This window comes from Duffyella sp. Ts4, assembly GCF_051851875.1.
Taxonomy (GTDB): domain Bacteria; phylum Pseudomonadota; class Gammaproteobacteria; order Enterobacterales; family Enterobacteriaceae; genus Duffyella; species Duffyella gerundensis.
Map to the genome: position 1 here is coordinate 52,142 of NZ_JBLYPN010000007.1, position 57,671 is coordinate 109,812.

At 55.4% G+C, this 57,671-nt stretch carries 49 protein-coding genes (2 of these 49 running past the window's edge); 16 read left to right on the forward strand and 33 right to left on the reverse strand.

The features are described from left to right. The 5 genes from pabA to ACJY2L_RS12655 form a co-directional block, all read right to left on the reverse strand. Positions 1–139 carry the 5' end (the start) of an aminodeoxychorismate synthase component 2 gene (pabA, locus tag ACJY2L_RS12635; protein WP_187488701.1) on the reverse strand. 425 nt of this gene lie to the left of the window's left edge, so only the first 139 of its 564 coding nucleotides appear in the window; it begins with the start codon at positions 137–139; its stop codon lies beyond the left edge, outside the window. A gap of 46 nt (positions 140–185) precedes the next feature. After that, a complete protein-coding gene (locus ACJY2L_RS12640; RefSeq protein ID WP_439214129.1) occupies positions 186–779 on the reverse strand; it encodes a putative adenosine monophosphate-protein transferase Fic in 594 nt (197 codons plus the stop codon). Continuing rightward, positions 769–939 carry a YhfG family protein gene (locus ACJY2L_RS12645; RefSeq protein WP_071852471.1) on the reverse strand — a complete coding sequence of 57 codons (171 nt, stop codon included), beginning with the start codon at positions 937–939 and terminating at the stop codon, positions 769–771. The genes ACJY2L_RS12640 and ACJY2L_RS12645 overlap by 11 nt, the downstream gene beginning before the upstream one ends. A 103-nt stretch (positions 940–1,042) precedes the next feature. Beyond that, on the reverse strand, positions 1,043–1,615 hold the full coding sequence (gene ppiA, locus ACJY2L_RS12650) for a peptidylprolyl isomerase A (protein ID WP_067427278.1): 573 nt from the start codon (positions 1,613–1,615) through the stop codon (positions 1,043–1,045). A 131-nt stretch (positions 1,616–1,746) separates the two neighbouring features. After that, complete coding sequence (locus tag ACJY2L_RS12655; RefSeq protein WP_439214130.1) at positions 1,747–3,024, reverse strand: cytosine deaminase; 1,278 nt, start codon at positions 3,022–3,024, stop codon at positions 1,747–1,749. 228 nt (positions 3,025–3,252) lie between these two features. Between ACJY2L_RS12655 and ACJY2L_RS12660 the strand changes: the two genes are divergently transcribed. Next, positions 3,253–3,690 carry a hypothetical protein gene (locus ACJY2L_RS12660; protein WP_067427276.1) on the forward strand — a complete coding sequence of 146 codons (438 nt, stop codon included), beginning with the start codon at positions 3,253–3,255 and terminating at the stop codon, positions 3,688–3,690. A 40-nt stretch (positions 3,691–3,730) separates the two neighbouring features. On the opposite strand, the gene trpS is transcribed toward ACJY2L_RS12660, so the two are convergent. From trpS to pilM, 12 genes are all read right to left on the reverse strand, one after another. Then, on the reverse strand, positions 3,731–4,735 hold the full coding sequence (gene trpS, locus ACJY2L_RS12665) for a tryptophan--tRNA ligase (protein WP_067427274.1): 1,005 nt from the start codon (positions 4,733–4,735) through the stop codon (positions 3,731–3,733). Between the two features lie 14 nt (positions 4,736–4,749). Continuing rightward, the gene (locus ACJY2L_RS12670; protein ID WP_209500790.1) at positions 4,750–5,430 is read right to left on the reverse strand and encodes a phosphoglycolate phosphatase; all 681 of its coding nucleotides are present in this window, start codon (positions 5,428–5,430) and stop codon (positions 4,750–4,752) included. Next, a complete protein-coding gene (gene rpe / locus ACJY2L_RS12675; protein ID WP_067427270.1) occupies positions 5,414–6,100 on the reverse strand; it encodes a ribulose-phosphate 3-epimerase in 687 nt (228 codons plus the stop codon). The genes ACJY2L_RS12670 and rpe overlap by 17 nt, the downstream gene beginning before the upstream one ends. Before the next feature lie 66 nt (positions 6,101–6,166). Beyond that, complete coding sequence (gene dam / locus ACJY2L_RS12680; RefSeq protein ID WP_187488699.1) at positions 6,167–6,976, reverse strand: adenine-specific DNA-methyltransferase; 810 nt, start codon at positions 6,974–6,976, stop codon at positions 6,167–6,169. 95 nt (positions 6,977–7,071) lie between these two features. Further along, complete coding sequence (locus ACJY2L_RS12685) at positions 7,072–8,064, reverse strand: SPOR domain-containing protein (RefSeq protein ID WP_439214131.1); 993 nt, start codon at positions 8,062–8,064, stop codon at positions 7,072–7,074. Positions 8,065–8,141: 77 nt separating this feature from the next. Next, positions 8,142–9,224, reverse strand: a complete 1,083-nt coding sequence (gene aroB, locus ACJY2L_RS12690; protein ID WP_067427264.1) for a 3-dehydroquinate synthase — start codon at positions 9,222–9,224, stop codon at positions 8,142–8,144. 39 nt (positions 9,225–9,263) lie between these two features. Continuing rightward, a complete protein-coding gene (gene aroK, locus ACJY2L_RS12695) occupies positions 9,264–9,785 on the reverse strand; it encodes a shikimate kinase AroK (protein WP_067427262.1) in 522 nt (173 codons plus the stop codon). Between the two features lie 376 nt (positions 9,786–10,161). Then, a complete protein-coding gene (gene hofQ, locus ACJY2L_RS12700; RefSeq protein ID WP_439214132.1) occupies positions 10,162–11,415 on the reverse strand; it encodes a DNA uptake porin HofQ in 1,254 nt (417 codons plus the stop codon). After that, entirely contained in the window at positions 11,412–11,741 is a 330-nt protein-coding gene (locus ACJY2L_RS12705; RefSeq protein ID WP_439214133.1) for a HofP DNA utilization family protein, read from the reverse strand. Before ACJY2L_RS12705 ends, hofQ begins: the two co-directional genes overlap by 4 nt. After that, positions 11,728–12,240: a HofO family protein gene (locus ACJY2L_RS12710; RefSeq protein ID WP_439214134.1), complete on the reverse strand. Its 513-nt coding sequence runs from the start codon at positions 12,238–12,240 to the stop codon at positions 11,728–11,730. The genes ACJY2L_RS12705 and ACJY2L_RS12710 overlap by 14 nt, the downstream gene beginning before the upstream one ends. After that, positions 12,233–12,778, reverse strand: coding sequence for a PilN domain-containing protein (locus ACJY2L_RS12715; RefSeq protein WP_439214135.1), 546 nt, complete (start codon positions 12,776–12,778; stop codon positions 12,233–12,235). Before ACJY2L_RS12715 ends, ACJY2L_RS12710 begins: the two co-directional genes overlap by 8 nt. Positions 12,779–12,780: 2 nt before the next feature. Continuing rightward, entirely contained in the window at positions 12,781–13,599 is an 819-nt protein-coding gene (pilM, locus tag ACJY2L_RS12720; RefSeq protein WP_225701115.1) for a pilus assembly protein PilM, read from the reverse strand. 121 nt (positions 13,600–13,720) lie between these two features. Here pilM and mrcA point away from each other — a divergent pair, with 121 nt between their 5' ends. Continuing rightward, the gene (gene mrcA, locus ACJY2L_RS12725) at positions 13,721–16,276 is read left to right on the forward strand and encodes a peptidoglycan glycosyltransferase/peptidoglycan DD-transpeptidase MrcA (protein WP_439214136.1); all 2,556 of its coding nucleotides are present in this window, start codon (positions 13,721–13,723) and stop codon (positions 16,274–16,276) included. Between the two features lie 81 nt (positions 16,277–16,357). On the opposite strand, the gene nudE is transcribed toward mrcA, so the two are convergent. Beyond that, on the reverse strand, positions 16,358–16,924 hold the full coding sequence (gene nudE, locus ACJY2L_RS12730; RefSeq protein WP_067427252.1) for an ADP compounds hydrolase NudE: 567 nt from the start codon (positions 16,922–16,924) through the stop codon (positions 16,358–16,360). Positions 16,925–17,309: 385 nt separating this feature from the next. On the opposite strand from nudE, the gene ACJY2L_RS12735 reads away from it, so the two are divergent. The 5 genes from ACJY2L_RS12735 to pckA all read left to right on the forward strand — a co-directional run bounded on the left by ACJY2L_RS12735 (position 17,310) and on the right by pckA (position 23,408). Further along, the gene (locus ACJY2L_RS12735; RefSeq protein WP_439214137.1) at positions 17,310–19,448 is read left to right on the forward strand and encodes an intracellular growth attenuator family protein; all 2,139 of its coding nucleotides are present in this window, start codon (positions 17,310–17,312) and stop codon (positions 19,446–19,448) included. 55 nt (positions 19,449–19,503) lie between these two features. Next, positions 19,504–20,187, forward strand: coding sequence for a GMP/IMP nucleotidase (gene yrfG / locus ACJY2L_RS12740; RefSeq protein ID WP_067427248.1), 684 nt, complete (start codon positions 19,504–19,506; stop codon positions 20,185–20,187). A 2-nt stretch (positions 20,188–20,189) separates the two neighbouring features. Next, a complete protein-coding gene (gene hslR / locus ACJY2L_RS12745; RefSeq protein ID WP_439214138.1) occupies positions 20,190–20,591 on the forward strand; it encodes a ribosome-associated heat shock protein Hsp15 in 402 nt (133 codons plus the stop codon). Between the two features lie 26 nt (positions 20,592–20,617). Then, positions 20,618–21,496: an Hsp33 family molecular chaperone HslO gene (gene hslO / locus ACJY2L_RS12750; RefSeq protein ID WP_067427244.1), complete on the forward strand. Its 879-nt coding sequence runs from the start codon at positions 20,618–20,620 to the stop codon at positions 21,494–21,496. Positions 21,497–21,788: 292 nt separating this feature from the next. Then, complete coding sequence (gene pckA / locus ACJY2L_RS12755; protein ID WP_439214139.1) at positions 21,789–23,408, forward strand: phosphoenolpyruvate carboxykinase (ATP); 1,620 nt, start codon at positions 21,789–21,791, stop codon at positions 23,406–23,408. A 34-nt stretch (positions 23,409–23,442) separates the two neighbouring features. Here pckA and envZ read toward each other — a convergent pair whose 3' ends face one another. Next, positions 23,443–24,801: a two-component system sensor histidine kinase EnvZ gene (envZ, locus tag ACJY2L_RS12760; protein ID WP_067427235.1), complete on the reverse strand. Its 1,359-nt coding sequence runs from the start codon at positions 24,799–24,801 to the stop codon at positions 23,443–23,445. Then, positions 24,798–25,517, reverse strand: coding sequence for an osmolarity response regulator transcription factor OmpR (gene ompR, locus ACJY2L_RS12765; protein WP_003853014.1), 720 nt, complete (start codon positions 25,515–25,517; stop codon positions 24,798–24,800). The genes envZ and ompR overlap by 4 nt, the downstream gene beginning before the upstream one ends. A gap of 532 nt (positions 25,518–26,049) precedes the next feature. On the opposite strand from ompR, the gene yjbE reads away from it, so the two are divergent. From yjbE to ACJY2L_RS12785, 4 genes are all read left to right on the forward strand, one after another. Beyond that, positions 26,050–26,289, forward strand: a complete 240-nt coding sequence (gene yjbE, locus ACJY2L_RS12770; protein ID WP_067427232.1) for an exopolysaccharide production protein YjbE — start codon at positions 26,050–26,052, stop codon at positions 26,287–26,289. A gap of 190 nt (positions 26,290–26,479) precedes the next feature. After that, positions 26,480–26,971 (forward strand): transcription elongation factor GreB, encoded by a 492-nt coding sequence (gene greB, locus ACJY2L_RS12775; RefSeq protein ID WP_439214140.1) that lies wholly within the window; start codon positions 26,480–26,482, stop codon positions 26,969–26,971. Between the two features lie 114 nt (positions 26,972–27,085). Beyond that, positions 27,086–29,422: a Tex family protein gene (locus ACJY2L_RS12780; protein ID WP_439214180.1), complete on the forward strand. Its 2,337-nt coding sequence runs from the start codon at positions 27,086–27,088 to the stop codon at positions 29,420–29,422. Positions 29,423–29,552: 130 nt separating this feature from the next. Next, a complete protein-coding gene (locus ACJY2L_RS12785; protein ID WP_439214141.1) occupies positions 29,553–31,238 on the forward strand; it encodes an alpha-amylase family glycosyl hydrolase in 1,686 nt (561 codons plus the stop codon). On the opposite strand, the gene bioH is transcribed toward ACJY2L_RS12785, so the two are convergent. Beyond that, positions 31,235–32,008 carry a pimeloyl-ACP methyl ester esterase BioH gene (gene bioH, locus ACJY2L_RS12790; protein WP_439214142.1) on the reverse strand — a complete coding sequence of 258 codons (774 nt, stop codon included), beginning with the start codon at positions 32,006–32,008 and terminating at the stop codon, positions 31,235–31,237. The genes ACJY2L_RS12785 and bioH overlap by 4 nt on opposite strands. Positions 32,009–32,043: 35 nt before the next feature. Here bioH and gntX point away from each other — a divergent pair, with 35 nt between their 5' ends. Next, complete coding sequence (gene gntX, locus ACJY2L_RS12795) at positions 32,044–32,724, forward strand: DNA utilization protein GntX (protein WP_439214143.1); 681 nt, start codon at positions 32,044–32,046, stop codon at positions 32,722–32,724. 58 nt (positions 32,725–32,782) lie between these two features. Then, positions 32,783–33,358: a Fe-S biogenesis protein NfuA gene (nfuA, locus tag ACJY2L_RS12800; RefSeq protein ID WP_067427217.1), complete on the forward strand. Its 576-nt coding sequence runs from the start codon at positions 32,783–32,785 to the stop codon at positions 33,356–33,358. A gap of 64 nt (positions 33,359–33,422) precedes the next feature. Here the strand turns inward: nfuA and malQ are convergent, their stop codons facing one another. Next, complete coding sequence (gene malQ / locus ACJY2L_RS12805) at positions 33,423–35,480, reverse strand: 4-alpha-glucanotransferase (protein ID WP_439214144.1); 2,058 nt, start codon at positions 35,478–35,480, stop codon at positions 33,423–33,425. 9 nt (positions 35,481–35,489) lie between these two features. Beyond that, positions 35,490–37,892, reverse strand: a complete 2,403-nt coding sequence (gene malP, locus ACJY2L_RS12810) for a maltodextrin phosphorylase (RefSeq protein ID WP_439214145.1) — start codon at positions 37,890–37,892, stop codon at positions 35,490–35,492. Between the two features lie 374 nt (positions 37,893–38,266). Between malP and malT the strand changes: the two genes are divergently transcribed. Beyond that, positions 38,267–40,990, forward strand: a complete 2,724-nt coding sequence (malT, locus tag ACJY2L_RS12815) for an HTH-type transcriptional regulator MalT (RefSeq protein WP_439214146.1) — start codon at positions 38,267–38,269, stop codon at positions 40,988–40,990. Here malT and ACJY2L_RS12820 read toward each other — a convergent pair. The 3 genes from ACJY2L_RS12820 to glpE are packed head-to-tail and all read right to left on the reverse strand — an operon-like array spanning position 40,987 to position 42,980. Next, the gene (locus ACJY2L_RS12820) at positions 40,987–41,745 is read right to left on the reverse strand and encodes a DeoR/GlpR family transcriptional regulator (protein WP_067427205.1); all 759 of its coding nucleotides are present in this window, start codon (positions 41,743–41,745) and stop codon (positions 40,987–40,989) included. The genes malT and ACJY2L_RS12820 overlap by 4 nt on opposite strands. Positions 41,746–41,793: 48 nt before the next feature. Further along, positions 41,794–42,621: a rhomboid family intramembrane serine protease GlpG gene (glpG, locus tag ACJY2L_RS12825; RefSeq protein ID WP_439214147.1), complete on the reverse strand. Its 828-nt coding sequence runs from the start codon at positions 42,619–42,621 to the stop codon at positions 41,794–41,796. A 38-nt stretch (positions 42,622–42,659) separates the two neighbouring features. Then, the gene (gene glpE, locus ACJY2L_RS12830) at positions 42,660–42,980 is read right to left on the reverse strand and encodes a thiosulfate sulfurtransferase GlpE (RefSeq protein ID WP_067427199.1); all 321 of its coding nucleotides are present in this window, start codon (positions 42,978–42,980) and stop codon (positions 42,660–42,662) included. A 224-nt stretch (positions 42,981–43,204) separates the two neighbouring features. On the opposite strand from glpE, the gene glpD reads away from it, so the two are divergent. Next, positions 43,205–44,713, forward strand: a complete 1,509-nt coding sequence (gene glpD, locus ACJY2L_RS12835) for a glycerol-3-phosphate dehydrogenase (protein ID WP_439214148.1) — start codon at positions 43,205–43,207, stop codon at positions 44,711–44,713. Positions 44,714–44,825: 112 nt separating this feature from the next. Here glpD and glgP read toward each other — a convergent pair whose 3' ends face one another. The 6 genes from glgP to asd form a co-directional block, all read right to left on the reverse strand. Beyond that, positions 44,826–47,273 (reverse strand): glycogen phosphorylase, encoded by a 2,448-nt coding sequence (gene glgP / locus ACJY2L_RS12840; protein ID WP_439214149.1) that lies wholly within the window; start codon positions 47,271–47,273, stop codon positions 44,826–44,828. Positions 47,274–47,295: 22 nt separating this feature from the next. After that, complete coding sequence (glgA, locus tag ACJY2L_RS12845; RefSeq protein WP_439214150.1) at positions 47,296–48,729, reverse strand: glycogen synthase GlgA; 1,434 nt, start codon at positions 48,727–48,729, stop codon at positions 47,296–47,298. Positions 48,730–48,796: 67 nt separating this feature from the next. Then, positions 48,797–50,086, reverse strand: a complete 1,290-nt coding sequence (gene glgC, locus ACJY2L_RS12850) for a glucose-1-phosphate adenylyltransferase (protein WP_439214151.1) — start codon at positions 50,084–50,086, stop codon at positions 48,797–48,799. Positions 50,087–50,096: 10 nt separating this feature from the next. After that, positions 50,097–52,082: a glycogen debranching protein GlgX gene (glgX, locus tag ACJY2L_RS12855; RefSeq protein ID WP_439214152.1), complete on the reverse strand. Its 1,986-nt coding sequence runs from the start codon at positions 52,080–52,082 to the stop codon at positions 50,097–50,099. Continuing rightward, positions 52,079–54,268 (reverse strand): 1,4-alpha-glucan branching enzyme, encoded by a 2,190-nt coding sequence (gene glgB, locus ACJY2L_RS12860; RefSeq protein WP_439214153.1) that lies wholly within the window; start codon positions 54,266–54,268, stop codon positions 52,079–52,081. The genes glgX and glgB overlap by 4 nt, the downstream gene beginning before the upstream one ends. A gap of 1,395 nt (positions 54,269–55,663) precedes the next feature. Then, positions 55,664–56,770 carry an aspartate-semialdehyde dehydrogenase gene (gene asd, locus ACJY2L_RS12865; protein WP_439214154.1) on the reverse strand — a complete coding sequence of 369 codons (1,107 nt, stop codon included), beginning with the start codon at positions 56,768–56,770 and terminating at the stop codon, positions 55,664–55,666. Between the two features lie 260 nt (positions 56,771–57,030). Here asd and ACJY2L_RS12870 point away from each other — a divergent pair, with 260 nt between their 5' ends. Further along, positions 57,031–57,624 (forward strand): YhgN family NAAT transporter, encoded by a 594-nt coding sequence (locus ACJY2L_RS12870; protein ID WP_439214155.1) that lies wholly within the window; start codon positions 57,031–57,033, stop codon positions 57,622–57,624. A 35-nt stretch (positions 57,625–57,659) separates the two neighbouring features. Here the strand turns inward: ACJY2L_RS12870 and gntU are convergent, their stop codons facing one another. Beyond that, positions 57,660–57,671: the final stretch of a gluconate transporter gene (gene gntU, locus ACJY2L_RS12875; RefSeq protein ID WP_439214156.1), read on the reverse strand. The gene runs 1,329 nt beyond the window's last position; 12 of the gene's 1,341 nt are visible here — the last part of the coding sequence; its start codon lies off the right edge, out of view; its stop codon occupies positions 57,660–57,662.

Here is a 57,671-nt window from a genome sequence, read left to right on the forward strand (position 1 = left end):
GGTGGGTCAGCGGCAACGCTGCCATCTCATCGAGCGTGATGGCATCGTTGCGCCGAACCTCAACCTGCGCGCCCAGTTCACAGAAATACTGGTAAAGGTTCCAGGTAAAGGAGTCGTAGTTGTCGATCAGCAGCAGCATGGCAGGTTAGTCCCAGTGAGCAAAAGCCGCCGCTATTCTACGCAATTTATTTCGCTTCGCTTACCACTTTGGCAAAAATGGCCGTCAGCGCGTCTGTTTCACCTGCGGCCGCCTGCTGACTGGCTGCCAGCCAGCTTTCGCGCTCTGTCTGGCTCCAGTCGATCAGGTAACCGGCATGCAGCGCAACCTGCTCGAAGAACAGGCGTTGAGCACGCCCATTGCCGTCGCGAAACGGATGCAGCATATTGATTTCGCCATAGTACCAGGCAAGACGCTCAACAAACACCTGCTTCTCCAGCCCCTGTAAACCGTTCTCCTCTTCCAGACCGGCCATCAACGCGTTGCCCTCTTTTTCCAGATATTCGCAGTGGCAGTACGGCGTATCATCCTGATAAAGATCGACGTTACGCAACTCGCCTGCCCAGTCGTAAATATCCTGGAATAGCGTGCGATGGATCTGGCGGAGGTGAGGCAGGCCCGGATGTTTCGGTCCCAGTTCAATGGTGGTGGCGCGCAGCGTGGAGAATGCCAGTTCCGCCTTGCGCAGCTGTGCGGCATCGTGAATATTAAGCCGGTTTTTCAGCACATCGTCATTTTGCCAGAAATAGGGATCGCGTCCGTTCATCACCTTAGCGGCCATATTGCCTCCGTAACGCATCCAGCCGCTGTTCGGCAGTCTGATCGCCCGCCGCAGGTTCTGCTGGCTGCAGACCTTCCAGTCGGCAGCTGGCAAGGAAATTGGCTAAGCGATGCTGTTGCCACAACGTAACTTTTTGTTTGTCGGTGAGCTTTGCAGGCATAACGCCTCCCGGGTGGTTGGATTGCCCTAAGTATAAGCAGCAAAAACCGCCTTTGCCGGAGAGGGAAAGGCTGCCGCGGCGAAACAGCAGCGGCAGTCAAAAATTAAGGCAGGACTTTAGCGGAAAGGATAACCACAGGTTTAGCCGGAACATTCTGGTAAGGACCTACGTTTTTCGTCGGTACCTGAGCAATTTTGTCGGCAATATCCATGCCTTTTACCACTTTGCCGAACACCGCATAACCAAAGTCACGCTGGCCATGATCGAGGAAGGCATTGTCCGCGATATTGATAAAAAACTGGCTGGTCGCGCTGTCCTTATCGGCGGTGCGTGCCATCGCAATGGTGCCACGCAGATTGCGCAGGCCATTGTCCGCTTCGTTTTTAATCGCCGCGTTAGTGGATTTCTGCTGCATGTCGGTGGTGAAACCGCCACCCTGAATCATAAAACCGGGGATCACGCGGTGAAAAGTGGTGTTGTTATAAAAACCGTTGTTGACGTAATCAACGAAGTTTTTCACCGATACCGGCGCCTTCTGATTATCCATCTCAAGTTCAATATTGCCGGCTGAAGTGGTCAGCAGCACATGCGTATCGCCTTTCGCTGCCAGCGCAGAGGAAGAAATAGCGGTGAGCGCAAACAGAGCAACTGCAGCGGTCATAGTACGTTTCAACATGGGTTTTTCCTTACCTGGGACAACAAACGCAAATCGCACTTGATTGTAAAGAGCCTGTTTAACAAGAGCCAGCGCTTTACCTATTTTTACGCTGATAATTGCCTGACATCTGTAACAAAATATGCGCCTGCTCAACGCCTGAACGTCACCGCTTCCGGCTCGCCACAATAGATATGGCTGCGAGCCGGTTCGGTTGCAGCAATGATTCTGCCATGACGAATCGAATAGCGCGTGGGCACCTGACGTCGCACCGCATCAAAGCCATTGTCAGCCGGCAAAATCAGCAGATTCGCCTTGTTGCCACAGGCAATGCCGTAATCGCTCAGGCCTAACGCTCGGGCGCTGTTGGTCGTAATCAAATTCAGCCCGGCATCAATCTGGCTGTAGCCCATCAGCTGACACACGTGCAGGCCCATGTGCAGCACCTGCAGCATATTGCCGGTGCCCAGTGGATACCAGGGATCGTAGACATCATCGTGACCAAAACAGACGTTGATGCCCTCGGCCAGCATCTCTTTCACCCGCGTGACGCCACGTCGCTTCGGATAATCATCAAACCGCCCTTGCAGATGGATATTCACCAGCGGATTGGCAACAAAATGGATGCCTGACAGCTTAAGCAGACGGAACAGCCGTGACGTATAGGCGCCGTTGTAGGAGTGCATTGCGGTGGTGTGGCTGGCGGTCACGCGTGCGCCCATGTTTTCCCGCAGCGCCAGCGCGGCGACAGTTTCGATAAACCGTGACTGCTCATCATCGATTTCATCGCAGTGCACGTCGACCTGACGCTGATATTTCTGCGCCAGGGCAAAGGCGATATGCAGCGATTCAATGCCATATTCGCGGGTAAATTCAAAGTGCGGAATGGCGCCGACCACATCAGCGCCGAGCGTTAACGCCTCTTCCAGCAGTGCGGCGCCGTCAGGATAGGAGAGAATTCCTTCCTGAGGAAAGGCGACGATTTGCATATCCAGCCAGGGAGCCATCTCACTTTTCACCTCCAGCATCGCCTTCAAGGCGGTCAGGCTGGGATCAGAGACATCGACGTGCGTTCGCACGTGCTGAATACCCTGAGCGATCTGCCACTTTAGCGTCTGCCGGGCGCGCTGTTTCACATCTTCATGACTGAGCAGTGCCTTGCGCTCAGCCCAGCGTTCAATGCCTTCAAACAGCGTGCCAGATTGATTCCATGCGGGTTCACCTGCGGTTTGCGTGGTATCCAGATGAATATGCGGCTCGACAAAGGGTGCGATGGCTAACCCGCCTTCGGCATCCAGCGCATCGTGTTGTTGTCCGGCTGGCTGCGGCTCAATGGCATGAATCCGACCGTCGCTGAGGGTTAACTGCCACAATCCCGTTTTGCCAACTAAGCGGGCGTTGTTGATAGTGTGTAAGCGTGAGCCAGGCATGCAGACCTCCAGAATGTGCGCGCAGCGGGATACCAGGCTAACACAGCAGGCTGAATCATCAGCCATAGCATAATGTTATCTGCCTCACAGACGTGCAAATGACCTGCCCGAACGATAAACAACCGCCTGCTCAAACCGCGATGATGCTAAATTGTCGACGCAGGCAATAAAGTAATGCTGTCTGCGTGACGACTTTATTCCCTGTGACATTTTCAGTAAGGAAACAGAATGCGTTTAACCTCTTTAATCCTGGCGCTGCTGCCGCTCAGCGTTACGGCCGCGCCGGTAAGCTGGTCTTCGGTGGAGGGCAACTGGCAGGTGGTCTCGGTGGCGGTAAAAGCTCAGCCGGGCCAAACCTATATTGCACGGGATCCGCTTTTTATGGGCGCGCGCCTGGCTTTTCGGCCTGATGGCATTACCTGGCTGCGCGGCACGTCAGAGCGTAGCATTAATCCGGCGACCGATAATTGCCGCAGCAAACCTCGCCTGACGGCCGCGAATGGCAGTCAGCAGGATGCGGATTTTCGTTTTAAATATGGCTTCAATGTGATGTGCGGCAAAAACGCGTGGGGACCGGCACCGGGTGCGGTGCTGAGTATTCTGGCAGATGGCAATGCGCGTCTGTTTTGGGATGGTGCGCAGCTTTCGTTGCGGCGGATAAAGTAAGACAGCAGCAGTGGCGACGATCGCCACTGCTGCTTAGCGCTTATGGCGCGGCAACAAAGCCCACGGCCTGATACACTTTTTTCAGCGTCTCGCTGGCCTGCGCACGGGCTTTAGCGGCACCGTCTCGCATCACTTTCTCCAGCAAGGCTTCATCATTGCGGAACTCATGATAGCGCGCCTGTAACGTTTCCAGCATGGTGGATACCGCATCTGCTACTTCGCCTTTCAAATGGCCATACATCTTGCCTTCAAAATGCTGCTCCAGATCCGGAATGCTTTTGCCGGTTACGCCGGAAAGAATATCCAGCAGGTTTGAAACGCCCGCCTTCTCTTTCACATCATAACGAATCACCGGCGGCTCTTCTGAATCGGTCATGGCGCGTTTGATCTTCTTGATCACCGACTTTGGCTCTTCCAGCAGCCCAATGACGTTGTTACGGTTCTCGTCAGATTTGGACATCTTTTTGCCAGGCTCAAGCAGTGACATCACGCGCGCGCCTGACTTGGGAATAAACGGCTCCGGCACCTTAAAGACATCGCCATACAGCGCATTAAAGCGGCTGGCGATATCGCGGCTCAGTTCCAGATGCTGTTTCTGATCTTCACCTACCGGCACCTGGTTGGTTTGATACAGCAGAATATCTGCCGCCATCAATACCGGATAGCTGAACAGCCCCGCATTGATATTCTCCGCATAGCGCGAAGATTTATCCTTGAACTGCGTCATCCGGCTCAGTTCGCCGAAATAGGTGTAGCAATTCAAAATCCAGCTGAGCTGAGTGTGTTCCGGTACGTGCGACTGCACAAAGATAGTGCTTTTTTCCGGATCGATACCGCAGGCGAGATAGAGCGCCAGCGTATCCAGCGTGGCTTTACGCAGCGCGTCCGCATCCTGACGCACGGTAATCGCATGCAGATCGACAATGCAGTAGATGCAGTGAAAATCATCCTGCATCTGCACCCACTGACGCAGCGCACCCATATAGTTGCCAATAGTCAGTTCACCTGAAGGCTGCGCGCCGCTAAAAACGATGGGTTTACTCATGCTTGTTGTCCTGATTAACGCCGCCCGATGGCTGGCAAAAGTTCATTGAAATTGTCCAGGATAAGATCCGGATTGCTGCTGGCAATAGGCTCGCCGTAGTTATAGCCAAAGGTCATGCCAACGCACGGGCATCCTGCACCTTGCGCGGCGAGAATATCATTGCGTGAGTCGCCAACAAACAGCAGCTCGCCAGGTATCAGACCAAACTTACCCAATACGAGAAAAATCGCTGCCGGATGAGGCTTCTTCACCACCACGTCGTCGCCGCCAATGATTAAATCGAAGTAGTCAGCAATGCCCAGCGACTCAAGCAGCGGTGCAACAAACGGCGTCGGTTTGTTGGTGACGATGGCCATCGGCAGCTGATGCTGGCGCAGTTTCTCCAGCGTATCCACCACCTGCGGAAACAGCGTACTGCCTGCTTCCACGGTTTGCGCATAAAATGTATCAAACAGCGCGCGTGCATCACGCTGCTCTTCTGGCTGTGGGGCGCGCTCAAGTGACCAGGTTAACGCCCGCTCCATCATGATATCGGCGCCATTGCCAATCCAGGTTGAAACGCGTTCCACGCCTGCCGGACGTAGCGACAGCGCTTCCAGCGTGCGATCGATCGCCGCGGCCAGACCTGGCGCGCTGTCAATCAGCGTGCCGTCGAGATCGAAGGCCAGTGCACGAATATCAGTGAAATGAGCCATGACGTGACTTCTCCAGTTCGTTACGCATATCGTCGATCACTTTTTTGTAATCGGGGTGGCCAAAAATAGCCGAGCCCGCAACGAACATGTCGGCGCCTGCAGCAGCAATTTCGCCAATGTTATCAATCTTCACGCCGCCATCGACTTCCAGATGAATATCGTAACCGCTGGCATCAATGCGCTTGCGTGCTTCGCGCAGTTTGTCCAGCGTACCAGGAATAAAGGATTGGCCGCCGAAGCCTGGGTTAACCGACATGATCAGAATGATGTCGAGCTTATCCATCACATAATCGAGGTAGCTCAATGGCGTAGCGGGATTGAACACCAGCCCTGCTTTACAGCCATTTTCTCTGATCAGCTGCAATGAGCGATCCACATGCTCGCTGGCTTCCGGGTGAAACGTGATGTAGCTGGCACCAGCCTGCGCAAACTGGGGAATCAAACTATCAACCGGTTTGACCATCAGATGCACATCTATCGGCGCGGTAATGCCATAATCGCGTAACGCTTTCAGCACCATCGGACCCATGGTGAGATTAGGCACATAGTGGTTGTCCATGACGTCAAAATGCACGACATCGCCGCCCGCAGCCAGCGCGCGAGCGGTATCCTCGCCCAGACGGGCAAAGTCAGCAGACAGTATCGATGGGGCAAGCAAAAATTGTTTCATCCGTTTCTCCCAATTTTGTCGCCAGTGCAGTCACTGACCGGATAAGCTGGTCGCGGACGAAACAGACTAGCTAAACAGCGCCAGCAGTTCGTCGACCTTACTACGACCAGTAATACTGCGGCTTATCGAACGCCGCGCTTTCACTACGTGCAGAACAGCATCCTGATACCACAATCGCGTTTGCGCGGTATCGTGGTTGGAAATCAGCACCGGAATGCGGCTTTCCGCCAGTTTAATCGCCAGCTCAGCCAGATGCTGCTGCTCTCGCAGGCTAAAACTGTTGGTGTGATACGCCGTGAAGTTCGCCGTAGCGGATAACGGTGCATAAGGCGGATCGCAATAGACCACTGAGCCAGCCTGGGCGTTTGTCAGGGTAACATCGTATGATTCGCACACAAAGGTCGCTTTTTGCGCCCGTTCGGCAAACCAGTTCAGCTCATCTTCCGGAAAATAGGGCTTACGATAGCGACCAAAAGGCACATTAAACTCGCCGCTTAAGTTATAGCGGCAAAGTCCGTTGTAGCAATGGCGATTCAGATAGAGAAACAGCAGCGCACGGCGATAGGGATCGCGGCTGCCGTTGAACTCAGTACGACTGGCGTAGTAAAAGATCGCATCATTACTTTGCTCATTGAACAGCCGCCGCGCATCAGCAATAAACTCTGCGGTGCGGGTTTTGACAATGTTGTAGAGATTGATGAGATCGCTGTTGATATCAGCCAGCACGTAACGTGGATAATCGGTATTGAGAAATACCGATCCTGCTCCAACAAAAGGCTCTACCAGGCAATCACCTTCTGGCAGGTGCCGCTGGATGTCTTCCAGCAGGGGATATTTGCCCCCTGCCCACTTCAGAAAAGCGCGATTTTTTTTCATGCCGTCGTTTTTATAACTTCTATTCTTATGGCTGTGGACGCACCGACAGCAGATCTGCGCTTGATGAAAGAGCCGAGAATTCGGCTCTAACGGGTTTATTTACTGGCTTCTTTCTTCACCTGGCTCACCGGCTTCACCCACGGATTTTTCGCGCGGACCTCAGCCGGTAAAGAGGCAACGGCACGTTTCGCTTCGGCAGGCGTGGCGTAGGAGCCGCTTACCAGCACATACCAGTCCTGACCATTACGGCTGGTTTTGTAGACGTGATAATTGCTCAGGCTCTGCTTTTTCGCCCATGCATTCAACGAGTCAGCACGTGAAGCACCGCTTAGCTGCAGCGTATAGTTACCGCCGCTGGATGGCGTTGCTGTTTCACGATTGCTGCGCGTCGTCGCAGCAGGCGCTGCGGGTTTGTTTTCTGGCTTGCTGCTGGCCGTGGCCGCCGGACGATGCGCCGGTGCCTGACGCGCCGGCTGCGCGGCATGACGTGTTGGGCTTTGTGGCTGTGACGGCTGCGATTTAGCCGCAGGTGCCGTCGCTGCATTGCTGCCGCTTACGGTTGCCGGCGAAACAGGCAAGCCAGATGCTGACGCGCCATTTGCGGCATCGTCAACCTGACCCTGTTGATTGGTCAACGCGTTATTCAGATCACCCGGTAAGGTGACGCGCTGTTGATTCTGCGGCGCTTCAACCGGTGCGGCCTGCGTTGGCGTTGATGCCACCGGCGGCGCGCTTAATTCCTGCGGCGTGCTGTTATTTACGGTGCTTTGCGGCGCATCGCCAGTGGCAGGCACGTTATTCTGCTGCCCGGCCATTGAGCTGTTACCGGAAAGATCGATATTTTTTTCTTTGCCGCTGCCCGCTGCACTTGAATCCGCGGCGGTCGTTGCGGGTTTCTTCTCATCCGGGCCGGTCAGCGCCGAGCCGATGCCGATCACCAGTAACAGGAGCACTAAAATCCCGATGCCCATCATCATATGCTGACGGGAAAGCGGCGCTTTGGCGGCAGGGGACGGTTTGCGCGCCCGCGTTGGCCGACGGTCGCTGGCATCCGGTTTTAACTCGTCTTCCGGTTTAAACTCATCCATTTTACCTCCTCCTGTTACTCAGCAAGCCCGTGCCTTTCTTCAGCACGGCAAAATAGATCAACGCATTATCGTCAGAATCAGCGGCAGTCGTTGATAGCAGCCAGCACGATATCATGCGTAACACCGCTACGCACTTCAGCTTTGCCGATTGCCAACGGCAGCACCAGACGCAGCTTACCGGCCAGCACTTTTTTATCACGCAGCATGTGCGGCAGATAGGCTTCTGCATCCATGCTGGCTGGGCCGGTCACGGGCAAACCGGCACGCGTTAACAACCTGATAATACGATCGGTATCCGCGGCGCTGAACTGTCCCAGCCGCTCTGCCGTGCGCGCGGCCATCACCATGCCGGCGGACACCGCCTCGCCGTGCAACCAGTTGCCATATCCCATGTGTGCTTCAATAGCGTGACCATAGGTGTGACCGAGGTTTAGCAACGCACGGACGCCATGCTCGTGCTCATCGGCAGAAACCACTTCCGCTTTCAGTTCACAGCAGCGACGGATGCACCAGGCCATAGCCGTTTCATCCAACGCAAGTAGCGCATCAAGGTTGTTTTCAAGCCAGGTGAAGAACTCACCGTCGAGGATAATGCCGTATTTGATCACTTCCGCCAGACCCGAAGCGAGTTCGCGCGGCGGCAGCGTAGTAAGACAGTTCAGATCGATAACCACGGAAGCGGGCTGATAAAAAGCGCCAATCATATTTTTACCCAGCGGGTGATTGACGGCGGTTTTACCACCTACAGAGGAATCGACCTGAGAAAGTAACGTCGTAGGAACCTGGATAAAGCGAACGCCGCGCTGATAGCTGGCCGCTGCAAATCCAGTAAGATCGCCGATCACGCCGCCGCCTAAGGCAATCAGCGTGGTGTCGCGGCCATGTGGTTTTTCCAGCAGTGCCGTAAAAACCTGATCCATGACTGCCAGCGTTTTGAACTGCTCGCCATCAGGCAGGATCACCTGGTCAACCTTTACGCCCACCTCTTCCAGCCGCTGACGTACTGTCGTTAGCCAAAGCGGTGAGAGCGTCTGGTTAGTAACCAACATCGCGTTATCGCCCGCTTTAAGCGGCCAAAAAGAAGCCGGATCCTGATAAAGTCCGGCGGCGATGGTTATGGGGTAACTGCGTTCCCCCAGAGTGACGGTGATCCTCTCCATGACGCTGTATAACCTTTTGCTATGCCCTGATGGGCTGAATCAGTTTTTTTCCAGAGTAGCGATGATTTGGTTTGCCACAACTTTAGCGCTCTGATCGTCAGTGCGAATCGTGACATCAGCAATCTCTTCATAAAGAGGATTGCGTTCGTCAGCCAACGCTTCGAGCACCTCACGCGGCGGCTCGTCAACCTGCAGCAACGGACGCTTTTTATCACGCTGTGTGCGGGCTAACTGTTTTTCGATCGTCGTCTCAAGATAAACAACAACGCCACGCGCCGAGAGGCGATTGCGGGTTTCACGTGATTTTACAGATCCACCACCGGTCGCCAGGACGATACCCTGCTTCTCCGTTAATTCATTGATGATCTTTTCTTCACGATCGCGAAAGCCAGCTTCGCCTTCGACGTCGAACACCCAGCCCACATCCGCTCCGGTACGTCGCTCAATTTCTTGATCGGAATCGTAAAATTCCATGTTGAGTTGCTGAGCTAACTGACGACCAATAGTGCTTTTGCCGGCACCCATAGGCCCAACCAGAAAGATATTGCGTTTCTCTGCCATTTTTTCGGTATTACTAAGAAATTCGTTGATGATACCCCGCGTTCAGCATCTCTCTGCTGGCGGGACATGAACTGAAACCTCATGAGCGTTAGTGCAAGAGTCAGATAAAAAAATTATCTCAACACTAAAGGCCGTTTGGCAACCGAATAAATTGCCACGGCAACCAGCAACCGTTCAGGCGCCTTTCAGTCCGCACAGGTTAGCGAGCCAAATCAGATTATTTGCCATGCGGTTACGCATAAAAAAAGCGGCATAACGCCTACTTTTCCAAACAGAGATTCTGGCTACATATTTAAAATCGCTAAACCTTGTAAGCTAATTCTGGTCTTGCGTCAAACGCATATGCCTTTCAGAGGAAAAAAAACGCCTCATGTGTTCACTCTTCTCGTACCAGACGAGGCGTAATAAAAATAACCAGCTCGCGGCGTTTTTGTTCCTGAATATCATAGCGAAACAGCGCACCCAGCACGGGAATATCTCCCAACAACGGCACTTTATTACGTCCGCTGGCGCGTTGCTGTTGAAAGATGCCGCCTAACGCCAACGTCTGACCATCTTTTAGCATGACCTGAGTTTCTATCTCCTGCTTATCAATGGTCAGGATTTCCGTGTCGCCACTGTGAAGATTGCGGCCCGGTACATTCTGGCTCAGCCGTAGTTTCAGCAAAATGCGGCCATTGCCCTGAACAGAGGGCGTGACTTCCATGCCCAATACCGCTTCCTTGAACTCAATGGTGGTGGCACCGTTGTTTCCGTTAGAGACTTCATAGGGAATCTCGGTGCCTTGCTTGATGCTGGCGGGCTGCTGATGCGAGGTGAACAGACGCGGACTGGCGATAATATCGATCTGATTTTCCTGCTCCAGTGCGCTGAGCTCCAGGTTAAGCAACTGGCCATTGAGACGCCCCAGCGTCAGCCCGGCGGTAATCGCCGGGTTGGCCACGCCAAGATCGATGCCGAGTTGCGGGTTACGCAGCGCCTTCTCGATCGCTTCATCGCCTTGCCATCCCCACTTTACGCCCAACTCGCGCAGGTGATCTTCACTGATGGTCACGATCTGCGCCGAAAGCTCAATCTGTTCCAGTGGCGTATCCAGTGCCTGAATCCAGCGCTCGGCCTCTTTAATATTAGCGGGCACATCACGCAGCAAAATGGCGTTAGTACGGCTATCCACCGTAGCACTGCCGCGCGGGCTCAACAGCGTTGCACGCTCTGCCAGCAGGCTGCCGTGAACGGTTGCGGCGTCGGCATAGCGCAGCATAACGTTGCGTGTCGTCAGCGCCTGCTGTTGCAGCTGGTCTTCGCGCTGCTGTTGGGCCTGAAGCTGCTGCTGATGCAGCCAGCTTTCTGGATAAGCCACCAGCACATTGCCTTCGGTTTCAATCGTCAAACGCCCCATGCGTGCCACCAGCTCCTGCGCCTGCTGCCAGGGAACATCATGCAGGCGCAGTGAAAGCTGGCCAGTAACGCCAGGTGCCACCATCAGATTGAGCTGCTGAAACTCCGCCAGCGCCTGTAACACACGTTCAATCGGCGTCTCATCAAAAGAGATCGTCAGTTTTTTATCTTCGGCCCGCAACACCGCACTGAAGAGGATAAGTAAAAACGCCACTGTCCATTTAGCCGTCATGCTTGCTCCTTTAATCGCAGTATCGTCTGTTGCGGATGGCAGCTGTCCGGTGCTGACAGCGTGACCGCCTCGGGTTCAAAGCTGTCTATCTGCCATTCGCGTAGCGGGAAAGGCTGCTCGCGCATGACCGCAATAACCCGGCCTTTATCCTCATGCATCAAGGCGATATATCGTGTGCCGTTGCCAATGATGCCTTTGAGCTGCCAACCCTGTAGCGAAGGCACGCTAACGAGACATGGCGTAGTTATCGGCGGTTGGAAGGGATCGCGGCCAAAGCCAAAACCACTTAACAACCACAGTAAAAGCCAGCATTTATGTTTCATCATGCGGCTCCGTCCACCAGAACGTGGCCGACAGTCGATCGTCCTGTGGCTTGAGATCCAATCGACCAGGAAGACGGGATACTGGCCGCGCCAGCAGCCAGTGGTACAGGCGCAGCAGCTGTGACCACTCCAGTTGAAGAGCCAGCTCCGCACCATCCAGCTGTGGCGTCCATTTTTCCAGCGTGCCGCCGCTGTTTTCTAACAGTGCGGTAAGATCAAAAGCGGGCGCACTGTCTGTTTTCAGGGCGGCAAGCGCCGTCTGTAAGCGGAGCGTGTCAGCGGTAACCTGTTCAAGCGGTAACTGCTGCTGTAAACGTTGCAGACGCTGCTGATAGCTTTCCGTCTGCTGCGTTAAAGACTGCTGTAGCTGTTCGATACGTTGCCATCGCGGCTGTACCGCCATTTGCAGCCATATCAGCGCATAGCCAAGCGCAATCAGAAGCAGCAGCAATATACGACTCCAGCCCGACAGGCGCTGCCAACGAATCAGTGCGTCATCCATCGTTCACCCCCTGCTTTACGCGCGCATCGATCCTGAAGCTCAACTCGCCGCCAGGCTGACGCGTCACGCTGCCCAGCTTCACCTGTAACAACAACGGTTGCTCTGCCAGCCTCTGACGAAAATCGGCTATCTCCTGCATGGCATAGCCCCGCCCGGCAAAGGTTAAGGTGTCGGCATTGCGCTGCAACTGGGTTAACCACAGCGCCTCCGGCATCAGGCTGCCGAGGTGCATAAAAAAATCGAGCCATTGCTGCGCCAGCTGTTGCTGAGCCTGATAATGCGCCCAGGCGTTATTGAGCTGCTGTTGCAGCGCCAGCGCCTGCTGCAACTGATGAAGCCGTTGTTCAGCCTCTTTGCTGGCAGCAATCAGCGCATCAGAGTTTGTCTGAAGCTGCTGTTGACGATCGCGGGCGGAGATAAACAGCAGCATGGCAATGAGCGTTACGATCGCACCGGCACTCAGCGCAATCACCATTGACTGCCGCAAGATATGGTGCTGCTGGCGCGCGCGCCACGGTAGCAGATTGACCCATACCATGTTCAATCCTCCGGCCTGAGCGCCAGCCCGCATGCCAGAGCGAACCGCGAAGGCTGCACAGGCAAAGGAGGCTGCATCAGCTGCAATGCATGGAGTGGATTGAGCGGTGTGACCCTGTCGGGCTCATCACCCATATCGCTGCTGTACCACAGCGCACGCGCCTCGGGAAAGGCATGCAGCCGCAGCTGAGCGAGATCGCTACCGTCGGCGACGGCGCAGCCAAACGCAGGCTGCTGTTCACCCGGCGCATACCAGAGCCACTGATCGGGCAGCCGGTGAACCAGCACGGTGCCAGGCTGTGGCTTGAGCAGCATGGCGAGCATCTGCAAGGCGGCCCATGAAAGCTCAAATACTTCAGGCTGCACTCCTGCCTCTGCTAACACGCTCTGCCACTGTTGCAGCACATCGCGTCGCACGGCGGTCACACAGAGCTGACTGGGTTTATCTGAAAAAGGGCGGTAATCGAGGGTCAGAGATTCTGGCTCCAGCGGAAACAGACGTCGCGCAGCGGCATGAATGTAGCGCCCCAAATCGGGCTCGCGCAGTGATTGCGGCGGCAGAGCCAGCGGGCGTTGCATCACCAGTTGCGGCGGCAACCCCACGCATAGCCTATAATGCCGCGGCAGCATTTTACGCCAGCGTGTAAGCACGCTGAGCAGTTCGGGAGAGGATTGCAGCACTCCCTGTCTTAACGTATCTTGCGGCAGCGGATGATGCCACCAGTGACGAAGTTGCCATCCGTTTCGTCGGCGTTGTACGCCAAGTGCACACAGCTGGCCATTGTGAATATCCAGGCCAATTTGCCATTTCTGAAAAGCCATTTTCGCGCGTTCTCCCTGTCCATGGTGAAAGAAAAGGACGTATCAAAGCGTCAGGCTTGCCTTTATACTACCGCGCGGTTGTTTATAAACTGCCCAAACGACAACAGATGGGAAATCTCAGGTGAAGTTCGTAAAGTATCTCTTAATCCTTGCGGTATGTTGCATGCTGTTGGGAGCTGGCTCGATTTATGGTCTCTACAAATACATCGAGCCGCAGCTTCCGGACGTGAACACGCTGAAAGATATCAAGCTGCAAACCCCGATGCAGATTTACAGCGCAGAAGGCGATTTGATTGCCCAGTACGGTGAAAAACGCCGTGTTCCTTTGACGCTGCAACAAATGCCACCTGAGCTGGTAAAAGCGTTTATTGCCACCGAAGACAGCCGCTTCTATGAGCATCACGGCGTGGATCCTATCGGGATTTTCCGTGCGGCCAGCGTGGCGCTGGTGTCGGGTCACGCTTCACAGGGTGCCAGTACCATTACGCAGCAGCTGGCGAGGAACTTTTTCCTCAGCCCTGAGCGTACGCTGATGCGCAAAATTAAAGAGGCGTTCCTCGCAATCCGCATCGAACAGCTGTTAACCAAGGATGAGATTCTCGAACTCTATCTCAACAAAATTTATCTTGGTTATCGTGCTTACGGCGTGGGTGCAGCGGCGCAGGTCTATTTTGGCAAGAACATCGATCAGCTAAGCCTGAGCGAAATGGCGATGATTGCCGGTTTGCCAAAAGCCCCTTCGACCTTCAATCCGCTCTACTCGCACGAACGCGCCCTCTCGCGTCGCAATGTGGTGCTGGCGCGTATGCTCGATCAGCATTACATCGATCAGTATCAATATCAGGAAGCGCGTAATACGCCGCTGGTAGCCACCTATCACGGCCCTGAAATCGCTTTCTCTGCGCCTTATGTCAGCGAAATGGTTCGTCAGGAGATGGTGAAACGCTATGGCGATGGCGCCTATAACGACGGCTATAAAGTCTATACCACCATCACGCGCCGACTGCAGCTGGCAGCTCAACAGTCAGTGCGCGACAACGTGCTGAACTACGACATGCGCCACGGCTATCGCGGTCCGCAGGCGGTGCTGTGGAAGGTAGGCGAAGCGGCATGGCGTCAGGAGCAGGTGCTGAAAACGTTGAAGGCTACGCCGGTTTACGGCCCGCTGATTCCGGCGGTGGTAATGTCAGCTAACAGCACGGAAGCCACGGCGTTGATGCGCGATGGCAGCAACGTTTCACTGACGCTGAACGGCGTACGCTGGGCGCGTCCGTTCAAATCAGACAATCTGCAAGGCGCAACGCCGAAAAGCGTGACGCAGGCTGTTCAGCCTGGTCAGCAAATTTGGGTGCGTCAGGTTGATAACGAATGGTGGCTGGCACAGGTTCCTGACGTGAACTCCGCGCTGATTTCGCTTGATCCCAACGACGGTGCCGTGCGCGCCCTTGTCGGCGGTTTTGACTTTAACCAGAGCAAGTTTAACCGCGTCACCCAGGCACTGCGTCAGGTGGGTTCAAACATCAAACCTTTCCTTTATACCGCCGCCATGGATCGCGGTTTGACCCTGGCTTCCATCCTCAATGACGTGCCGATTTCACGCTGGGATGCCGGTGCCGGTTCTGACTGGCGCCCGAAAAATTCCCCGGCACGCTACGATGGCCCAATCCGTTTACGTCAGGGGTTAGGCGAGTCGAAAAACGTCGTGATGGTGCGCGCCATGCGTGCGATGGGCGTCGACTATGCAGCGCAATACCTGCAACGCTTTGGTTTCCCGGCACAAAACATCGTGCATACCGAATCACTGGCGTTGGGTGCGGCCTCGTTTACGCCAATGCAGCTGGTACGTGGTTACGCGGTAATGGCTAACGGCGGCTTCCTCGTCGATCCTTACTTCATCACCCGCATCGAAAACGAACAGGGCGGCAAAGTATTTGAAGTGAAGCCGAAAGTCGCCTGCGTACAGTGTAATTTGCCGGTGATTTATGGCGAGACGCAAAAAGCGCTGGCCCTGAATCAGGAAAGCGTTGAAAACGTCGCGACTTCACAAACAGGAACTAATCAAACGGTGCCGAAGCCGGCCCTTGAGCAGGTAGGTGGCGATCCGGCGTTGCAGAGCCATACGCAGGAGTACGCGCCGCACGTTATCAATACGCCGCTGACCTTCCTGATTAAAAGCGCGTTGAACTCCAATATCTTTGGCGAGCCGGGCTGGCTGGGCACCGGCTGGCGCGCAGGTCGTGATTTAAAACGCAACGATATTGGCGGCAAAACCGGTACTACTAACAGCTCGAAAGATGCCTGGTTCTCTGGCTACGGCCCGGGCGTGGTCACCTCGGTGTGGATCGGTTTTGATGATGCGCGTCGCAACCTGGGTCGCACCACCGCCTCGGGCGCGTTGAAAGATCAGATATCGGGCTATGAAGGCGGCGCGAAAAGCGCACAGCCTGCCTGGGATCAATACATGAAGGCGGCGCTGGATGGAGTGCCTGAACAGCCGTTAACGCCACCGCCTGGCGTGGTAACGGTCACTATCGATCGTAGCACCGGCAAACTGGCCAACGGCGGCGGCAATACTCGTCAGGAATATTTTATCGATGGCACGCAGCCGACCGAATATTCCGTTCACGATGTTGGCACCGAGATTATGGACAATGGCGAAAGCCATGAACTGTTCTGATCATGCAGGTTAACCGCAACGCATAAAAAAGGGCCGCTTAGCAAGCGGCCCTTTTTACTGTCTGGCATTATCCATTCGCAATCAGTATTGCAGCCTGCCCTGCTTCACCAGCCACTCACGCACTAAAAACAGCGCGCTAACGTTACGCGCTTCGCGGAAGTCAGGATGCTCAAGCAGCCCGAGCAGATTAGCCAGCGGCCAGCGATGCACAATCAAAGGTTCAGGCTCGTCGCCTTCCAGTCGTTCTTCGTAGAGGCCTTCCGCCACCACAATATTCATCTTGCTGGAAAAATAAGAGGGCGCCATAGTGAGTTTGCCCAACTGATGCAGCGATTGGGCACCAAAGCCCGCCTCTTCTTTCAGCTCGCGATTTGCGGCTTCAAAAGGCGTCTCACCCGGATCGATCAGGCCTTTTGGAAAGCCCAGTTCATAGGTTTCCAGCCCCACCGCATATTCCTGAATCAGGATGAGATGATCGTCGATCACCGGGACAATCATCACCGCTTCTCGTTCAGAGGGTTTCATTCGCTCATACACCCGGCGCGCACCATTACTAAAGGCGAGATCGATCGCTTCAATGGTAAACAAGCGGGAACGAGCAACAGCCTCGACGTTAAGAATGGTCGGTTTCTGTAACGGTTTACTCATATCAACCCCATAAAAAAAGCGTTCTGACACTGCCCCGAGTATTATTTAGCCTGACATTGTGCGTCAGCCATTCAGGTATTCCAATCATTGCATGATTTTTATTACCGCGTTATAACAAATCTGCTGGTGTCAGATTAAATAATTTACGACAATGTCAATAATGCGCCGCTAAAATAGGATTATGCTTATATTTTATAGGCTTTTCGACGGTTAGGATCCTTGCAAGGCTTTTTATAATGCTCTCCTGATTTTCCGATTTTATGCGTTATTCCCGTGCAATCACAGGTTGCCTCAGGCGTCTGTTCCCGCCAAAATTGACCGTCTAACCATATTATCGGAGTGGCATTAAGAGTGAAGGCAGTAATTTGGCGGGGTTGAGCTAACCATGAGCACATTGATCATTATAGTGGCTGTGATGCTCGCGTGTTCGGTCCTTGCAGGTGCCGGCTTTTGGTACGCGATGCGGCATCGTCCGCCTATGGCGAAACCGCTGCCATTCATTAAACCCCCTCATCGAAAACTCACGTCGGAAGAGCGCGCTGCCGCCGAGCGTTACGTCAATACGCTCACGCGTAATCAGCAAACCCTGTTGCCTACCGGTAGCAGCACTACGCCCGAACGCCTGACGCTGAATGCCCAAAGCAACAATGTCTATCCGGTCACGCGATCAATCACACGTTATGGATTAACCACCGATGAACCGCAGAAATGGCGCTACTACCTCGATGCCGTTGAAGTGCATCTGCCGCCGCTGTGGGAGCAATATATCGCCGATGAAAACTACGTTGAGCTGATCAAAACCGACACTATTCCGTTGGTGATTTCGCTGAATGGCCATTCGTTGGTGAATTATCTGTTTGAGCAGCCTGCGTTGACGCCGCTGGTGCGGCCGCTGGCAACCAATGCCTCGATTCGTAAAGAAGAGAGCGATAACATTGAGTTGCTGAGCGTGCGCAAGGAGAGCTACGAAGAGTATATGCTCACCCGCCCTGACGGCACGCGCGAAGCGGTGATCATCTGCGTTGCGCTGCTGCTGCTGTTTCTCGGGTTAACCGCACCGGTCAGCGTGATGGCGGCACTGATTACCGCCGCCGTAGTCATGATTCTGGTTAGCCTGTGGTTCTTATACCGCCGGCCAGCGGAAAAAGATTTCCGTGAAATTCACTGCTTTCGCGGCACGCCAAAGCGTTGGGGCCTGTTCAGTGAATCCAATCAGGGCCAGATGAGCAATATTTCACTTGGCACCTTTGATCTGATCTACCCTGCCCACTGGCAAAATTATGTGACTCACGATCTGGGACAAAACACCGAGGTTGAGCTCTATCTGAATCGCCACGTGGTCCGTCAGGGACGCTATCTCTCTCTACGTGACGAAGTGCGTAACTTTCCGATTCAGCGCTGGCGCAAGAACGCCGTGCTGGCGTTTGGCTCGCTGGTGGTGCTGACGCTACTGCTCACCTGGATACCGCTTAGCATGCCGGTTAAGTTAAGCGTGGCTTGGCTTAAGGGCACCGAAAGTATCAAAGTGACGCAGGTAGCTGACCTGGAAAAACAGCCGCTGCATATTGGTGATAGCCTGCACGTTAACGGCAACGGTATGTGCTCCGTGCCCGCCAACTATCAGGGTAATCGCACCTACGCCTATATGCCGTTCGACTGTTCCGCCATGTACTGGAATACCGCCACGCCATTGCCGCTGCCGCAGTCTGACATTATCGATAAAGCGGCCGCCTTGATGAACAGCGTGAATCAACAGCTGCACCCGGAAACCAGCACCGATCCCAAAATCAACCCGCAACTCGCCTCTGCGATACAGAAATCGGGCATGATTTTGCTGGATGATTTCTCCGAGGTGGTGATGAAAACGCAGGATTTGTGCAGCCAACAGCAGGACTGTCTGCGGCTCAAAAATGCGTTGGTTAACCTCGGTAATGCGAAAGACTGGGATACGCTGGTGCGCCGCGCGAACTCCGGCTCGCTCAATGGCATGAATGTGCTGTTACGCCCGGTCAGCGCCGAAGCACTGGAGAACCTGGTCAATACGGCGACATCGACCTTTTTCTATCGTGAAACGCACCGCGCGGCAGAAGCGCTGAACAGCCCACCGCCGGGTGGCTTTCTGATCATCAGCGATGAAGGTCGTCAGTTGGTGAATCAGCCGCAGCCGTCGGTTTCTCTGTTTGATTACAATGCGCCAGAACAGTGGGATGAGCTACAGCGGCTGGCAGGCATGCTGTTGAATACGCCGTTCCAGGCTGCCGGTATCATTACTAACCTTTCCGTTGATGCTAACGGCACGCGGCATATCGCGCTGCACAATGAACCTGATGCGGTAACGCTGAGCCGCTACATCGGCACAACGCTGCTGCTGTCATTGCTGGTGCTCAGCACCATCATCAACGGCTTGTTAACCCTGCGCCGCATGCACCGGAATCGCAAACGGCTGCTGGACATTCAGCACTATTATGACACCTGCTTTAACCCGACAATGACGCCCGCCCCACCGGTTCACAGCCTGTTCTGAGGCGTTAGCGGTTGTGCTACCCTGTCGCTCCACTTTTCACGTCAGGCTTACCCGCATGTCCTTTTCTCCCGACTGGTCACAGATTGATACCGTACTGCTTGATATGGATGGCACGCTGCTGGATCTGGCGTTCGACAGCCATTTCTGGCTGCGGCTGGTGCCGGAAACGCTGAGCCAGCAGCGCGGAATTTCGCTGCAGGATGCCGCCGCGCTGATCAAGGCAAAATATCTCGCCGTGCAACATACGCTAAACTGGTACTGTCTGGATTACTGGAGCGAGCAGCTCGATTTGGATATTCGTGCTATGACCCGACAACAGCGCGAGCAGGTTCGCCTGCGTGAAGACACGCTGCCTTTTTTGCAGGCGCTGCGCGCTGCGGGCAAGCGCACCATCCTGTTGACCAATGCGCATCCCTATAATCTCGACGTCAAACTGCAGCAAACTGGTCTTGCCGATCACCTTGATTTATTACTTTCCACCCACACATTTGGGTATCCGAAAGAAGATCAGCGTCTCTGGCAGGCGGTTGAGCTGCATACCGGCCTGAACCGGGCGCGCACGCTGTTTATCGACGACGGCGAGCCGATCCTGGATGCCGCGCGCCAGTGGGGAATCGGCTGGTGCCTTGGCGTCAGCAACCCTGATTCTGGCTTACCGGATAAAGAATTTCTGCGCCATCCTGCGATCGGAGACTACCGTACGCTCTGTGCGGGACTGGTGCCAGTCACACAGGAGTAGCGATGAAAGAGAAAACCTCTGAAGGTGTTCGGCTCGACAAATGGCTGTGGGCCGCGCGCTTCTATAAAACCCGAGCTGTGGCGCGTGAAATGATTGAAGGCGGCAAAGTGCATTACAACGGCCAGCGCAGCAAACCGAGTAAAATCGTCGAGCTAAATGCCGAGTTAACGCTGCGTCAGGGAAATGACGAGCGGACAGTTGTCGTTAACAGCATCAGCGATCAGCGTCGTCCGGCCACGGAGGCACAACAGCTTTATACCGAAACCGCGGCCAGCATTGAAAAGCGTGAGAAAAATGCGTTAGCACGCAAGACGAATAGCCTGAGCATGCCGCATCCCGATCGCCGTCCCGATAAGAAAGAACGACGCGATCTCATGAAATTTAAATTATCGGGTGACGAATAGTTCGTCATCCCATCGAGAGAAATGCTATGTCCGTACAAGATCAAATGCATCGTTACCTGTTCGAAAACCACGCCGTACGCGGTGAACTGGTTAACGTGTCGAATACCTGGCGCGAAATCATCAGCGGCCATGACTATCCGCAGCCGGTTCAGCAACTGCTGGGCGAACTGCTGGTCGCCACCAGTCTGCTGACCGCCACGCTGAAGTTTGATGGCGATATCACCGTGCAGCTTCAGGGCGATGGTCCGCTGTCGCTGGCGGTGATCAACGGCAATAATCATCAGGAAATGCGTGGCGTTGCGCGTATGCAGGGTGAGATCGCGCCGGGCAGCACGTTGAAAGAGATGGCGGGCAACGGCTATCTGGTGATCACGATTGCACCGTCGCAGGGTGAACGTTATCAGGGCGTGGTTGGCCTTGAGGGCGAGACACTGGCGGAATGTCTGGAAGATTACTTTATGCGTTCTGAGCAGCTGCCGACGCGCCTGTTTATCCGCAGCGGTGAGCACGAAGGCCAGTTGGGCGCGGGCGGCATTCTGTTGCAGGTATTACCGGCACAGGATACGCAAAGCGACGACTTTAACCATCTGGCGACGCTGACCGAAACCATTAAAACCGAAGAGCTGATTGGTCTGCCAGCTAATGAAGTGCTGTGGCGCCTGTACAACCAGGAAGAGGTCACGGTTTATGAGCCGCAGGCCGTGAACTACAAATGCAGCTGTTCACGCGAGCGCTGTGGTGAAGTGCTGCAAAGCCTGCCGCAGTCGGAAGTTGATGAAATCATCGAAGAGGATGGCAACATCGATATGCACTGCGATTACTGCGGTAGCCACTACGTATTCGACGCCGTCGACATCGCGGCTATCCGCAATCAGTCAGTGACCAACAGCGATCAGCTGCACTGATTTCTGGCGGGCGGCAGCCGTCGCCCGCCCGCTCTAGAGCACGCTTAGACGTGCTGTTTTTTTCATCTTAACCCTCCCTTCCTCACGCCACCGCCTCTCGGATTTCACTGAATTTGCAGCGTAGTCAGTTTTGCCTCGCATTTCTGGAGCTCCAGCCTTTTACTGGTCGTCAACAGGTGTACACTGCGCGCGATCGCCTTTCTGCATCATGCTGGTGCACAACGGCATCCCCTGGCAATGTGTCATTTGCCTGAATTGAATAGCAGTACAAAACCGACAAAGGAGCAGTAACATGCGCGTTAATGGCCTGACTTCGCCTGATCTTCTTGCCCTCGGCATCACTGATACGGCAGAGATTGTTCATAATCCTGATTATGACACCCTCTTCCAGGAAGAAACCCGCCCCGGCCTGCAAGGTTACGAGCGTGGCATCCTGACGCAGTCCGGCGCTATCGCCGTCGATACCGGTATCTTCACCGGGCGCTCACCCAAAGATAAATACATCGTCCGTGACGACACCACGCGCGATACCCTGTGGTGGAACGATCAGGGCAAGGGTAAAAACGATAACCAACCGCTCTCGCAAGAGACATGGCAGGCGCTGAAGCAGCAGGTGACGCGTCAGCTTTCCGGTAAAAAACTGTTCGTGATTGATGCCTGGTGCGGCGCCAACCCCGATACACGGCTCAGCGTACGCTTCATTACTGAAGTCGCCTGGCAGGCGCACTTCGTAAAAAATATGTTTATCCGTCCTGATGATGCCAGCCTGGCCAGCTTCGAACCCGACTTTGTGGTGATGAACGGCGCCAAATGCACCAATCCTGACTGGCAGGCGCAGGGGCTGCATTCCGAGAACTTTATCGCCTTTAATCTCACCGAACGCATGCAGCTGATTGGCGGCACCTGGTACGGCGGCGAGATGAAAAAAGGGCTGTTCGCCATCATGAACTATCTGTTGCCGCTGAAGGGCATTGCGTCTATGCACTGCTCGGCTAACGTTGGCAAACAGGGCGATGTGGCACTGTTCTTCGGTCTCTCGGGCACCGGCAAAACCACGCTGTCGACCGATCCGGAGCGCCAGCTGATTGGCGATGATGAACATGGCTGGGATGATGATGGCGTCTTCAACTTTGAAGGCGGCTGTTACGCCAAGACGATTCGTTTGTCAGAGCAGGCGGAGCCTGAGATTTATCACGCGATTCGCCGCGATGCGCTGTTGGAAAACGTTGTGGTACGCGACGATGGCAGCATCGATTTTGACGATGACAGCAAGACCGAGAACACCCGCGTCTCTTACCCGCTGTATCACATCGACAATATCGTGCAGCCGGTTTCCAAAGCGGGTCACGCCAGCAAGGTCATTTTCCTGACCGCTGACGCCTTTGGCGTGCTGCCGCCGGTTTCACGACTGGATGCTGAGCAGACGCAGTACCATTTTCTTTCCGGCTTCACCGCCAAGCTGGCGGGCACTGAACGCGGCATCACCGAACCCACGCCCACCTTTTCTGCCTGCTTCGGCGCGGCGTTTTTGATGCTGCATCCAACGCAATATGCGAAAGTGCTGGTGAAGAGAATGCAGGCTGCGGGCACCGAAGCTTATTTAGTAAATACCGGCTGGAACGGCAGCGGCAAACGTATCTCCATTAAGGATACGCGCGCCATCATCAATGCCATTCTGGCGGGTGAATTAAGCGATGCCGAGACGCAAACGTTACCGATTTTCAACCTGCAGATTCCGCTGGCACTGAGCGGCGTCGACAGCGAGATTCTCGATCCGCGTAACAGCTGGTCAGGTGAAGAAGCATGGGAACAGAAAGCGCGCGATCTGGCCCAGCGTTTTATCACTAACTTTGATAAATATACCGATACACCAGCCGGTGCGGCGTTGGTAAAAGCGGGACCACAGCTGTAAATATCATGTCGGCTCTGGCAACAGAGCCGACTGATTAACCGTGGCTGGAAGGTAACTCGCTGGCGACCACATCGGCAGGAATCGGCAGCCAGGCACGAATACGCAGGCCGCCCTTTTCACTGACGCCAATATCAAGTGCGCCGCGATGCGCATCAATAATACGTTGCACAATTGCCAGTCCCAAACCGGTTCCGCTGGTACTGCGTGCGCTGTCGCCGCGGACAAAGGGTTGGAACAGATGCTGCAACTGGTCGGGATGAATACCCGGGCCATCATCCTCTACCTGAAACCACGCCCGCTGTAACTCAAAACCGCTACTGACTTTGATCCAGCCATTGCCATAACGCGCCGCGTTAACCACCAGATTGGCAACGGCGCGTTTTATGGAGAGAGGATCGATATCAAGCTGCAACTCTTCCGCCATAACATCGCTTTCAATCTGCCGTTCATAACCGCTTTCCGCCGCGACAACTTCACCCAGCACCGCATTGAGATCGGCGCGTTCGGTCTGCATCTCCTGCCCCGTGCGCAAATAATCGATGAACTGCTCAATGATGGCGTTGCACTCTTCGATATCTTTGTTGATCGACTCGGCCAGATAGCCATCTTCCTGTGACATCATTTCCGTGGCGAGGCGGATGCGCGTCAGCGGCGTACGTAAGTCGTGGCTTACCCCGGCCATCAGCAGCGTGCGGTCATCAGCCAGCTGCTTCACACCTGCAGCCATCTGATTAAAGGCGCGTGTGACTGAACGCACTTCCGAAGCGCCATATTCCCGCAGCGGCGGGGGAATAATGCCTTTGCCCACCTGCAATGCGGCATGTTCCAGATCGACCAACGGCCGATTCTGCATACGAATAAACAGCCAGGCGCCGCCAATCGCCAACAGCATAATCGCCAGCGTATAGCGGAACAGCGGCGAAAAATCGCCCTGATGAATTTCGGTGAGTGGTACGCGCACCCAGATATCCGGCGAGAGCCAGGTTTTCAGCCAGACCACCGGGGAGTTTTTATTGACCTCCACACGGACATCGGTTGGGCCACCAAGCTGCTGCGCCATCTGCTCGCTGAGAAACTCATAATGCTGCGCCCAGCGCAGCCCGCTCTCTTCCGCCGCCGCGTTGGTGTACAGCGAAATGCCCAGCTCACGATAGATCTCGCGACGAAACGCCGGTGGCACTTCCAGCTGCGTGCCATCTTCCAGCTGCAGCTTATCGGTCATCAACATACGGACTTCGTAGGCCAATACCTTATTAAACTGCTGCAGGCTGGGCAAAATGGCAAAGTTCAGCACCACGAGATAGGTCGTTACCAGGCTGACAAACAGCAAGGTAACGATCAGCAACAGCGTTCGGGCAAATGAACTGCGGGGAGAGAAGCGGAGTCGCCTCATGCTTTACTGCCGTCCGGAACGAAAACGTAACCCAAGCCCCAAACGGTCTGGATATAACGTGGATGGGCCGGATCTTCTTCCACCATGCGACGCAGGCGAGAGATCTGCACGTCAATAGAGCGTTCCATCGCGCTGTACTCACGGCCACGCGCCAGATTCATCAGCTTGTCGCGCGACAACGGCTCGCGTGGGTGGCTAACCAGCGCTTTCAGCACCGCAAACTCACCGCTGGTTAATGGCATCGGCTCATCTTCGCGAAACATTTCGCGCGTGCCGAGGTTCAGCTTGAACTTGCCAAACGCAATGATCGCCTCTTCCTGCGAAGGCGCACCGGGCAGCTCATTGGCCTGGCGGCGCAGAACGGCGCGGATACGGGCCAGCAGCTCACGCGGGTTAAACGGCTTGGGAATATAATCATCGGCACCAATCTCAAGGCCGACAATACGATCGACCTCTTCGCCTTTCGCCGTCACCATAATAATTGGCATCGGGTTGCTCTGACTGCGCAGGCGGCGGCAGATCGATAAGCCATCTTCGCCTGGCAGCATCAGGTCCAGCACCATCAGATGGAAAGATTCGCGGGTCAACAGACGATCCATCTGTTCGGCATTGGCAACGCTACGTACCTGAAAACCCTGTTCGGTCAGGTAGCGTTCCAGCAGCGCGCGTAAACGCATGTCATCATCGACCACCAGAATTTTGTAATTCTCTTGCATGTAGATACTCCCAAAGGCGCTATTGCCTGAACGGACATTGTTAAAAAACCGACCCAATAGTGACAGCCAAATATGGTTTATATTCTAGCCGAAATTGTTACAAAGCATATTAAACAGCAGCTTATATAACGTTTACGGTTGTTTTCAGGCGGTTGGGCGCAAAACCAGGCCTGCTCCAACAATTCTGAAATATTCGCGGTCTCTGCAGTAAACGCTGGCTTAACGCACGCGCCTTGATCGGGATCCTTTATTTTTCATCGCATTACCCTTTTAAGACCAGGAATAAGCGCAGAAGGTTAAACCAGGTTGAAAAGTCGCGCCTGCAAAAGCGGGGCACAAAGAAAAATAGGCAGCATAAAATCTGGTAAACAACCCCCCTTTAAGCGGAGTCGTTTCGGAATAATTTCAGCTCACTGACTTACGGTCCATGCGGTTGATGAGCAATATTTTTCTGGCCGGTTTTAGCATGGCTTCCGCGCAATTGTTGCCCCACACTTTGACTCGTTCAACTTACAACAACAGGGGCAAGACGATGAAAAAAATTATTATAATCGCCGCAACATTAGCGGTATTTGCTGTAGGCCAGGCTAGCGCCGCCACTGTTGGCGAAGCGGCGGGTGCGCAGGCTTCCACCACGGCAAAAGGTAACTCAGACGCTATCGGCGTTGGCGCCGTTGCCGCACTGTTAGGCGTTGCGCTGGCTACCGCTGGCGGCGGCGGTGACAGCAACGGTTCCAGCACCTCGACCACCACGGCGACACACGCTAAATAACAATCTGCACTATTATTCTGCTATCGGCTACCTGTTGCGAAAAAGAGTGATTTTTCGCCGCTTTGCCGGCGGGGAACAGCATCTTGCGGGTTCACAAAACTGAACCCCTTCCCCGTTTCTTTTCTCCCGCATTGTCAGCGCCCGCAAACTCCGTAAAATTGTCGCTCTGTTCTGTCACAGGCGAGCTGGAATGAAAACCCGATTAATTACCCGCGAAGGCTTTAACAAGCTCAAGGCGGAACTCGACTATCTCTGGCGCGAAGAGCGACCTGAAGTCACCAAAAAAGTGACCTGGGCGGCCAGCCTCGGCGATCGCAGCGAAAATGCCGATTATCAATACAACAAAAAGCGTCTGCGCGAAATTGACCGCCGCGTACGTTACCTCTCTAAAAGCATCGAAGAGTTGCGCATCGTCGATTACTCACCCCAGCAGGATGGCCGCGTATTTTTTGGCGCCTGGGTCGAGATAGAAAATGACGAGGGCGACATCAAACGCTTCCGCATCGTCGGCTATGACGAAATTTTTGGCCGTAAAGATTACATCTCTATCGACGCGCCCATGGCACGCGCGCTGTTGAAAAAAGAGCCGGGCGACAGCGTTATCGTGCATACCCCGGCCGGTGAAGCACTGTGGTATATCAATCTTATCGCTTATGGTGAAGCGGGATTCAGTGATTCCTGAAGCTGCGTTCAGAATATCCCCTAAAGCCATGAGCACGGCTGGCAATTTAACGGTTCAATCCGTATAACTGTCCGCTGTTTTTAACCCTGTTTCTGCAAGATAGTTGACTCGATGATGATGAAAGATTCGCTGAACCGCCTGATTGCAGGCGAACTTCAGGCGCGGCCTGAGCAAGTTGATGCCGCCATTCGCCTGCTGGACGAAGGCAATACCGTGCCGTTTATTGCACGTTATCGTAAGGAAGTAACCGGTGGGCTGGATGATACCCAGTTGCGACAGCTGGAAACCCGGCTGAGCTACCTGCGCGAACTGGAAGAGCGCCGCCAGTCGATCCTGAAATCTATCGCAGAACAGGGCAAGCTGACCGATGCGCTCAGTGACGCTATCGCCAGCACGCTAAGCAAAACCGAACTGGAAGATCTCTATCTGCCCTATAAGCAGAAACGCCGCACGCGCGGACAGATCGCTATTGAAGCGGGGCTGGAACCGTTGGCAGATACGCTATGGCAGGATCCCACTCAGGTACCTGAGCTGCTGGCCGCTGACTACATCAACGCCGACAACAGCGTGGCGGATACCAAAGCCGCGCTGGATGGCGCCCGCTACATCCTGATGGAGCGTTTTGCCGAAGATGCCGCGCTGCTGGCGAAAGTCCGTGATTACCTGTGGAAAAATGCCCACCTGGTTTCCCGCGTAGTTGAGGGCAAAGAGGAGAGCGGCGCGAAATTCCGCGATTATTTTGATCATCACGAAGCGCTGGCTGGCGTGCCGTCTCACCGTGCGCTGGCGATGTTCCGCGGCCGCAACGAAGGCGTGCTGCAGCTCTCGCTGAATGCCGATCCGCAACACGACGAACCGCCACGCGAAAGCTACGGCGAAACGCTGATTACCGAGCACCTGCAGCTGCGTCTTAACAACGCGCCAGCCGACGCCTGGCGCAAAGCGGTGGTGAGCTGGACATGGCGCATTAAGGTGCTGATGCATCTGGAAACCGAGCTGATGGGCACGGTACGTGAACGGGCAGAAGATGAAGCTATTAACGTCTTTGCACGCAATCTGCACGATCTGCTGATGGCGGCGCCTGCCGGCATGCGCGCGACCATGGGTCTCGATCCTGGCCTGCGCACCGGCGTAAAAGTTGCGGTGGTGGATGCCACCGGCAAACTGGTCGCCACCGACACCATTTATCCGCATACCGGCCAGACCACAAAAGCAGCGGCTGCGGTAGCAGCGCTGTGCACTAAACATCAGGTGGAACTGGTCGCGATTGGCAACGGTACGGCTTCACGCGAAACCGAGCGCTTCTTTATTGATGTGCAAAAGCAGTTTCCGGCCGTCACCGCCGAGAAAGTGATCGTCAGCGAAGCAGGGGCTTCTGTCTATTCGGCATCAGAGCTGGCGGCGCTGGAATTCCCCGATCTGGATGTTTCACTGCGCGGCGCGGTGTCAATCGCTCGTCGCCTGCAGGATCCGCTGGCTGAGCTGGTAAAAATCGATCCGAAGTCGATCGGTGTGGGCCAGTATCAGCACGATGTCAGCCAGGGACAGCTGGCGAAAAAACTGGATGCGGTCGTAGAGGATTGCGTTAACGCCGTGGGTGTCGATCTCAATACCGCGTCAGTGGCGCTGCTGACCCGCGTGGCGGGCCTGACGCGCATGATGGCGCAGAACATTGTTAGCTGGCGCGACGAAAAAGGCCGCTTTCAGAACCGTCAGCAGTTGTTGAAAGTGAGTCGTCTTGGACCGAAAGCGTTTGAACAGTGCGCCGGCTTCCTGCGCATCAATCACGGCGATAATCCGCTGGATGCTTCAACCGTTCACCCGGAAGCCTATCCGCTGGTGCAACGCATCCTCGCCGCCACCGAGCAGGCGCTGGATGCACTGATGGGCAACCCGGGCAGCCTGCGTAATCTCAGAGCGGTAGACTTCACCGACGACCGTTTCGGCGTACCAACCGTCACCGATATCCTGAAAGAGCTGGAAAAACCGGGTCGCGATCCGCGTCCTGAATTTAAAACGGCGAAATTCACCGACGGCGTAGAGACTATGAACGATCTGACGCCGGGCATGGTGCTGGAAGGTGCGGTCACCAACGTCACTAACTTTGGCGCCTTTGTCGATATCGGCGTGCATCAGGATGGCCTGGTGCATATCTCTTCGCTGTCGGATAAGTTTATCGACGATCCACACAAAGTGGTGAAAGCAGGTGATATCGTCACGGTGAAAGTGATGGAGATCGATCTGCAGCGTAAGCGAATTGCCCTCACCATGCGCCTTGATGAACAGCCAGGTGAAGGCAACGTGCGCCCGACAGCGGCGAAAAGCAGTGCGCGTGATACCGCGCCGCGTGGCGGCAATAACAAAGCTAAATCACGGGGCAACAACGGTGCGGCTGCCGGTAACAGCGCGATGGGCGATGCGCTGGCTGCAGCCTTCGGTAAAAAAAGCTAATCCTCTTACGGGCCGCTCAGCTGGCGGCCCGCTCTCGTTTTCCCCCTGCCTGAGTTGCGCATTCCCGCCAGAAGACTAAGCTGAAAAACAGCGTCCTTAAAAACTCTCGCTGCGGTGGCTCGCCTTAAATATGGAAACAATCAACGCGTTAATCGATCGTATTTACGCCAACACTTTTCCGCTGGCGGCACGTGAACGCCTGCTTTCTCATATTCGAGCCGCCCGCGATGCGGTTAAGATGCCGCGCAAACCGCACTGGGATGAAAAGGACGTGGTGCTGATCACCTATGCCGATCAGTTTCGCGAAAGCGAAGCCCCGACGCTGGCTACCTTTTCCCGCTTCTATCAGCAGCATCTCGCCGCCACCTTTAACCTTGTGCACCTGCTGCCGTTTTTTCCCTATTCCTCAGACGACGGGTTTTCGGTGATTGATTACCATCAGGTCAATCCTGTCTGCGGCAGCTGGCGCGAGGTGGCTGAATTGCGCAGCCATACGCGTCTGATGTTTGATTTTGTCTGTAATCATATGTCGGCGCACAGCCAGTGGTTTCGCCATTACCTTGCTGCCGATTCGGGCTGGAACGACTTCTTTATCAGCATGCCGCCCGCCACCGATCTCAGCGAAGTCACACGCCCTCGCACGTCGCCGCTGTTAACGCCATTTACACTGGCCAATGGTGAAACGCGCTTTGTCTGGACCACCTTCAGCGCCGATCAGATCGATCTTAACTTCGGTCATCCTGAGGTGCTGATTCGCATGGTGGGCGTGCTGCTCGACTACCTGAAGCGCGGGGCGGATTATGTGCGGCTGGATGCGGTAGGCTATATGTGGAAAACGCCTGGCACCCGCTGTATTCACCTCGAAAAAACCCATTTGCTGGTGAAGCTGTTTCGGGCGATTGCCGATGTGGTGGCGCCTGGTACGGTGATCATCACCGAAACCAACGTGCCGCATAAAGACAACATCAGCTATTTCGGCAACGGGCATGATGAAGCACAGATGGTTTACCAGTTTTCGCTACCGCCGCTGGTGCTACACGCGATTCACTCCGGCTCGGCGCGCGCGCTGCGTCAGTGGGCAGCCTCTCTCGATATGGGCAACAACAGCACCACCTTCTTCAATTTCCTTGCTTCGCATGACGGCATTGGCCTGAATCCAGCGCGCGGCATTCTGCCGGAAGTGGAAATTGTGTCACTGGTGCGCGATCTGGCGCTGGAAGGCGCGCTGGTCTCTTACAAAAATAATCCCGATGGCACCACCAGCCCGTATGAAATCAACGTCACCTTTATGGATGCGCTCAATCGTCAGGACGACGATGATGACACGCGGCTGCGGCGTTTCATGTTGGCGCACGCCATACTGCTCGTCTTTCCTGGCGTGCCAGCGGTCTACATCCAGAGCATTCTGGGATCGCGTAACGATACCGAAGGCGTAAAAGCGGCAGGTCATAACCGGGCGATCAATCGCGAAAAATACAGCCTGGGGCAAATAGAAGCAGAACTGGCGGTGAAACAGAGCCTGCGCCAGCGGGTTTATCACAGCCTGAGCGCGTTGATTCAGCTGCGCACCCGCCAGCCCGCTTTTCATCCCGATAATCCGATGGAGCTGCTCGACAGCAACAACGCCATCTTGATGATGCGCCGCCATGCGCCCGGCCAGCGCGGCCTGCTGTGCGTGTTTAACCTCAGCAGCAAGCCAGCGACGCTGGTGCTGCCGGAAGCGCATCGCTATCGCGACATTATTAGCGGTGAAAAATGGGATGGCTCGGCACCGCTGGAGCTGGCGCCGTGGCAATATCTCTGGCTACAGCATTAGCGCAGGCGGTCAGCAAAGGCGATGACCTGCTCACAGAATGTCTCAGGATGAGAGATAAACGGCGCATGCGCTGCTTTTTCCATGATCGCTGACTCGCTGTTTGGCCACTCTGCATCCAGCAAGGGTGCAATCGCCCGTGGCACCAGACCGTCCAGATAACCGTAAATGCGCAGCAACGGCTGCGGCAGCGTTTGCATCGCCTCGCGCAGATCGGCAGTGCGCAAAATTTCCAGTCCCCCTTCCAGCACGTCGACCGGTGGCATCGGCAGCCGCAGCACCACGTTTTTCAGGGTGCGCGCATCTTCGCGGGCGGTGTCGGTGCCCAGCGTTTGCAGCGCCAGAAAACGTTCCACCGTGCGTTTAAAATCTTCGCTAAGCTGCTGCTGAAACTGCGTCAGGGTATCTGATTTTATGCCCGGCCACGCTTCCGTCGCGCTGAAACAGGGCGAAGAGGCAACGGTGATCAAGCCAGTCACGCGCTGAGGCGCACGCAGCGCCAGCTGGCTGGCAACAAGGCCGCCAAGCGACCAGCCCAGGACCAGCGTCTGCGACGGCATAAACGGCAGCAGGCACTCTGCCATCTCCTCCAGCGTCATTGCCGGAAAGTTCTCGCTGCGGCCGTATCCTGGCAGGTCCACCAGGTGCAGACGGAAATGCGCGCCAAGTCGCTCGCGAATGCAAGACCACACTTCGGCGTTCAATCCCCATCCGTGCAGCAGCACAAGATCGCGATCTCCACTGCCGGTTGTTTGCCAGTAAAGCTGGGTCATCGGTTATTGTCCTGAGAGTCAAAAAGGAGAGCGCTATGCTATCAATGCCGGGATGCTGTTGGCTATGCCACTTACCGCTTCATCTTGCGGTTCAGGGTGTGTGCAGCCTTTGTCTGCGCCGATTACCCCCGTTGCCGCCCTGCTGTCCGCAATGCGGCTTACCCGCATTTAGCCATCAGCCGTGCGGTCGCTGCCTGCAAAAACCGCCGCCGTGGCATGCGCTGGTAGCCGTGACTGCCTATCAGCCACCGCTGAGCCAGCTGGTTTCCCAATTGAAGTTTTCTGGGGTGACCGCACTCTCTGTGATGTTGGCGCGACTCATTTTGCTAAGCTGGTTACAGGCACGGCGCGATCGCCAGCTGCAACGCCCCGATATGATTTTGACGGTACCGCTGCATCACCATCGCGCCTGGCGACGCGGTTTTAACCAGGCTGCGCTGCTGGCGAAGCCGCTGGCTTGCTGGACAGGCAGTCGCTATGTGCCGCAGGCAATACGCCGTCAACGCGCAGGCGCCGTGCAGCATCAGCTCACCGCCCGCGCCCGCCGGAAAAACCTGCGCGCCGCCTTCCGGCTTGAAATTGATGTGCGTGGCCGTCATATCGCATTACTGGACGATGTGGTAACCACCGGCAGTACCGCGGCAGAAATTAGCCGTCTGTTGCTGGCCGCAGGCGCTGCCAGCATTCAAATATGGTGCCTGTGCCGTACCTTGTAGAGGGTCGGCGTTGGGCGTATAATAACCAAGTAATTTAGTCAACTATTGAGCAATTGCCATGATCCGTATTACCGATGCTGCCCAAGAGCACTTTGCTAAACTGCTATCAAGTCAGGAAGATGGCACTCAAATCCGTGTTTTCGTGATCAATCCAGGTACGCCAACCGCTGAGTGCGGCGTCTCCTATTGCCCACCTGACGCGGTCGAAGCCACGGACACCGAACTGAAATTTGAGAAGCTTTCCGCCTTTGTGGACGAACTTAGTGCGCCTTATCTCGAAGAGGCGGAAATTGACTTCGTTACCGATAATCTGGGTTCACAGCTCACGCTGAAAGCACCTAACGCCAAAATGCGTAAGGTCTCTGACGATGCGCCGCTGATGGATCGCGTGGAATATCAGCTGCAGGCGACCATTAACCCGCAGCTGGCAGGTCACGGCGGCAAGGTTTCCCTGATGGAGATCACCGACGAAGGCTATGCGATTCTGCAGTTTGGCGGCGGCTGTAACGGCTGTTCTATGGTCGATGTCACCCTGAAGGAAGGCATCGAGAAAGAACTGCTGGCCGCCTTCCCGGAACTGAAAGGCGTGCGTGATATCACTGAGCACCAGCCAGGTGAACACTCGTACTACTGAGTTCGCTGCACTGCGGCCATAAAAAAAGGGACGATAATTATCGTCCCTTTTTGTTGCGTGCGGCTTACTGAGCGCGACGCTGCTGAATGGTTTCCAGCAGCCGATCCAGCTCAGGTCGAGCAAACATCTCTTCCAGCGTGGCGCTGAGTTTACGGCGCCAGTTAGGATATTCATCTACCGTACCGGGCACGTTAACCGGCTCGCTCATCTCCAGCCAGTCTTCCGGCTGTAGGCCCAACAGCGCGCTGTGGGTATCAGCGAGGAAATTGTGCATCGCCTGATTCAGCGTTGGCGACATTTCACAGCTTTCTGCATCGACCGGGAAATCGTCCGGTAAACAGCCATGCTCATGCAGTGCATTAAGCAGCGCCTGTTTCTGTTCGGCGCGCTGTTCATACAGCCCTGCCAACACCTCTTTGTCAGGATAGACACCCAGCTTTTCGCCGAGGCTCAAATCTTCTGCTCCCCAGTAACCCGCCAGCGTAGGCAGATCGTGCGTGGTGGCGCTGGCCATCGCCTGGCGCGGCCACTTCGCCGGCAGACGGTAGGTGGTGGCATTTTCCTGCTCGAAGTAGAGCACCTTCCAGGAGTAGACGCCGCTGTCGCGCAGCTTGTCGACAATCTCCTCTGGAACCGTACCGAGATCTTCACCCAGCACCATGCACTGACTGCGCTGACTTTCCAGCGCCAGAATCGCCAGCAGATCGTCGACCGGATAATAGATGTAGGCGCCGTGATCGGCGGTCATGCCATAAGGGATCCACCACAGGCGGAGCATCGACATCACGTGGTCGATACGCAGCGCCCCGCAGCTCGACATGTTGGCACGCAGCAGTTCAATAAATGGCTGATAACCACGCTCGCGCATGACGTGCGGATCCATTGGCGGCAGGCCCCAGTTCTGACCCTGCGGACCAAGAATATCTGGCGGCGCACCCACTGAGGCTTTCAGGCGATAAAGCTCGGCATCGTGCCAGGTTTCAGCCCCGCCCTGCGCTACGCCAACCGCCAGATCGCGGTAAAGCCCCACCGGCATGCCATCCTGCTGGCTCTGCTGCCAGCACTGGTCAAACTGACTGTCTGCCAGCCATTGCAGCCACAGATAGAACTGCACGTCATCGTCATGCTGCTGACAGAATTCAGCCACTGCCGGGCGTGAGGCGCGACGGTATTCGTCTGGCCAGGCTGGCCAGCCCCAGCGGGAACCATCCTGACGCAGCATCTCCTGATGCATCGCATCATAGGCCGCCTGCCAGTAAAGGCTGTCGCCGCCTTCGGCAACAAAAGTCTGGAAACCGGCATCCTGCTCATCGCGCTGTTTGAACTGTTGCCAGGCAAAACGCAGCGCCGTGAGTTTCAGCTCGGTGACGGTGCGATAGTCGACCCACTTGCTGTCACGCGCTTTAGCCAACAGATTTTGCGTCTGCTCTTCCTGCCACCAACGCTGCGCGGCTTCGCTTTGCTGAAAATCAGGCACCGCCGCAACGTCGATATAGATGACATTGAGCCAGCGACGTGAAGAAGGACTGTACGGACTGGCGCTCTCCGGGCTGGCCGGATAGAGCGAATGGATCGGGTTCAGGCCGATAAAGGCACCGCCGCGGCGGGCCACTTCTTTGAGCATGCGGGCCAGATCGCCAAAATCGCCGATGCCCCAGTTATGCTCCGAGCGCAACGTGTAAAGCTGGGCGCAGGCGCCCCACAGTTTGCCGCCGGAGGTCAACGCCTCAGGCTCAAAACAGCGCGCTGGCGCGATAATAATGCGGCATTGCCAGCTGTTATCATGCTGAGTAAGCGTCAACTCATGATAGCCCTGCGCAAGGTCTGGCAACGCAATGCGTTGACCGCTCTGCACATGGCCGCTGTGCGATTCACCCGCTTCGGTCACCAGCTGCCAGCTAAAATCGCCTTCGCCTTCCACCGCCAGCACTTTTTCTGCGTCGCCGACAATCACGCTTACCGGCGCAATCGGTCGCGCAGAGCGATCCACCGGATCTTCCATCGCTTCCAGCAGCAGCGCTATGGTTTCCGGGCTGATCGCCTCGCGCTCCCCTTTCGCGTTGATATAGTCCGCGGCGATACCGGCCGCGCTGGCAGCCTTTTCAAGTTGTTCTCGATCCATAGACAATCCTTAGCGTTTCACTTGCCAGATACGTTGTTGGTAGTCGCGGATCGCACGGTCAGAACTGAACATTCCGGTTCGAGCTGTATTGAGAATAGCGGCGCGAGTCCAGGCTTCGCGGTCGCGCCATAACGCCTCAACCCGTTTCTGCGCGGCGATGTAATCAGCAAAATCAGCCAGTACCAGCCAGGGATCGCCATTTTTCGTCAGGCTTTCAAGCATCAAATCAAACGCATGCTCATCGCCATCGCTGAACAAGCCGTGTTCCAGCTCTTTCAGCAGGCCATCAAGGTGCTTATCTTTCTTACGCACCTTCGCCGGGTTGTAACCATCGGCTTTTAACGCTTTAACCTGATCGACACTGTTACCGAAAATGAAGATATTCTCTTCGCCCACCTGCTCAGCTATCTCAACGTTGGCACCATCCAGCGTGCCGATGGTTAATGCACCATTCAGAGCCAGCTTCATATTGCCCGTGCCCGACGCCTCATAGCCTGCCGTGGAGATCTGCTCGGAAAGATCGGCGGCCGGAATCATCAGTTCGGCTGCCGTAATACGGTAATCCGGGATAAACACCACTTTCAGGCGGTCACCCACCAGCGGATCGTTGTTAATGACATCCGCCACTTTATTAATAGCGTAAATAATATTTTTCGCCAGATAGTATCCCGGCGCTGCCTTCGCGCCGAACAGAAAGACGCGTGGCACAATGTCAGCGTGCGGGTTGTCTCGCAGCTCACGGTAACAGTGTAGGATATGCATCAATCCGAGGTGCTGACGTTTGTACTCATGCAGGCGTTTTATCTGCACGTCGAACATCGCATGCGGGTTGACCTTGATGCCGGTCACGCGATCGATGTACGCCACCAGCCGCGCTTTATTATTCTGCTTGATTTGACGATAGCGTTCACGGAAGGCGGCATCTTCAGCAAAAGGCTCCAGCCCACGCAGCGCATCAAGATGGGTAACCCACTCCACGTTCAACGTTTGATCGATCAGCGTGGCGAGCGCCGGGTTACACTGCTTCAGCCAGCGACGCGGCGTAATGCCGTTGGTGATATTGTGGAATTTGTAGGGCCACAGCTGGTGATATTCCGGGAACAGATCTTTCACCACTAAATCGGAGTGCAGCGCCGCCACGCCGTTAACCGCGAATCCGCTGACCACGCACAGATTAGCCATACGCAGCTGCTTATCGTGCAGTATCGCCAGCTTCGCCAGCTTTTCGGTGTCGCCAGGCCAGGCGTGTGCCACCTGCTTGCGCAGACGTTTATCGATCTCTTTCACGATCAGGTAATGACGCGGCAGCAGGTTCTCCACCAGTGCTTCATCCCAGCGCTCCAGCGCTTCCGGCATCAGCGTATGGTTGGTGTAGGCAAATAGCTGGCTGGTGATGCGCCAGGCTTCATCCCAGCAGAGCTGATGCTCGTCCAGCAACACGCGCAGCATTTCCGGGATAGCGATGGTGGGATGGGTATCGTTGAGCTGAATCACTTCGTAATCGGGCAGATCGGCAATCGCGCGTCCAGCCAGATGATGACGACGCAAAATATCGGCCACCGAACAGGCGCACTGGAAATATTGCTGCATCAGGCGCAGGCGTTTGCCTTCTTCGTGATTGTCGTTGGGATAAAGTACCTTGGTGAGTTTTGCCGCATCGATGCCCTGCTGCTCCGCCTGCAGGAATTCGCCCTCGTTAAACAGCGATAGATCAAATGGCTGAGCGTGCGTCGCCTGCCAAAGACGCAGCGGCTGCGTGACGCCGTTGCCATAGCCAACAACCGGCAGATCCCAGGCTTCGCCGCGCAGCATAAACGCCGGTTCCCAGCGCATGCGCCCATCTTCCTCTTTGCAGACCGTGCCGCCTAAGCCGACAGTAACGTTCAGCGCGCTGTTATGGCGAAACCACGGATAGGATTCGCGATGCCAGTCATCCGGCGACTCTTTCTGCTCGCCGTCGTCAAAGCGCTGACGAAACAGACCATATTGATAGTTGAGGCCATAGCCGATAGCAGACTGCCCTACCGTGGCCATCGAATCGAGATAGCAGGCGGCTAAACGCCCTAACCCGCCGTTGCCCAGCGCCGGATCGACCTCTTCCTCCAGCAAATGGCTCAAATCGACGTCATATTGCGCCAGTACCGTTTTTACCTCATCAAACCAGCCGAGATTTAACAGGTTGTTGCCGGTCAGACGACCAATCAGGAATTCCATGGAAAGATAATTGACATGCCGTTGGTCAGTGGCCATCGGCGCGGCCGGCTGGGCGGCCAGCAGCTCAGCCAGCGCACCGCTGACCGCCTGCCACCATTGCTGCGGCGTCATCTCTTGTGCAGAGGAGAGACCCCACAACTGCCACTGCCGTGTCAATGCAGCGTCAAAGCGTGCAGGATTAAATGTTTGCTGTGACATACAGATCCCCTTCGGTGAATAGGACTCAGGAAAAGTCATTGCGCACATGCTGACGCCCGTCCGTTAACTGAACATCCTCCCGGCTTGCAAACGCCTGGGGTGGAGAGACAGGGCGTAGCGCATTTCGCGAGTCGTCCGGTTGTCGATAGCCAGGCTGAGAAACAACAAGCGCAGCGGCTGATACCCTCTTTGTACCGTAAAAAAACCAGCGGGGTGTAAGCGATGTCATAAGGAATTGTGATGAGGTGCAACTAACTGGTAACTGAGGTAAGCGAATACTTGCTTTCAAAACACTTCGCAACGAAAGTGCTTAATTACACGCCTTAAAATAATTCCTTTTGTTTCCTGGTGTTTCACGCGATGAAGTGTAATCCATGCTGATACCATCAAAACTAAGCCGCCCTCTGCGCCTGCAACACACCATTATCCGCGAGCGATTGATCGCCAGACTGGCGGGCACGCCCAATTATCGTCTTGCCCTGGTGGCCAGTCCGGCAGGCTACGGAAAAACCACGCTGGTCGCCCAGTGGGCCAGTGGAAAAAACGATCTTGGCTGGTTCTCACTCGATGAGAGCGACAACTATCCTGAGCGCTTCGCCAGCTATCTGATGGCTGCGATTCAGCAGGCCACCGGCAACCACTGCGTGCGCAGCGAGGCGATGGCGCAAAAACGGCAGTATGCCAACCTTAGCGCCCTGTTTTCGCAGCTTTTTATCGAACTGGCGACGCTGGATCGCCCTATTTATCTGGTGATTGATGATTATCATCTGCTGACCAACGAACAGATTCATCAGGCGATGCGCTTCTTTATTCGCCATCAGCCCGAAAACCTGACGCTGATTGTGCTGTCACGTAATTTGCCTTCGCTGGGCATTGCTAACCTGCGCGTGCGTGAACAGTTGCTGGAGATCAACAGCCAGTCGCTGGCCTTCACCCATGATGAAGCGCGCCAGTTTTTTAACTGCCGCCTGCAGCAGCCGATCGACGACGGCGATTCTCAGCGTCTGTGCGATGAAGTCGCGGGCTGGGCCACGGCACTGCAACTGATTGCTCTTTCTGAACGGCAATCCAACACGCCGACGCATCAGTCAGCGCAACGACTGTCCGGCATTAATGCCAGCCACCTTTCTGATTATCTGGTTGATGAAGTGCTGGACTGCGTCGACAGCAGTACGCGCGACTTTCTGCTGCGCAGCTCGGTGCTGCGCTCCATGAATGAAAGCCTGATTCATCGTCTTACCGGCGAAGAGAATGCCCAGCTGCGGCTGGAAGAGACTGAACGGCAGGGCTTATTCCTGCAACGTATGGATGACAGCGGCGAATGGTTCAAATTCCATCCGCTGTTCGCCTCTTTCCTGCGTCAGCGCTGCCAGTGGGAATTAGGCGGCGAATTGCAACACATTCACCGCGCCGCGGCCGAAGGCTGGATGGCGCTGGGCTTTGCCAATGAGGCAATGCATCACGCGCTGGCCGCCGACGATAAGCCACTGCTGCGCGATATTCTGCTGAATCACGCCTGGTCGCTGTTTAATCACAGTGAGTTGGCGCTGCTGGAAGAGGGATTAAATGCCCTGAGCTGGGAACAGCGCGTGGAGACGCCGCGGCTGATTTTGCTACAGGCGTGGCTGGCACAAAGCCAGCATCGCTACAGCGAAGTGAATATGTTGCTGGCGCGGGCGGAAGAAGGCATGGCGCAACAACATCTGGCGGTCGACAGCGTACTGAGCGCCGAGTTTGACGCGATTCGCGCGCAGGTTGCTATCAATGCCGGACAGCCAAACGAAGCCGAACTGCTGGCGACTAAAGCGCTGGCGGTGCTGCCGCTTTCCAGCTTCTACAGCCGCATTGTTGCCACGTCCGTTAAAGGCGAAGTGCTGCACTGTCACGGTCGGCTGGATGAGGCGATGCAGATGATGATGCAGACCGATCAGATGGCGCGTCAGCACGATATCTGCCATTACGCGCTGTGGGCGCTGCTGCAACAGAGCGAAATTCTGCTGGCACAGGGCTATTTGCAAAGCGCCTTTGATACGCAGGAAAAAGCCTTTCAGCTGGTTCATGATGAAGGGTTAACGCAACTGCCGATGCATGAATTTTTGCTGCGCATCCGTGCGCAGCTGCTGTGGTCATGGGCGCAACTGGATCAGGCAGAAGCCGCCGCGCGTCAGGGTTTGTTAGTGCTGGAAAACTTCCATCCGCAACAGCAGCTGCAGTGTCTGGCGATGCTTGCCAAATGCGCGCTGGCACGTGGCGATCTGGATAATGCACGCCGCCACCTGATCCGTTGCGAAAATCTGCTGAGCAACGGCCAGTATCACAGCGACTGGGTGACCAATGCGGATAAACCGCGACTGATCTACTGGCAAATGACCGACGACAAAGCGGCGGCGGCGAGCTGGCTACAACAGACGCGGAAACCGGCGCAGGCCGATAATCATTTTATGCAGGGACAGTGGCGCAACATTGCTCGCGCGCAGATTCTGCTCGGCGATTATACCGCGGCGGAAGCGGTGCTCGATCGGTTAAATGAGAGCGCACGGCGTCTGCGACTGGTCAGCGATCTCAATCGCAACCTGTTGCTGCTTAACCTGCTTTACTGGCAAACCGATCGCAAAACGGCGGCACAGCAGGCGCTGATTGAGGCGCTGTCGCTGGCAAACCGCACCGGTTTTGTCACTCATTTTGTGATTGAAGGCGAAGCGATGGCGCAGCAGCTGCGACAGTTGCTGCAATTGAATGCGCTGCCGGAACTGGAGCAGCATCGCGCGAACCGCATCCTGCGTGACATTAATCAGCATCACCGGCATAAATTTGCACATTTCGACGAAGGCTTTGTGCATCGCCTACTGACCCATCCACAGGTGCCGGAGCTGATTCGTACCAGCCCGCTGACCCAGCGTGAGTGGCAGGTTTTAGGTTTGATCTACTCCGGTTACAGTAACGACCAAATCGCAGGCGAACTGGCGGTGGCGCAAACCACCATCAAAACGCATATCCGCAACCTTTATCAGAAACTCGGTGTGGCGCATCGTCAGGAAGCGGTCCAGCAGGCACAGCAACTGCTGCACCTGATGGGGATGAGCGTCAGCCAGGCTTAACAGAGCTCGAGATGAACCTCATGCTGTTCGATGACTTTCATCACGCTGGCGGGCGGCGCCTGATCGGTAAACAGATAGTCTACCAGGCTCATGTTGCCGAGATTGACCATGGCGTTGCGGCCAAACTTCGAGTGGTCAGTAACCAACATCACGCAGCGCGAGTTGTCGATAATTGCCCGCTTAGTGCGCACTTCGTGATAGTCGAACTCCAGCAACGAGCCATCCATGTCGATGCCGCTGATGCCTAAAATGCCGTAGTCGAGACGGAACTGGGAGATGAAATCGAGCGTCGCTTCTCCCATGATGCCGCCATCGCGCGTGCGTACTTCACCACCGGCGATGATCAGCCTAAAATCGGGCTTCGACATCAGCAGCATAGCGACGTTGAGGTTATTGGTGACAATGCGCAGATCGTTGTGATTCATCAGCGCATGCGCCACCGCTTCCGGCGTGGTGCCAATATCGATAAACAGCGTCGCGCCATCCGGGATCTGGCTGGCGACTCGCTGCGCAATGCGCGCTTTTTCCGCTGACCACATCATCTTACGATCCTGCCAGGCGGTGTTTTCTGACGTTGAAGGCAGCGCTGCGCCGCCGTGATGACGCTGGATTTTGTTCTGATCCGCCAGATCGTTGAGATCGCGACGGATGGTTTGTGGACTGACATCAAAGTGCTCAACCAGCTCTTCGGTACTGACATATCCCTGCCGACGCACCAGATCGATGATAGCGTCATGACGTTGCGTCTGCTTCACGTAAATCTCCTCAAAACCCGTTGTTCTTATTGTGTTACAGGCCGCCGATCAGGCGCGACGGCGATGACGGGTATCAACAAAAGCCATGGCTAAGCCCACCAGCAATCCTGCCAGATGCGCACCGTTGGCGATGGCCAGGCCGAACATATCGAAATAACCCATAATCAGCCACAGAATAGCGAAAGCCATGAGTCCGCGCTCAAGGAAAATCCCGCTTTCGGGATCGCGCTCGCCGCGCAGCCAGCAATAGCCCATCAGCGCATAGACCACGCCAGAGAGACCGCCGAACCAGATGCCGCTGAATTTCGCCTGAACAAAGCCGCTTAATAAAGCAGAAATCAGGGCGATGACAAACAGCTTGCCGCTGCCAAGACGTTTTTCCACCGCGCCACCGAGATACCACCACCACATCAGGTTAAACAGAATATGCAGCAGTGAAAAATGCAGCAGTGCGTGGCTGAACCAGCGCCACAGCTGAAAATCCTGCGCAGTATCGGCCGGCCACGCCATCCACGCCAGTACCTGCTCATCGCCAACGATTTGCATCAGGATAAATACCGCCACGCAGATGACCATCAGCGTGAGCGTCAAGGGTCCGGCACGCTGGCGCAGATGCCCCAGCAGTCGGTTACGCGGATAACGCAGCCCGCTTTCCATGGTGCCGCTTTGCCAGCTGGCAGCCTGATAACGCGCATGATACGGATCGCTAATGAACTGGCGAAGTTCGTTTTCGACCATTTCCGCTTTCGATTCATCTTCCAGTAGCACAACATAGTGCTGATCCTGCTCAATCTGCAGGCTGACGCCCTGCGTCGCCATGTAGTCAACAAACGCCTGCGCCATGCGCGGGTTGTTAAACTGAGTAATGCGCTTCATCGCTTTGTGTGCCTTTGCTGAGGAAGTGTGCCGCCCTGTCAGGCGGATTCAACCTGCTGTGGAAAGGCGTGCTGCCAGGCTTCAAAACCGCCATCCACGCTATAAACCTCGGTAAAACCCTGCGTAGCTAAATAGCCCGCGGCGCTCTTGCTGCTGATGCCGTGATAGCACATAACCAGCACCGGCACGCTGACATCGGTTTGTTCAACAAAGTGGTTAACTGAGGTGTTAGTCAGATGAAAAGCGCCGGTGGCATGGCCCTGAGCAAAGCTTTGCGGATCGCGAATATCAACCAGCTGCGCGCCAGCCGCCAGACGCTGTTGTGCCTGCTGCACATCAATACATTCAAAGTTTTCCATGGGATTTCCAGTCAGTAAGGTTGTGCCTTAGTGTACCGCGAACGCGTCGCGGCATAACCCGGCAAAGTGTAAGGAAAAAGGGTAAAACAGGCTGTCAGAATGTTAGCTGCATCACGCATAAATGTTTTTGTTTAGTTAACCACTGGCATCAATGTTGGTTTGCGACTATTATAATGCTCGAAAACGAACATAAATGAACTATTCCGAACATCGGAGGAGATGACGTGGAAACCAAAGACCTGATCGTAATCGGCGGCGGCATCAACGGAGCCGGCATTGCAGCCGATGCTGCAGGACGCGGACTGTCTGTGCTGATGCTGGAAGCGCAGGATTTGGCCTGCGCAACCTCTTCCGCCAGTTCAAAACTTATCCACGGTGGCCTGCGCTACCTGGAACATTACGAATTCCGTCTGGTCAGCGAAGCACTGGCTGAACGTGAAGTGCTGCTGAAAATGGCGCCGCATATCGCTTTCCCCATGCGCTTCCGCTTGCCGCACCGTCCGCATCTGCGTCCGGCGTGGATGATCCGCGTTGGCCTGTTTATGTACGATCATCTTGGCAAACGTACCAGCCTGCCGGGCAGTAAGAGTTTGCGTTTTGGCGCGGATTCCGCCCTCAAGCCGGAGATCACGCGCGGTTTCGAATACTCTGACTGCTGGGTAGATGATGCTCGCCTCGTGGTGCTCAATGCGCAGGAAGTGGAAAAACGCGGTGGCGAAGTGCGCACCCGTACCCGTGTGACGCGCGCCTGGCGTGAAAATGACATTTGGGTGGTTGAAGCTGAAGAAGTGGATACCGGCAAAACCCTGACCTGGCGTGCAAAAGGTCTGGTCAACGCCGCTGGCCCATGGGTTAAGCAGCTGTTTGACGACGGCCTGAAGCTGAAATCGCCTTATGGTATTCGCCTGATCAAAGGCAGCCATATCGTGGTGCCGCGCGTGCATACCGAAAAACAGGCTTATATCCTGCAGAACGAAGACAATCGCATTGTGTTTGTTATTCCGTGGATGGATGAGTTTTCCATTATCGGTACCACCGACGTGGAGTACAAAGGCGATCCGAAAAGCGTGCATATCGACGATAACGAGATCGATTATGTGCTGAACGTGTTTAACGCGCACTTCAAAAAAGATTTGTCGCGTAAAGATATCGTCTGGAGCTATTCCGGCGTTCGTCCGCTGTGTGACGACGAATCCGATTCGCCGCAGGCCATTACCCGCGATTACACGCTGGATGTGCGTGATGAAAACGGTAAAGCACCGCTGCTGTCGGTGTTTGGCGGTAAACTGACCACCTATCGTAAGCTGGCTGAGCATGCGATGGAGAAGATGTCCAAATACTATCCGGGCATCGGTGCAGCATGGACCAAAAACTGCGTGCTGCCAGGTGGTGATTTCTCTGGCACGCGTGAAGATTACGCGGCCGGTTTGCGTCGCCGTTATCCGTTCATTACTGAAAATATGGCGCGTCATTTTGCCCGCACCTACGGCAGCCGTACCGAAGTGATTCTGCAGAACGCCAGCTCGCTGGACGATCTGGGTGAGAACTTCGGCCACGACTTCTATGAAGCCGAACTGCGTTATCTGATGGAAAACGAGTGGGTTCGCGAACTGGATGATGCGATCTGGCGCCGTACCAAACAGGGTATGTGGCTGAATGAAGCGCAGCAGGCGCGCGTCAGCGAATGGCTGGCGGCGCATGTGAAGAAGCCGGCGCTCTCGCTGGCAAGCTAATCTTCGCTGCATAACAGAAAAGGGCCGATTTAATCGGCCCTTTTTTTACGTCTGAACTGTACCCATTTCTGCGCAATAAAAAGGCCGCCAGCGGCAGCCCTGTTTATATCAGTTACAGACGAACGGGCGAAATGCCCCAAATCTCATCGGCGTATTCCTGAATGGTACGGTCTGACGAAAAGTATCCCATATTGGCGATATTCAACGCGGCTCGACGCTGCCACTCTTCCGGATGACGATAAAGCTTATCAACTTCATCCTGCGTATCCACATAGCTGCGATAATCCGCCAGTAGCTGATAATGATCGCCAAAGTTCACCAGTGAATCAAACAGATTGCGATAGCGGCCAGGCTCCTGCGGACTAAAGACGCCGCTGGCAATCTGGGTCAACGCCTGACGCAGTTCCGGATCCTCATCGTAATATTTATGCGAGTCGTAACCGTTTTTACGCAGCGCTTCAACCTGTGGCGTGGTATTACCGAAGATGAAGATATTCTCTTCGCCAACGTGCTCCAGCATCTCAACGTTCGCGCCATCCAGCGTACCGATGGTTAGCGCGCCGTTCAGAGCAAACTTCATGTTACTGGTGCCCGAGGCTTCGGTACCGGCGAGGGAGATCTGTTCAGACAGATCGGCCGCCGGAATGATCATCTGTGCCAGGCTCACACCATAATTCGGAATGAACACCACCTTCAGCTTATTTTTGACCTGCGGATCGTTGTTGATCACGTTGGCCACATCGTTGATCAGATGAATGATCTGCTTGGCGACGTAATAGGCTGAAGCCGCTTTACCGGCGAAGATATTCACGCGCGGCACCCAGTCAGCATCGGGATCGTTTTTAATTCGGTTATAGCGCGTGATGACATGCAGCACGTTCATCAGCTGGCGTTTGTACTCATGGATGCGCTTGATCTGCACGTCAAACAGTGCTTGCGGATCCAGCACGATATCCATGTTTTTCGCGACCCAGCTTGCCAGACGCTTTTTGTTGGCCAGCTTGGCATCGGCAATTTTGGCGATAAACGCCGGGTAATCGATTTGCGGCTTGATCTCTTCCAGCTGACTGAGATCGGTACGCCAGTTGCGGCCAATCGCCTCATCCAGCACGTCAGACAACGCCGGATTCGCCAGCGCCAGCCAGCGACGCGGCGTAATGCCGTTGGTTTTGTTACAGAAACGGTTCGGGAACAGCGCGGCAAAATCGGCAAACAGCGACTGCACCATCAGGTTGGAGTGCAGTTCCGATACGCCATTGACTTTGTGGCTGACCACCACCGCCAGCCACGCCATACGCACCTGACGACCGTTGTTTTCATCAATGATCGATACGCGCGACTGCAACTCCCAGTTATCGGGATACTGCTCTTCGATAGTTTTGAGAAAGTAGTCGTTGATATCAAAAATAATTTGCAGATGACGCGGCAGGATCTTGCCGAGCATATCGACCGGCCAGGTTTCCAGCGCTTCGCTCATCAGCGTGTGGTTGGTATAAGAGAAGACCTGACAGGCGATGTCAAAGGCGTCATCCCAGGTAAACTTGTGCTCATCGATCAACAGTCGCATCACTTCCGGAATGGCCAGCACCGGGTGCGTGTCATTCAGGTGAATAGCAATTTTGTCGGCGAGGTTGTCCCAGGTTTTGTGCATCTCCCAGTGACGATGAAAAATATCCTGCACCGTGGCGGAGACGAGGAAATATTCCTGTCGCAACCGCAGTTCACGGCCAGAATAGGTTGAATCATCGGGATAGAGCACGCGTGACACGTTCTCAGAGTGGTTTTTGTCTTCTACCGCGGCAAAGTAATCGCCCTGGTTAAATTTCCCCAGGTTGATTTCGTTGCTGGCCTGCGCGCCCCACAGGCGTAGCGTGTTGGTGGCATCGGTATCAAAGCCTGGAATGATCTGATCGTAGGCCGTTGCCAACACTTCTTCCGTTTCCACCCAACGAATTTTGCTGCCTTCATGCTGAACGCGGCCGCCGAAACGCACTTTGTAGCGGGTGTTAAAACGCTGAAATTCCCAGGGATTACCATATTCCAGCCAGTAATCAGGCGATTCTGCCTGACGACCATCAATAATGTTCTGTTTGAACATGCCGTAATCGTAACGAATGCCATAACCACGTCCCGGCAAACCGAGCGTGGCCAGCGAATCGAGGAAACAGGCTGCCAGTCGACCTAAGCCGCCATTGCCTAACCCCGGATCGTTTTCCTCTTCCACCAGTTCATCCAGGCTGAGTCCCATCTCTTCCAGCGCATGGTGCAGGTCATCATAAATGCCCATGGCCAGCAGCGCGTTCGACAGGGTGCGTCCCATCAGAAATTCCATCGACAGGTAATAAACCTGACGCACATCCTGAGAAAGTTGGGCGCGATTGGAACGCAGCCAGCGTTCCACCATGCGATCGCGAACGGCCAGCAGCGAGGCGTTCAGCCACTCATGCTTATTGGCCATTGACGGATCTTTGCCGATAGTAAACATCAGCTTGTAAGCAATAGAGTGCTTCAAAGCTTCAACCGTTAACGTCGGTGCAGCGTAGATGAAAGGTGCATTCATTTGAGTAATCCCCGTACTGGTTTTACATCAAGCGTTGATAGAGTTCGCGATAAGATTGCGCCGCCACCTGCCAGCTAAAATCCATTCCCATCGCCTGGCGCTGTACATACCGCCACAACGAGGGACGCGACCACAACACAAAGGCACGGCGGATCGCGCGGAGCAGCGACCAGGCGTTACTGTCTTCAAAGCAAAAGCCGCTGGCAATGCCATCGGCAAGGTTTTCCAGCGAGCTGTCATTTACCGTATCGGCCAGGCCGCCGGTGCGCCGAACCAATGGCAAGGTGCCATATTTCAGCGCATAGAGCTGCGTTAACCCACAAGGTTCAAAACGACTTGGCACCATGATCACATCGGCACCGCCCATAATGCGATGAGAGAAGGCTTCGTGATAGCCAATCTGCACCCCAACCTGGCCCGGATGTTCGGCTGCGGCCGCAAGGAATCCTTGCTGCAATTCAGCATCGCCGGCACCCAGCAGCACCAGCTGACCACCCTGCGCCAGCAGACCCGGCAGCGCTTCGAGCACCAGATCGAGCCCTTTTTGCCGTGTCAGACGACTCACCACCGAAAACACCGGCGCTTTATCATCGACCTTCAGCCCCATTGCAATCTGCAGCTGACGCTTGTTCTCGGCTTTGGCATCCAGCGTGTCGCGGTTATAGCGCGCGCTGAGCAGCAAATCCTGCGCCGGATCCCAAATCTCAGGATCCACGCCGTTAAGAATGCCGCTCAGACGGCCTTCCTGCAGGCGCTGCGCCAGAAGCGCTTCCATACCGTTGCCAAATTCTGGCAGGGTAATTTCATGCGCATAGGTCGGGCTGACCGCGGTAACGTGATCGGCGTAAAACAGACCCGCTTTCAGATAGGAGATCTGGCCGTGAAACTCCAGTCCATGCATATTGAAGAAGGACCAGGGTAGCTGGATCTCATCCATATGCTGGGCATAAAACTGTCCCTGATAGGCGAGGTTATGCACGGTGAACACCGACTTAGCAGGACGTCCACGCGCTTCCAGATAGGCACAGGTTAAACCGGCATGCCAGTCATGTGCATGCACGATATCGGGCCGCCAGTGTGAATCAAGGCCGCAGGCCATTTCACACCCTACCCAGCCGAGCAGCGCAAAGCGCAGATAGTTATCGGTATAGGCAAACTGGTTTTCATCGTGATACGGGCTGCCCGGACGATCGTACAGTCCACCTGCCTCGATCATGTAGATGCCGACGCCGTTAAAATAGCCAAAATGCAAACGAACCAAGCCGGCGAAAGTCTCTACCTCAGCCACGAGCTTCGCGTCGGGTATGCCTCTACGCACAGCTGGAAAACCCGGAATCAGTACGCGTGTATCCGTACCATCAGCAATCTGTGCTGCCGGTAATGCCCCCACTACATCAGCTAACCCGCCGGTCTTTAACAGCGGGAACAGCTCTGAACAGACATGTAAAACCTGCATTCTCCGCCCCTATAACTGGATCGAACGCGCTCCGCGCGCCGACAATAGTAATTCCTGGCCCTACCGATTACTGCCCCGTGGCCAATTTAGCCAACATAGCGCGCGTAACCAGTACGATCCCCTCTTCTGATCGATGGAACCGACGACTGTCTTCGTCAGGATTTTCGCCAATCACCGTGCCCTCTGGAATAACGCAGGCACGATCAATCACACAGCGGCGCAGCCGACAGGAGCGTCCAACATTGACGTCTGGCAGCAGCACTGATGAATCGATATTACAAAATGAATTTATCCGCACGCGGGAGAACAGCACAGAATTAACCACCACCGAACCGGAGATGATGCAGCCGCCCGACACCAGTGAATTCATGGTCATGCCGTGGCTGCCTGAGCGATCCTGCACAAATTTCGCCGGCGGCGAGGGTTCCATATGGGTACGGATCGGCCAGCTGTGATCGTACATATCCAGCTCGGGTTGCACCGAGGCGAGATCGAGATTGGCACGCCAGTAAGCTTCGAGGGTGCCGACATCGCGCCAGTAAGGCGGCGCGCTCTGATCGTTCTGCACGCACGACAGGCTAAAGGAGTGCGCATACGCCTCTCCGCTGCCAACGATTTTTGGCAGTAGATCTTTGCCAAAATCGTGGTTTGATTCGGTCATCAGCAGATCGTCTTCCAGCAGCTGAAAGAGATAATCGGCGTCAAACACATAGATGCCCATGCTCGCCAGCGCCTTGCTGTCGTCGCCCGGCATAGTAGGGGGATGCGGCGGTTTTTCCACAAAATCGATGACTTTGTTATCGGCATCAACCGCCATCACGCCAAATGCGGTGGCTTCATGCAGTGGCACTGGCAGGCAGGCGATAGTGCACTTTGCCTTGTTGGCAACGTGATCCAGCAGCATGCGCGAATAGTCCATCTTATAGATGTGATCGCCAGCCAGAATCACCACGTAACGTGCATTGTAGCGGCGGATGATATCAAGGTTCTGCGATACCGCATCGGCCGTGCCGCGGTACCAGCTGTCGGTTGATGAGCGCTGTTGCGCAGGCAGCAAATCGACAAACTCGTTCATCTCTTCATTCAGCAGTGACCAGCCGCGCTGAATATGCTGCACCAGCGTATGCGACTGATACTGCGTGATCACGCCGATGCGCCGAATGCCTGAGTTCAGGCAGTTCGATAGTGCAAAGTCGATGATGCGGAACTTACCGCCGAAATGCACCGCGGGCTTGGCGCGTTTGGCAGTGAGATCTTTTAACCGCGTGCCGCGACCGCCCGCCAGAATCAACGCCACGGTTTGTGCTGGCAACTGCCTGGCCAACATCAGGTGATCCGCTTCCTCTATCTTGACCATGTCTGACTCCTTACCCCTGCTTCAGGAACACGCACACGCCGTGCGCGGGTCCATGCCAGGCGGTTGACAGGATCGGGTTATTATCCCCGGCAAAAGGAGGAATGGCATGCCATTCTCCGTTGGGTAATGTCATTGTTGCCACATCTTGCGTGGCGTTTATTGTGATCAGCCAGCGGCCAGAAAGCAGGATCTGCATGCGATGCAGCCCCTGCGTCCACTCCTCACTCGTCAGTGGCTGGCCACCAGCATTGAGCCACTGCACATTCCCATCGCCTTCCTGCCACCAGCTATCGGCGGTGAGCGCCGGTATCTGGCGCCGCAGATGAATCAGCGCTGCGGTGAAGTCATATAATCCCTGGTCAAACTGCGGCCAGTTAAGCCAGGTGAGTTCGTTGTCCTGGCAGTACGCATTGTTATTGCCGTGCTGTGTCTGGCCCATTTCGTCACCGGCCAGCAGCATCGGCGTGCCCTGTGCCAGCAACAGCGTGGTCAGCAGCGCATGGACGCTGTGACGACGACGCTGCTGTACGTCCGGTGAGGCCGAAAGGCCTTCAACGCCGTGATTGTTACTGTGATTTTCGCTGCTGCCGTCGCGGTTATCTTCGGCATTGGCCTCGTTATGCTTACGCTCAAAGCTCACCACGTCGCGCAGGGTAAAGCCGTCATGCGCGGTGATCAGGTTGATCGACGCAGAGGGCGGTCGCCCACTCTGTGCAAACACATCGCTGGAACCCGCAAAGCGACGGGCAAACTCACCGTTGCTCAGCGCGCCATGCAGCCAGAAACGGCGATTGACGTCGCGGAAATGATCGTTCCACTCGGCAAAAGGTGCCGGAAAGTTTCCGACCTGATAGCCGCCGGGGCCAATATCCCATGGCTCAGCGATCAGCTTCACCGCCGACAAAATCGGGCAGGCTTTCATTTCATTGAAAAATTCAGCCGCAATGTCGTAGTCAGGCGTGCGGCCCAGCACCGTTGCCAGGTCAAAACGGAAGCCGTCAACGTGGCAGTTTTGTACCCAGCAGCGCAGACAATCCAGCGCCCAGGCGCGCACCTGAGGATGACTGAGATTGACCGTGTTGCCACAACCGGTCCAGTTAGGATAGTGACCCGATTCATCCAGCCAGTAATAGCTGGCGTTATCGACACCGCGCAGGTTGATGGTAGGGCCAATCTCTTCCAGCTCGGCGGTGTGGTTAAACACCACATCCAGCACCACTTCGATGCCCGCCGCATGCAGCGCTTTTACCGCCTGCTGAAATTCCTGCAGTGCGCTGACGCCGGGCTCGCCCGAGGCGTAACGCGGATCTACCGCCCAGAGGGCAAACGGGTTGTAGCCCCAATAGTTGGTTAACCCGGCGCGCAGCAGGCGCGGCTCATGAGCAAACTGCGCCACCGGCAGCAGCTCCAGCGTGGTGATTCCCAGCGCCCGCAGATAATCGATCATCGCCGGATGCCCCAGCGCCGCATAGGTGCCGCGTAACGCTTCCGGTATGGCCGGATGGCGTTTGGTCAGGCCGCGCACATGCGCTTCATAAATAATGGTTTCGCCCCACGGCACGCGCGGCGCAACATCATCCTGCCAGTCAAAATCGTCGGCAACCACCACGCTTTTTGGCGCGATGTCACCGTTGTCAGCCAGATCGATCTCCCACTCGCCGCCCTGAAAACGCACATCATCAGGCACGTCACCGTCAACTTCACGGGCGCAGGGATCGACCAGTAGCCTGGCTGCGTTAAAGCGATGGCCACGCTGTGGCTGCCAGGGGCCATGCACACGGTATCCGTAGCGCTGGCCCGGTTTCAGGGCGGGCAAATAGCCATGCCAGATATCGCCGCTGCGCGCGGGAAGATCGACACGGCTTTCCGTGCCCTGTTTATCGAACAGGCAGAGCTCCACGCGCTGCGCATGCTGCGAAAACAGGGTGAAATTAACCCCTTTGCCATCGTAAGTTGCCCCTAATGGCGCAGGCTTACCGCCCTGAATGCGGCTCATTCGGCGTCCTCACGCACCAGCCAGATGGTCGCCAGCGGTGGCAACGTCAGGCTCAGCGAATGGTCGCGCTTATGGCTGGCGATCGGCTCGCTCTGCACCAGGGTGCCGTTTTGGGTATTGCTGCCGTGATAGTGGCCGCTGTCGGTGTTCAATACTTCGCGCCAGCCGCCCGGCAGATTAATACCAAAGCGATAGTTTTCACGCGTAACCGGCGTGAAGTTGCTGGCAACGATCATCTCGTTGCCTTCGTTGTCGCGACGCACAAAGACAAATACTGAGTTATCAAAGTCATCCACCACCAGCCATTCAAAGCCCTGCGGATCGAAATCCAGCTGATGCATGGCGGGAAAATGACGATAGGTGTGGTTGAGATCGCGTACCAGACGCTGTACGCCGTTGTGCCAGTTGTCTTCGCCTTCCAGCAGGTGCCAGTCGAGGCTGACGTCGTGGTTCCACTCTCTGCCCTGCGCAAACTCGTTGCCCATAAACAGCAGCTTCTTGCCCGGGAAGCCCCACATCCAGCCGTAATAGGCACGCAGGTTGGCAAACTTCTGCCATGCGTCGCCCGGCATGCGATCCAGAATCGATTTTTTGCCATGTACCACTTCGTCATGCGACAGCGGCAGGACAAAGTTTTCGTCATAGTGATAGAGCATGCCGAAGGTCATCAGGTTGTGATGATGGCGACGATAGATGGGATCCTGCTTCATGTAATCCAGCGTGTCGTGCATCCAGCCGAGGTTCCATTTGTACTGAAAACCCAGACCGCCACCTTCAGAAGGTCGGGTCACGCCAGGATAGTCGGTAGACTCTTCCGCCACGGTGATACTGCCGTCAGCTTCCTCACCGAGCACGCGGTTGGTATAGCGCAGGAAGGAGATCGCCTCGAGATTTTCACGGCCGCCAAACTCGTTCGGGATCCACTCGCCCGCTTTACGGCTATAGTCGCGGTAGATCATGGAGGCCACGGCATCAACGCGCAAACCATCGATACCAAAGCGTTCCATCCAGTAGAGCGCGTTGCCCGCGAGGAAGTTGCTGACTTCGCGGCGGCCAAAGTTATAAATCAGGGTGTTCCAGTCCTGATGGTAGCCTTCGCGCGGGTCATGGTGCTCATAAAGCTCCGATCCGTCGAATTTTGCGAGGCCGAAGTCATCGGAAGGAAAGTGTCCTGGCACCCAATCCAGCAGCACATTCAGACCGGCATTGTGCGCTGCGGTAATGAACTGGCGGAACTCATCGCGCGTGCCGAAACGACGCGTCGGCGCGTAGAGGCCGAGCGGCTGATAACCCCAGCTGCCATCAAACGGGTGTTCGCTGATCGGCAGCAGTTCCAGATGGGTAAAGCCCATTTCCACCGCGTAAGGGATCAGCTGCTCTTCCAGCTCTTTGTAGCTTAGCCAGAAGTTGTCGTCGGTATGGCGACGCCAGGATCCAAGATGTACTTCGTAAATGGAGATAGGTTTATCAAAACCGTTAGCCTGCTTACGATCCTCGGCCATTTCCACTTTTTCCGGCAGACCGCAGATCATGGAGGCGGTTTGCGGACGCATCTGTGCTTCAAACGCATAAGGATCGGCTTTCAGCCTGAGCTGGCCGTGCGCATCAATAATTTCATATTTGTAGAGCTGGCCATTCATTGCGCCGGGAACAAACAGTTCCCACATGCCGTTTTCGCGGCGAAAGCGCATCGGATGACGGCGGCCATCCCAAAAGTTGAACTCACCGACCACGGACACGCGCTGCGCATTAGGCGCCCACAAGATAAACCGCGTTCCGGTCACGCCATCAATCACGGCGCTGTGCGCGCCCATGGTTTCATACGGGCGCAGGTGCGTACCTTCCGCCAGCAGCCAGGTCTCCATATCTTGCAGGAGCGGCCCAAAGCGGTAGGCATCGTCGATCAAATTTTGCTGGCCGTGCCAGGTGACCGCCAGCTGATAGCGAAAGGGATTTTTACGGCGCGGGACAACGGCGCTAAAAAACCCGCGCGGATCGATACAGGTTAGCTGGGCACATTTACGCCCGGTTTTCGTCTCAATTACCCACACTTCTGATGCATCAGGCAACAGTGCGCGAACTTCAAGTCCAGCTTCGGTCTGGTGCATTCCCAGCAGGGCAAATGGATCGGCGTAATGGCCCGAAATAAGGGCATTGATCGTCTGACGATCGACAAGCTCTGACATGACTTTCTTCCTGTGATAGTTGGCAGATGATATGAAAAAAGGCGTGATTCACTCAGCCGTTATCACATGCTCTGCTCTTCATTGAGCTGGTGGCACGCGCGCAGGGAAGCCAACCTTCCTCTGGTAAAAACCCAATGCCGCGTACAACAACATTCAGTTCGGAAAGCAAAAACAGTCAAAATTCCGTTATTCAGGGTTAAGCATAGTTCGACCTTCGCCGATCCCTGTATTGAATAGAAAAATTATTTTTCTGGATGTCTAAAAAGACGAAGTTGATCACTCGACGAACACTTTTTATGCAGGTAAAAGCGCGTTCATCACCGTGCGTGTGCCTCCAGCCAGGGGACGCTATCAACCTAGCGATATTATCGCGCTCCGGTCAAGAGGGAGTTGCCTGGCGGCGCGGCCATTAAGACCAGGGATTAGTGAAGCCTTGTGCCGGCTGGGCAGCCTTAAGCAGGCGGCTTGAGGGCGTTTTTGCCTTGCAGGCGGGCTTTTAGGGTCAACGTCTTTAAGGTCAACGTCTTTAAGGTCAACAGCCATTTCGTACAGGCTAAAGCCTGCCCGAGCAGGGGCGGCATGCGCCCCGCCCCTGCACCCCGGCTATCCGGCAAACACAACCGCCCGCCACAGGCGGGTTCCCTCAGCAAAAGCATTTTCCTGACGGACCGGACGCGATTCGCTCCCAGCTCAACGCGCCCTCTCGCCGCATCCCTGCAGCTCGCCCTGGAAAATGCTTTTCCCTCGGCGGTGGTGATGCCTCTTAAAGGTCAAAACCCAGGTCAAAACAAAAAACTTAAGTTCTGAAGACAAAATCAAACCCCTCAACCTTTCTGGTTTTAAGTTTCTAAATATTGGCTTTTAGCTTTTAGCTTCTGGTTTTTGGCTTTTTGGCTTTTTGGCTTTTTGGCTTTTAGCTTCTGGTTTTTGGCTTTTTGGCTTTTAGCTTCTGGTTTTTAGCTTTTTGGCTTTTAGCTTCTGGTTTTTAGCTTTTAGCTTTTTGGCTTTTTGGCTTTTGGTTTGGGTGTTGACCTTGAGGAGGCATCGCAAACGCTGAGGAGATGAACATTTTAGGATGTCCCGCCATGGATGGCGGGACAAGGGAGCGTTGAGCGGGGAGCGAATCGCGAGCGGTCCGTGAAGAAATGTGAACCGACGAAGGGACCCGCGCAGCGGGCGGTTGTGTTTGCCGGATAGCGCGGGTGCAGGGCCGGGGCGACTGCCGGCCCTGCTCGGGCTGCCTTCAGGCAGAACGAAATCGCCTTTGACTTTGACTTTGACCTTGACCTGGCCCTGCTCGGGCAGGCTTTAGCCTGTACGAAATGGCCTTCGACCTGGCCTTTAAACAGCCAGCCTGCAAGGCAAGCCACCCGCTTTCGGGCAACACTCCCCGCTTTAGGCCAGCAGGCGCAGCATCCGGCGTAATGGCTCGGCCGCGCCCCACAGCAGCTGATCGCCGACCGTAAATGCTGACAGGTACTCTGGTCCCATATTCAGCTTACGCAGGCGACCTACCGGCGTTGCGAGCGTGCCGGTCACCGCGGCAGGTGTCAGTTCACGCATGGTGATCTCGCGATCGTTTGGCACGACTTTTACCCACTGGTTATGCGTGGCCAGCATCTGCTCGATCTCGGCCAGCGGCACATCTTTTTTCAGCTTTAGGGTAAACGCCTGACTGTGGCAGCGCAGCGCGCCGACGCGTACGCACAGACCATCTACCGGAATCACCTGCGACGTACCGAGAATCTTGTTGGTTTCTGCCTGGCCTTTCCACTCTTCGCGGCTCTGGCCGTTATCCAGCTGCTTGTCGATCCACGGGATCAGACTGCCTGCCAGCGGCACGCCAAAGTTGTCGACCGGCAAATCACCGGAACGGCTCAGCTCGGTGACCTTGCGTTCGATATCCAGAATGGCCGAGGCCGGGTTTTGCAGCAGATCGCCCACGTGACCATGCAGCTGCCCCATCTGGTTCAGCAGTTCCCGCATATGACGCGCGCCGCCGCCGGAAGCGGCCTGATAGGTGGCTACCGACGCCCACTCCACCAGATCCTGTGCGAACAGGCCGCCCAGCGACATCAGCATCAGGCTCACGGTACAGTTGCCGCCGGCAAAGGTTTTAATGCCCTGATCCAGACCCTGCTGAATCACATGCTGGTTGACCGGATCGAGGATAATGATCGCATCGTCCTGCATGCGCAGCGAAGAGGCAGCATCAATCCAGTAGCCCTGCCAACCGCTGGCACGCAGGCGCGGATAAACATCGTTGGTATAATCGCCGCCCTGGCAGGTGATAATAATATCCAGCGCACGCAGCGCCTCAATATCAAAGGCATCCTGCAGCGTTCCGGTTGATTGACCGCCGATCTGCGGTGCGGCTTCTCCGTGCTGTGAGGTGGAGAAAAAAACCGGGCGAATGACATCAAAATCACGCTCTTCAGTCATACGCTGCATCAATACTGAGCCGACCATACCGCGCCAGCCGATTAAGCCTACAGATTTCATTTATTGCCTCTTTAGCGGACGAAACACCAGCTGAGACCCTCAGCTGGACAGGCGAACATTAACCGAAATTCAGGCTGAAAACAGAGCTGAAAGGGGCTGGGGCAAAAAGCCGCGCCTTATTTCGGGATAGACGATTTACTAATGGGTATCAACTCTACAAAATGCTGCACTTCTGGCAAGTGAATTAATTCGATAGCGCTACGATTTTCAGCAGTACCGCTAATAACCGCCTGAGCGGACAATCACGCAGAGTAATACAAATGACTGAAATGATTTCGGCAACCATATTATTATTGTTAATCATGGATCCGCTGGGCAATCTGCCGATATTTATGTCGGTGCTCAAGCATCTCGAACCTAAAAGACGGCGCGTGGTGCTGATTCGCGAAATGTTGATCGCGCTGGCTCTGATGCTGCTGTTTCTGTTTGCCGGTGAAAAAATTCTGACCTTCCTTAATCTGCGCACCGAAACGGTGTCGATTTCCGGCGGCATCATTCTTTTTCTGATCGCCATCAAAATGATTTTCCCTTCGCATGAAAGCAACGCCAGCGGCCTGCCGGTAGGTGAAGAGCCGTTTCTGGTGCCGCTGGCGATTCCGTTAGTGGCCGGGCCGTCGCTGCTGGCCACGCTGATGCTGCTGTCGCATCAATATCCCAACCAGATGTCTTATCTGGTGCTGGCGCTGCTGTTTGCCTGGGGAATTACGGTGGCGGTGCTGCTGATGTCGGGGCTGTTTATTCGCCTGCTGGGCGAGAAAGGCGTCAACGCGCTGGAGCGTTTGATGGGCTTGATTTTGATTATGCTGGCGACGCAAATGTTTCTGGATGGCATTCGCGCCTACATGAAGTGGTAAAACGGCGGGCGACTGAGCGTCGCCCGCGCGTGATGTCAGGAGAGCAG

Coding starts and splice junctions, on each gene's coding strand:
- ACJY2L_RS12640 (WP_439214129.1), bottom strand. CDS start 779: ATGGCCGCTAAGGTGATGAACGGACGCGATCCCTATTTCTGGCAAAAT.
- ACJY2L_RS12645 (WP_071852471.1), bottom strand. CDS start 939: ATGCCTGCAAAGCTCACCGACAAACAAAAAGTTACGTTGTGGCAACAG.
- ppiA (WP_067427278.1), bottom strand. CDS start 1,615: ATGTTGAAACGTACTATGACCGCTGCAGTTGCTCTGTTTGCGCTCACC.
- ACJY2L_RS12655 (WP_439214130.1), bottom strand. CDS start 3,024: ATGCCTGGCTCACGCTTACACACTATCAACAACGCCCGCTTAGTTGGC.
- ACJY2L_RS12660 (WP_067427276.1), top strand. CDS start 3,253: ATGCGTTTAACCTCTTTAATCCTGGCGCTGCTGCCGCTCAGCGTTACG.
- trpS (WP_067427274.1), bottom strand. CDS start 4,735: ATGAGTAAACCCATCGTTTTTAGCGGCGCGCAGCCTTCAGGTGAACTG.
- ACJY2L_RS12670 (WP_209500790.1), bottom strand. CDS start 5,430: ATGGCTCATTTCACTGATATTCGTGCACTGGCCTTCGATCTCGACGGC.
- rpe (WP_067427270.1), bottom strand. CDS start 6,100: ATGAAACAATTTTTGCTTGCCCCATCGATACTGTCTGCTGACTTTGCC.
- dam (WP_187488699.1), bottom strand. CDS start 6,976: ATGAAAAAAAATCGCGCTTTTCTGAAGTGGGCAGGGGGCAAATATCCC.
- ACJY2L_RS12685 (WP_439214131.1), bottom strand. CDS start 8,064: ATGGATGAGTTTAAACCGGAAGACGAGTTAAAACCGGATGCCAGCGAC.
- aroB (WP_067427264.1), bottom strand. CDS start 9,224: ATGGAGAGGATCACCGTCACTCTGGGGGAACGCAGTTACCCCATAACC.
- aroK (WP_067427262.1), bottom strand. CDS start 9,785: ATGGCAGAGAAACGCAATATCTTTCTGGTTGGGCCTATGGGTGCCGGC.
- hofQ (WP_439214132.1), bottom strand. CDS start 11,415: ATGACGGCTAAATGGACAGTGGCGTTTTTACTTATCCTCTTCAGTGCG.
- ACJY2L_RS12705 (WP_439214133.1), bottom strand. CDS start 11,741: ATGATGAAACATAAATGCTGGCTTTTACTGTGGTTGTTAAGTGGTTTT.
- ACJY2L_RS12710 (WP_439214134.1), bottom strand. CDS start 12,240: ATGGATGACGCACTGATTCGTTGGCAGCGCCTGTCGGGCTGGAGTCGT.
- ACJY2L_RS12715 (WP_439214135.1), bottom strand. CDS start 12,778: ATGGTATGGGTCAATCTGCTACCGTGGCGCGCGCGCCAGCAGCACCAT.
- pilM (WP_225701115.1), bottom strand. CDS start 13,599: ATGGCTTTTCAGAAATGGCAAATTGGCCTGGATATTCACAATGGCCAG.
- nudE (WP_067427252.1), bottom strand. CDS start 16,924: ATGAGTAAACCGTTACAGAAACCGACCATTCTTAACGTCGAGGCTGTT.
- ACJY2L_RS12735 (WP_439214137.1), top strand. CDS start 17,310: ATGAGCACATTGATCATTATAGTGGCTGTGATGCTCGCGTGTTCGGTC.
- yrfG (WP_067427248.1), top strand. CDS start 19,504: ATGTCCTTTTCTCCCGACTGGTCACAGATTGATACCGTACTGCTTGAT.
- hslR (WP_439214138.1), top strand. CDS start 20,190: ATGAAAGAGAAAACCTCTGAAGGTGTTCGGCTCGACAAATGGCTGTGG.
- hslO (WP_067427244.1), top strand. CDS start 20,618: ATGTCCGTACAAGATCAAATGCATCGTTACCTGTTCGAAAACCACGCC.
- pckA (WP_439214139.1), top strand. CDS start 21,789: ATGCGCGTTAATGGCCTGACTTCGCCTGATCTTCTTGCCCTCGGCATC.
- envZ (WP_067427235.1), bottom strand. CDS start 24,801: ATGAGGCGACTCCGCTTCTCTCCCCGCAGTTCATTTGCCCGAACGCTG.
- ompR (WP_003853014.1), bottom strand. CDS start 25,517: ATGCAAGAGAATTACAAAATTCTGGTGGTCGATGATGACATGCGTTTA.
- yjbE (WP_067427232.1), top strand. CDS start 26,050: ATGAAAAAAATTATTATAATCGCCGCAACATTAGCGGTATTTGCTGTA.
- greB (WP_439214140.1), top strand. CDS start 26,480: ATGAAAACCCGATTAATTACCCGCGAAGGCTTTAACAAGCTCAAGGCG.
- ACJY2L_RS12780 (WP_439214180.1), top strand. CDS start 27,086: ATGATGAAAGATTCGCTGAACCGCCTGATTGCAGGCGAACTTCAGGCG.
- ACJY2L_RS12785 (WP_439214141.1), top strand. CDS start 29,553: ATGGAAACAATCAACGCGTTAATCGATCGTATTTACGCCAACACTTTT.
- bioH (WP_439214142.1), bottom strand. CDS start 32,008: ATGACCCAGCTTTACTGGCAAACAACCGGCAGTGGAGATCGCGATCTT.
- gntX (WP_439214143.1), top strand. CDS start 32,044: ATGCTATCAATGCCGGGATGCTGTTGGCTATGCCACTTACCGCTTCAT.
- nfuA (WP_067427217.1), top strand. CDS start 32,783: ATGATCCGTATTACCGATGCTGCCCAAGAGCACTTTGCTAAACTGCTA.
- malQ (WP_439214144.1), bottom strand. CDS start 35,480: ATGGATCGAGAACAACTTGAAAAGGCTGCCAGCGCGGCCGGTATCGCC.
- malP (WP_439214145.1), bottom strand. CDS start 37,892: ATGTCACAGCAAACATTTAATCCTGCACGCTTTGACGCTGCATTGACA.
- malT (WP_439214146.1), top strand. CDS start 38,267: ATGCTGATACCATCAAAACTAAGCCGCCCTCTGCGCCTGCAACACACC.
- glpG (WP_439214147.1), bottom strand. CDS start 42,621: ATGAAGCGCATTACTCAGTTTAACAACCCGCGCATGGCGCAGGCGTTT.
- glpE (WP_067427199.1), bottom strand. CDS start 42,980: ATGGAAAACTTTGAATGTATTGATGTGCAGCAGGCACAACAGCGTCTG.
- glgP (WP_439214149.1), bottom strand. CDS start 47,273: ATGAATGCACCTTTCATCTACGCTGCACCGACGTTAACGGTTGAAGCT.
- glgA (WP_439214150.1), bottom strand. CDS start 48,729: ATGCAGGTTTTACATGTCTGTTCAGAGCTGTTCCCGCTGTTAAAGACC.
- glgC (WP_439214151.1), bottom strand. CDS start 50,086: ATGGTCAAGATAGAGGAAGCGGATCACCTGATGTTGGCCAGGCAGTTG.
- glgX (WP_439214152.1), bottom strand. CDS start 52,082: ATGAGCCGCATTCAGGGCGGTAAGCCTGCGCCATTAGGGGCAACTTAC.
- glgB (WP_439214153.1), bottom strand. CDS start 54,268: ATGTCAGAGCTTGTCGATCGTCAGACGATCAATGCCCTTATTTCGGGC.
- asd (WP_439214154.1), bottom strand. CDS start 56,770: ATGAAATCTGTAGGCTTAATCGGCTGGCGCGGTATGGTCGGCTCAGTA.
- ACJY2L_RS12870 (WP_439214155.1), top strand. CDS start 57,031: ATGACTGAAATGATTTCGGCAACCATATTATTATTGTTAATCATGGAT.